The sequence below is a fragment of the Salinibacterium sp. G-O1 genome (assembly GCF_030063305.1).
Taxonomy (GTDB): domain Bacteria; phylum Actinomycetota; class Actinomycetes; order Actinomycetales; family Microbacteriaceae; genus Rhodoglobus.
The window spans coordinates 296,575-343,626 of record NZ_JASISV010000004.1 but is presented as its reverse complement, the minus strand read 5'-3'; the positions used below and the strand labels follow the sequence as shown (position 1 = coordinate 343,626).

Below are 47,052 nucleotides of genomic sequence, written 5' to 3'. Positions count from 1 at the left end.
CTTAACCGCGAAACGGCCGACCCCGAGGGGCCGGCCGTGACTGGGTGGGCTAGAGCGACCCGACGGTCGTGCGCAGCGAAGCGCCGAGCGTGGCATCCACGTTCGACCAGTACTGGAAGAAGCGCTCGCGGATCGCGGGAACAGTGATGCCGCCGCCCTGTCCCGTGAGCGTCACCAGCAGGCGCGCCTTGGAGTCCGCGTCGAAGACGTCGCGGTAGAGCGTGCCGGCCTGCCCGAAGTCGTCGTCTTCCGAGTGCAGCGTTGCCGCGGCTCGGGTGAGGGTTCCGTCAGACTCCCAGCTGCCCTCGCCCGAGCGGGTCGGGTCTGCGGCTGGTCCGCCGTAGGAGTTCGGGGTGTACGTGCGCGTGGTCGCGTCACTGAACTCGTACCGCATGTTGCCCTCGTGCTGGTAGTTCGAGACGGATGCCGCGTGCGGCTTGTTGACCGGAAGCTCGTTGTAGTTCGTTCCGATGCGGTGGCGCTGGGCATCCGGGTAGGAGTGCACGCGCGCCATCAGCATCTTGTCTGGGCTGATGTCGATGCCGGGAACGAGGTTCGCGGGCGAGAACGCCGCCTGCTCGATCTCTGCGAAGAAGTTCTGCGGGTTGCGGTTCAGCGTGTAATGGCCGACCTTCACCAGCGGGTAGTCGGCGTGCGACCACGTCTTGGTGATGTCGAAGGGGTTGAAGCGGTAGGTCTTCGCATCCTCGTACGGCATGATCTGCACGAAGACATCCCAGGTCGGGAAGTCTCCGGTCTCGATCGCGTTGTGCAGGTCGCGGCGGTAGTAGTCGGCGTCAGATCCGGCGAGCTTCTCGCCCTCCTCCGCGCTCATGCGCTCCACTCCCTGGCGCGACTTGAAGTGGTACTGCACCCAGTGGCGCTCACCGGCGGCGTTGATCCACTGGTAGGTGTGCGAGCCGTAGCCGTTGAGGTGGCGCCACGACTTCGACAGCCCGCGGTCCCCCATCAGGTAGGTCACCTGGTGGGCTGACTCCGGTGACAGGGTCCAGAAGTCCCACTGCATGTCGGCGTCACGCAGTCCCGAACCGCCGAGGCGCTTCTGCGAGTGGATGAAGTCCGGGAACTTCATGGCGTCACGGATGAAGAAGATCGGGGTGTTGTTCCCGACGATGTCGTAGTTGCCCTCGGTCGTGTAGAACCGCAGCGCGTAGCCACGCACGTCGCGCCAGGTGTCGGGCGAGCCCTGCTCTCCGGCGACGGATGAAAAGCGCAACAACATCTCGCTCTTCGCGCCCGGCTGGAAGACGGCGGCACGGGTGTATTGCGAGACGTCCTCGGTGACCTCGAACTCGCCGAAGGCTCCACCGCCCTTGGCGTGGGGGTTGCGCTCCGGCACCCGCTCGCGGTTGAACGCGGCGAGCTTCTCGACGAGGAACCTGTCGTGCAGGACTGTGCTGCCGTCTGGCCCGGCGGTGAGCGAATGCTCGTCACTGGTCAGCGGCGCACCGCTCTGGCTGGTGGTGAAATTGTCAGTCATAGTTCCTTCTCGTTGATTGTCGAAGAATGGATGGGGTCGAGGGCGGCGCAGTCCTGGCACATTCCCCAGAACGTCACCTCCGCCGTCGAGATCTGGAAGCCGGCGCTGTCCGATGGGGACAGGCAGGGAGCGTGGCCGGTGACGCACTCCACGTCGACCACGCGGCGGCAGGTGTTGCACACCAGGTGGTGGTGGTTGTCGTTCTCGTTGAGCTCATACAGGGCCGCGGAGCCTGCGGGCTCGATGCGCCGCAGCAGTCCCGCCTCGGTGAGCGCGGCGAGGGCGTTGTGCACTGACTGCACCGACGTGGCATCCTGCCCCAGCTCGGCGTGCAGCGCCAGAGCCGAGGAGTGCGGCATCCTGGTGAGCGCGCTGAGCACCCGCAGACGGCCGTCCGTGATGCGCAGTCCCGCGTTGCGCAGGACGGCTTCGGCGGTGGAGGGCATGCCTACACCCTACGCTTATCGTGAACGAATCAAAACAAGGCTAGCCTGCGACGAGCTGCGTGGCTCCAGCCTCGAACTCCTCGAGATCGCCGGTCTCGCCCGCGCGGGCGGCCCTGCGCCCGACGACCCACTGGTAGAAGAGGAAGGCGCCGAGGGCGACAGTGCCGATGCCGATTTTGATCGGCCACGGCCAGTCCTGCCGCGTGATGAGTCCTTCAATCAGGCCAGACACGAGCAACGCGAGGATCAGCCCGATGACGATGGTGAACATGGCGCGACCCTCCTGCGAGAGCGACTGCGCGCGGGTGCGGGCGCCGGGCGCGATCCACGCCCAGAAGATGCGCATCCCCGTCGCCCCCGCCACGAAGATCGAGTACAGCTCGAGCTGCCCGTGCGGGGCGATGTACAGGAAGAACACGTCGAGGCGGTCGAACTCATTCATGATGGCCGCGGTCATCCCGAGGCTCTGCGCGTTCGTGAACAGAAGGTACGGCGCGTAGACGCCGACGATCCCGAACGCGATGCACTGGGCGGCAAGCCACGCGTTGTTCGTCCACACGAAACTCGTGAACGAGGTTCCGGAGTTCTCGGAGTAGTAGTTAACGAAATCTTCTTTCGCGTATTTCTCGAGCGCGTCGGTCGAGCCGAGGGTGGCGAGCACCGCGGGATTTGCGGTTGCCCACCACGCATAGAGAAACGCGATGACGACGGATGCCGCGGCCACCGCCAGGCACAGCCATCGAATGCGGAACAGGGCCGCCGGCAGTTGGGCGGCGAAGAATCGCGGAATCTGGCTGAGCACGTTGGTGGATGCTCCGGTAAACCGCAGCCGCGCCCGGCTCAGCCACAGCGACAGCCTGTCGCCCTGCACCGACTGGCCCGAGGTGGTCTTGATCGCCGAGAGTTGCGTCGCCCCGGACTGGTACCGGTCGATCAGTTCATCGGATTCGGCGCCACTGAATCGCCGCCGTGAGCCGAGCTCGGCAAGGCGATCCCACTCTTCGCGGTGGGCGGCTGTGTATGCATCGAGGTCCATCTGCTTAAATGATGGCATGGCCAGAGAAGACTCAGTCGAGCACGACGAAGATCTTCAGGAGCTCGTGACGGGCGAGGCCGTCGCTCTCGATCTTCGGCCATCCAGTTTCGTGCTTCGAGCCGCCGGAACGATCATCGATTTCATCGTCTATTTCGGCAGTTATATTGCCATCGTCATCGTGATGATCACGCTGGCCGACCAGCTCGGCCTCGACCAGGCGCTCATCACGGCCATCAGCGTCGTGGCTCTCGTGCTGTGCCTCGTGGTGATTCCCACCGCCGTCGAGACCCTCAGCCAGGGCAAGTCTCTCGGCAAGCTGGCCGTCGGCTCACGGATCGTGCGCGACGATGGCGGCTCGATCGGCTTCAGGCACGCTTTCATCCGGGCCCTGACGGGCATTTTCGAAATCTTTATGACGTTCGGCGGAATGGCCGCGATCATCGCCCTGCTGAATGGTCGGGCCAAGCGCCTCGGCGACCTCGTCGCCGGAACCTACAGTCAGAACGAGCGCGTCTCGAAGCTGGTCACGCCCGTCTATGGTGTGCCGACCGCGCTTGCCGAGTGGGCCAGGACTGCGGATGTCGCGACTCTGCCCGATGCGCTCGCACGCCGGGTCGCGGCCTTCCTGGCGCAGGCCGCCTCCCTGACCCCCGAGACGCGGGAGCGTCTCAGCCGCGAGCTCGCCGACGAGGTGAGCGTCTTCGTGTCGCCGGTCCCGGCAGGCAATGCCGAGTTGTTTCTCGCTGCCGTCGTCTCGGTGCGGCGCGACAGGGAGTCCGCCGCCCTCGACCTCGAGCGCGCCGGCCTGGAACGACTGGCCCCCGTGCTCGGCGGCATGCCGCGCGGGTTCCCCGACCGCGGCTAGCGCGGCAGTTTCGGCCTAGTAGCGGTAGTGGTCGACCTTGTATGGACCTTCGACCGGAACACCGATGTACGCCGCCTGGGTCGGTGTCAGCGTCGTGAGGACAACCCCGAGGGCGTCGAGGTGCAGTCGCGCGACCTTCTCGTCGAGGTGCTTGGGAAGCACGTAGACCTGGTTTTCGTACTTGCCGTCGCTGTTGTTGACCCACAGCTCCAGCTGCGCGAGCACCTGGTTGGTGAACGAGTTACTCATCACGAACGAGGGGTGGCCGGTTGCGTTTCCGAGGTTCATCAGTCGGCCCTCTGACAGCACGAGGACGCTTCGACCCGATGGCAGGCGCCACTCGTGCACCTGCGCCTTGATCTCAACGCGCTCGGCGCCGGCGAGGCTCTCGAGCCCGGCGATGTCGATCTCGTTGTCGAAGTGGCCGACGTTGGCGACGATCGCGAGATGCTTCATGCCCAGCAGGTGCTCGACGGTGATGACGTTCTCGTTGCCCGTGCCCGTGACGAAGATGTCGACCTCGGCGAGCGCCTTCTCGATCGTGGTGACCTGGAAGCCGTCCATGGCCGCCTGCAGCGCGTTGATGGGGTCGATTTCTGAGACGATCACCCTGGCGCCCTGTCCACGCATGGCTTCGGCCGCGCCCTTGCCCACGTCGCCATAGCCGGCGACGAAGACGACCTTGCCGCCGATGAGCACATCGGTGGCGCGGTTGATGCCATCGGGAAGCGAGTGGCGGATTCCGTACTTGTTGTCGAACTTGCTCTTGGTCACCGAGTCGTTGACGTTGATCGCGGGGAACAACAGGTCGCCGTTCTTCGCGAACTCGTACAGTCGGTGCACGCCGGTCGTGGTCTCTTCGGTGACGCCCTGGATTTCGGCGGCAATGTTCGTCCAGCGGTCGGCACTTGCTGCCAGCGAACGGCGCAGCACGTCGAGGATGACGCTGTACTCGTGCGAGGCGTCGGCGGGCGTGGCGGGAACCGCCTTCACGAGCTCAAATTCACGGCCCTTGTGCACCAGCAGGGTGGCGTCGCCGCCGTCGTCGAGGATCATGTTCGGGCCGACAGCACCCTCCGCGCTCCAGTCGAAGATCTGCTCGGTGCACCACCAGTACTCTTCGAGGGTCTCGCCCTTCCAGGCGAATACGGGAACACCCGCGGGGGCATCCGGGGTGCCGGTGGGGCCCACGACGACCGCGGCGGCCGCGCCGTCCTCCGTCGAGAAGATGTTGCACGACGCCCAGCGCACCTGAGCCCCGAGGGCGACGAGCGTCTCGATCAGCACGGCGGTCTGCGTCGTCATGTGCAGCGAACCGGCGATGCGCGCGCCCGTCAGCGGCTTCGACGCGCCGAACTCCTCGCGCAGGGCCATCAGCCCCGGCATCTCGTGCTCGGCGAGGCGAATCTGGTGGCGGCCCGCCTCGGCGAGCGCCAGGTCGGCGACCTTGAACGAGAGGGCAGTGGATGTCGCGGAAGTCATGCCCTTATTCTCGCAGGCCCGCGCAACCTGCGCTTACGGGTTGCGCTGCAGGGGTTCCATCGTGGTGAGGGGGAAGGCGGCATCCGGCGCGTCGAGCCAGTCGTTCAGCGCTTCGACGGCGGCCAGCGTGCCGTGCCAGTCATGGATGGCGACCGAGGCTACCCCCATCGCGTAAACGGGGTAGTCGTTACCGGTCGGGTCGAGGCGGTCGCCGATGAAGAGCAGCTCGTCGAGGTTCAGTCCGAGCTTCTCGACAAGCTTGCTGATGCCGTAGGCCTTATCGATGCCCTTGCGGGTGATGTCGATCGAGGTCGAGCCGCCGCCGCGCACCTCCAGGTCGGGCAGTCGGGGCGCGACGTAGGCCCAGAGTGCGCGCTTTTTTTCGCCGTCAGGATCCCACGCGTGCTTCTCGGCAACGGGGGCCTGCTGGCCGAGCGCCGAGAAGGTGATCTGGCTGCCGCGGTCTTCGATGAGATCGCCCCAGGCGCCGGGATGCCACAGCCCCAGCTCACGAGCGCCCTCCTCGAGGGTGCTGATGGCGCGCGCCTTCTCGTCGTCCGTGAGGTCTTCCGCGTACTGCAGCGTCCATGAGCTGTTCTGCCACAGGTAGTAGCGGGTGCCGCAGGTGGGCATGAGGTGCAGGCGTGACAGTGCGTCGTCGCTGGCCTGGAAACCGTTGAGGGCCTGCGACTCGAATTGCTCGAATCGACCGCCGGAGATGATGCTGACCGGCACGCGGTCGAGCAGCTTCGCAAGAGCGGCGCTCATCGCGGGATCCATGGTCGATTTGGATGGCGCGAGGGTGTCGTCCAGATCGAACACGACGGCGCGGATGTTTGCAGTGGTACTCACGTTGACCGAGAGTACCAGCCGGGGGTCGGAGAGCTGCTTTAGAGCAGTTCGCTGCCCATCACCACGTGGCGCACGACCTGCCATCCCTGCGGCACGGACATGCGATCGGCGTGGCGATCGCAAAGGTCGTAGCTGTGCGGCTCCGACGCGTAGCTCAGCGGGCCGAGAACGGCCATGGAATCCGCGTAATCGTAGGTGAGGGTGGCTGTGGCCTCGTGGCTACAGGCGACCTTGCTGCACGGGCGACCATTCATTTCCCACCAAGGCTACGTCCGACCCCAGACAGCGCGGGCGAGCCACGCCGTTAGAATTGGCGACGTGACCGGTCCGACGAAGAAATCGCAGTCAGGGTCTGCCCGGCCAGGCTGGCGCGACCGCCACGGTCGTGGCATCCGCGCCGCTGTCACGGGGCCAAACCTCCCTCTTCTACGCAGCCGGGTCGACATGTTCGACATGACCGTCGCCTCGACGGCGGAGTACCTGAAAGACCTGTGGCCCGACGAGCTTGACGATGTCATCTTCGAGGTGGCCGGGATGCCGTCTGAGCTCGGGGCGAGCCCTGCCGTTGACCGGTGGCGTGTGCTGTTGAAGCAGCGCCGCGTCATCCTCTACCGGTTGCCCATCGAGAGACTGTCGCGCCTGCATCGCTACGACGACATGCACAAGCGAATGATGGTGGAGAGCTGCGTGTTTCGGGCGGTCGCCGAATTGCTGGGCAAGGATCCGTGGGATCTGGCGCCTGACCGCTTCCGTCACCTGTAGCCGCCGTCGGGCACCGGCCGGCCGCCGCGGCTGCCGCCGTTTATGCGATGTCAGTTCAGACTGACATCACTCTGAACTGACATCCGCTTTTCGGCGGGCGCCATCCGCGAGCAGCAGCCCTACGGGTAGACCGTGATCGGGCTCGAGCCCACCCCGGGCGGGTGCACCGTGTAGCGGGCAAGCATTCCGTCTCCCGAGCTGCTGACCGCAGCGTACAGCGCGTCGAATCCGCTGAGCCCGTAGCTCTCCCCGCCCTGAACGGGCAGCACCGCGGACGCTCCGGCCGGCACGACAACCGTCGTCGCCTCGGCTCCGAGAGGCGTCACCGCAACCGTGGCCTCGACACCTGTGGGGTTGTAGACGTGCAGCACCGGCGCCGGGCCGAGTGCCGCCGTGAACTGGGCCGACGACGAGAGTTTTTGGGCCGAGGTGAACCACGCGAAGTCGGTGGACTCGCCCACCACAGAGCTGGCGCGCACCGAGGCGATGGTGGGACGCGTCGACTCCACGACGACCGTGTATGAGCCTGCCTCAAGCTCATGGAACGGGATGTCGGCCACCCGACCGCCGTCCAGATCGTACGAGAAGGAATCGCCCGAGCCCGTTCCGCTTTCGGGAATCACGCTCACGGTCACCGGCACGACCCCATCTCCGGGTGCGAAGAGACGCAGCACCACGGTGGAATCGTCGAGCACCTCGCTGGCGCTGCCGGTGCTGCTGAACAACTGCACGGCGTCCTGGTCGGTCACGACCACGCCGGGAATGATGCTGACGGCCGACGGCGGTGCCGACGACTCGACGATGTCGACCCCGCCGGGGTCAAGCCCGCGCAGGATCGACTGCTGCATCGTGGCGTGCACCTGGCCGCCCGCACTCGTGACCTGCACCACCGGCGACACGAGCCCCGGTGCAAACCCGGCAAGCGACAGCACACGCTGGCCACTCGCCGGCACGATGATCCCGCTCGTGCCGGGGGCTGCGATCGCGCCGCCCTCGCCGAACAACTGCAGGTTCACCGTCGCCGAGACCTCGGTGGGGTTGGTCAGGGTGATCAGCGTGGTGCGTCCCACGGTGGTCGCCCCACCGGCCAGCCAGCTGTCGCCGAGCGCGATGCCGCAGTCGGCTGCCGCGAGACCCACATAGTCACCGCTGGCGACCTGCTGTGACTGTGCGCCGCTGAGCAGCACCCTCTGGGCCGGGTCGGCAGCGTCCGGCGGGGTGCTGATGATGGTCGGCGCCGACGACGTTCCGCCGGTGCCTGCATCCGAATTCGCTGCATCCACCGATTCGACGGAGCCCGAGCTGCTGCCGGAGCGCACCGCGGCGGGGCCGAGACCCGACGCCAACGTCGCATCCTGACCGCTGTCACTGGCCAGCCTCAGGATGCCGCCGGGGCACACGAGCTGTTGCGCCGTCGGCACGGGGGTGATGAGGGTGCTGGGTGCCGTCGACTGCACGGTCGGCAAGGGCAGAAAGGTGGATGCCGCGATGGTGAGTGCTGCGACGCCGATGCCCACGAGACCGACTGCTGCACGCCCGCCGACGATCGCGATTCCGCGCGCCGTCACGGGGCGCCGCTTCGAGGTTTCGAGTTCTTCCTGCTCGGGGAACAGCTCGTCTTTGGCGAACTCGTCGCCGGTGGGCTCTTCGGGCATTGTCGATTCGTCGCTCACGCTGAAACCTCCTCGGTGATGTCCAAATCGGAGGTCACGGCGTCCGCGCGTGCGGCCCGAACTCGTCTGCGGCGGGTGGTGGGGATGGCGAGTAGCAGTGTCAGCCCGAACACAACGGCCTGGCCGATGATGATCCACACGCCGAGCTGGGTGCCGAGGGGGCCGGGCCCCGTGGGAGCCTCCCCCTCAGCGAGATCGCCATAGTTCCAGAGGAAACCGTTCGCGGTCGACCCGATCGGGGTCAGCAGCCGGTTGCCGTCGAGGGCATCCGCCACCCGCTGCCTGGTGCTGGCCGCGCTGTCGTCGGTGACGTTCGGCACCAGCACGAAGGCGATCTGCAGGCTGTCGAGCTCACCCGCGATGTCGAACCCGCTGCGCGACGCCAGGTTGCCGGCGAGGGTGGCGAGCCGGTCATCCGTCTCGCTGAGTGAATTGTCAGTGGAGGCGAGTGTGCTCTGCTCGTCGAGGGTCGTGCCGAGGCCGCGGTGCAGGGTGGTCGCGACGCCGCCGCCCGGCTGCGCGGTGATCTGCAGCGTTCCGAGTTCCGCGCGGTTGGCGGCTTCGGCGGAGGCAAACGCCGGCAGCAGCCGTCCGTTGCTCGCGGTCACATCCATGGCGTCGGTGGCCGCGACGGTGAGCGCGGGCACCGCGAGCGTGACGAGCGTGACCGCGGCGATCAACGCTGGCGCCGTCGCCGCTCTCCTGATCACGTCGAGCGTGACGACCATCGCACCGGTGAGGCCGAGCCAGTAGAGGCTGAGGGCCGGCGCGGCCCAGATCGGTGTGGTCTGCGAACCCACCATCGTCACCATGAGCTGTGAAGCGACCACCGCGGTGGCGAAGCCCAGCAGGGCCATCGCCATCGCTGGCACCGAGCGGCGGGTGCCGGGAAGGAAGAGCGACAGCACCGCCAGAATTCCCAGGGGAACGAGCAGCGCCACGACCACAATGGGTGCTATGCCGCCCGGAAGGCCGAGCGGCGCGAGGAATGCTTCCCAGCCGAGAAGCCCCGTCGCCGATTCGCCGAGCGCGAGATGCAGGGCCGTCGGCACAGCGCCCAGAACCGGGATCCCTGGTTCGGCAAAAAGGGCGAGCCAGTTGCCCCGGGCAAGCTGCTCGACCACCAAAGGGGCGAACAGGGCGGCGGCGGGAATCGGGATGCCAATGATCCGGAGCACCCCGCGCGGATGTGCAACGATCCAGGCCACCAGCCCGAGCACGAGCGCAGGGGCGAGGATGGGCGCCGAGGCAACGACGGCCGCGAACAGCAGGGCCGCGAGCGCTGCCATCGACCAGTTGCGCGCCGCGTTGACGACGGCGAGCACGAGGGTCGGCAGCAGAATGTGCGCGATGACGGCCCCGAGGTGGCCGCCGCTGAGGGAGGCCAGGAACGGCGGCGCGACGGCCCACGCGATGGCGGCGATGGCGGGCGGCCAGATGCGCTCGGAGATTCTGGCGGCGCAGAACCAGGCGGTGAGGGCCGCCAGTGGAAGGGCTGCGAGATAGAGCAACACGATGCTGAGAGATGGCGCCCAGAAGGTCAGCGACCCGAGCAACGCGAGCACGGTGGCGAAGGGATCCGCGGCTCCGATGAATCCCGAGGCGATGTCGTGCCAGCCGTAGCCGACGTGCGACCACAGCTCGCCGACGGAGGTGCTGAGCGGCAGGAGTCCGCCGCCGGCCAGAGCCTGGGCGTCCACGAACCGGCCGAACGCGATGACACCAGCGAGCGCCGCTAGCAGCATCACCCACGGTCCGCCGCTGACGAAGAATCCCGGCCTTTCGCGAATGGTCGTGTACCGCGCCGCGGCGGCTGAGCGTTCGCTGGAACGGCGCTCACGCACATCCGACCACGACAGCCGAAGCGCGTCGACGGCCGCCCAGCCCATGGTGCGGTTGCGGCGGATGTTCGACCTCGCTGCCGGGATACTTCCGTCGAAGGACGCACGAAGGGCAGCCGCGAGCTCGCCACCGACCGCGCCTGGTCGCTTCGCGATGAGATGCCCCAGCGATCGCAGCACCGCAAGCGGCAGGAGTGCCAGCCAGTGCACGGGCACTGCCGCTGCCGGTGCCCACGCCAGTCGGCGGTGGAGCTGGGCAAAGCGACGGATGTGGTTCTGCGCGCCCACCGAAAGCGATCGCTTACCGAAGAGCTCTGGTGGCCCTGCGCTGGTGACCCGCGCTGTCGGCACACCGACGACACGATGACCGGCGAGCCTGGCGCGCACCGCGAAGTCGAGGGCAGCGTCGGCGCTGGGAAGCGCTCGATCGAATCCGCCGAGCGCGGCAAACACTGTGCGCCGAACGAGCATGCCGCCGGCCGCGACACCGAGGTGATCAGACTGGATGTCGTGCTGCGCCTGGTCGAGCTCTCCGTCGACCAGCGACACCGAACGACCGTAGGCGGTGAGAGTTTCACCGAAGCTGGCGATGACGTCTGGCTCATCGAGACGCATGAGTTTAGGGCCGGCAATAGCCACAGACGGCGCGACTTCGACGGCGCCGAGGAGCGCGGCCAGGGCCGTGGGCTCCGGGGCGTTGTCGTGGCCGAGCAGCCACATCCATTCGTTGTCGGAATCAGCCGGCGGCGACACCAGCATCGCGTGCGCGACGGCCCCACCGAACGATCGTCGTCCCGGCGTGGTCTCGACGTGGCCAGATCCGACTTCTGCCATCAGCGCGGCTGAGGTGTCTGTTGAACCGGCGTCGACGTAGATCGTCGCGTCGGGTCGCCGGGTTTGCGCCGCGAGCGCGGCAAGCGTTCTCGGAAGGTACCTGGCGCCGTTGAGAGCCACCAGCACCGCAATGACTCTCGGTTGCATAACGTGTCGAGACTAGGTGTGAGCGCCGGTCAGAGCCACGAGACTCGCTGCAAAGCCGCGAGTCTGTGCGGTGGCTGTCAGCGAAGCCGACTACGCCCGCTTGCGCAGCTTGCGACGTTCACGCTCGGAAAGTCCACCCCAGATGCCGAACCGCTCGTCGTTCTCGAGAGCGTATTCGAGGCACTGGTTTCGCACTTCGCACGAGGTGCAGATCTTCTTCGCGTCGCGGGTTGACCCGCCCTTTTCGGGGAAGAAAGCTTCAGGATCGGTCTGCGCACACAGCGAGTCGGTTTGCCACGCTAGCTGGTTATCGTCGTCGACGACCGCCTTGCGAACCCCGGGGACTCCGAGTTTGACGGGGTCGATGAACCAGTCGTCAGGAACACCTGCGCGATATCCGTTCTCCGTCATGCTCTATTTCTCCCCTCCGCACTCGACCCGGTCCACCGAATGCGTTAGGGATAATTACACCGCTGTAGTTAGGCCCACGTCAAGTCGAGGATGATAAATCCTTCAATCAGATTCTGAGGGTTGGGCAGCCCGGCGTGTTGCAATCCACTGGCTCTCCACCATCTCACGCAGCGAGTGGCGCATCTCCCAGTCGAGATCTCGGGCAGCCAGGTCTCCGGCTGCCACGATCCGCGCCGGATCACCAGGGCGACGGGCGCCGACGTCCGGCGTGAACGGGATCCCCGTGACCTCAGCAACCGTGCGCATGATGTCACCCACCGAGCTGCCTGAGCCACTTCCGAGGTTGTATGCCGGCTCGACCGGTTCTCCCGCGTCGAGGCGGCGGGCGGCGGCGGCGTGCGATGCGGCCAGGTCGGCGACGTGGATGTAGTCGCGCACATTGGTGCCGTCGGGCGTCGGATAGTCGTTCCCGTTGATCCGCGGCGTCCTGCCCTCGACGAGAGCGGCAAACACGAGCGGGAACAGGTTGTGGGGGCTGGCGTCAAACAGCGATTCGGAGGCCGAGCCGACGACGTTGAAGTAGCGCAGCGAGGTGTGCCTGAGCCCCCGGGCGACGCCCTGGTCTGCCAGCAGCCACTCCCCGATCAGCTTCGATTCACCGTAGGGCGACTGCGGCGACTTGGCCGTCTCTTCCGTCACCAGTTCGGTGCTGGGGGTGCCGTACACGGCGGCGCTCGACGAGAACACGATGCGATCGACCTCGCACGTCTCCATGGCGGCGAGCAGGGTGGCCGTGCCTGTGACGTTCTGCTCGTAGGTGTGCAGTGGCCGGGTGACCGACACTCCGGCGTACTTGTACCCGGCGACGTGGATCACCCCGGTGACCTTGTGTTGCTCCATCACCCGAACGAGATGTTCCCCGTCGAGGATGGTGCCGCGCACGAAGGGCACGCCAGGAGGCACGAACGATTCGAATCCCGTCGAGAGGTCGTCGAAGACGACCGCAGAAAGCCCTGCCGTGGTCAGAGCTCGCACAACGTGAGATCCGATGTATCCAGCCCCGCCAGTTACCAGCCATGTCATATCCATACGCTAGCGCCGGTTGACTCCGTTCATGCACGTCGGGACCCTGCGGTACCCGTCGGTGATGAGTTCACGCACGGTTGCGGTGATCCCCACCAGGACCAAAATTGCGAGAATTACGATGAAAGTGATCATGGCAGTAAATCTATGACTTGCTAATTACCGCCACGAGTGGCAGCATTACCAATGTTCGTTGATTTGCTGCCAAGGAGTGTCATGCTGCAAAAGGTTGTCGTCCTCGCCCTCCCCGGGGTGACGCCATTCGAGTTCGGCGTCATTTGTGAGGTGTTCGGTGTCGACCGCACCGACACCGGTGGGCCAGCATTCACCTTCTCGATCGCCACGGCAGATCCCGGTCCCGTTCGCACCAGTCTCGGCTACGAGATGTTCATCGAATCCAATCTGGAGGCAGCAGCCGACGCCGACCTCATTGCCGTTCCCGCTCATTCCCTGGAGAAGGTCGACGAACGCTACCTCGACGTCATCCGCGCTGCGGAGTCACGCGGCGCGTGGGTGCTGAGCGTCTGCACCGGCGCGTTCACGCTGGCGCAGGCGGGCATCCTGGATGGACGTAAGGCGACGACCCACTGGATGCACGCCAACACGCTCGCCGAGAGCTTTCCCGGCGTCGAGGTCGACCCCGACGTGCTGTTCGTCGAGGATCGGCACGTTGTGACGAGCGCTGGCACGGCGGCGGGCATCGACGCCGCCCTGCACATCGTGCGGCGGGAGCTCGGTGCCGCGGCGGCCAACGTGATTGCCAGGCGCATGGTTGTTCCTCCGCAGCGCGACGGCGGCCAGTCTCAATACATTGAGGCGCCGGTGAAAGCCGAATGCGCAGACTCGTTCGCCTCGGTCACCGAGTGGATGCTCGAGAACCTGTCAGAGAACCTGTCTGTCGACCAGCTCGCCCGACGGGCGCTCATGTCGAGCAGAACCTTCGCCAGGCGTTTCAGGGCCGACATGGGAACCACGCCGGCAGCGTGGCTCAACCGGCAGCGCATCATCCGGGCTCAACAGCTGCTCGAGCAGACCGACGACAGTCTCGAGCTCATCGCCCAGGCGGCAGGGTTCGGCACCGCGTCGGTGATGCGCCACCACTTCGTGAAGGTGTTGCAGGTCTCGCCGCTGGCCTACCGGCGCACGTTTGGCTTGGGTCTCGCGAGCTGACGCGGTCTGTCTAGGTCGTGGCGAGAACGAGCGAGCCGCTGCCCTGGATGTCGAGCCGTTCCTCGTCGGAGATGTAGACGGCCGACCCACGCGACAGCCGTGACTGCGATTCACTGCCAGCCAGCATGAACTCCCCGTCAAGGCACAGCGCGATTGCCGGGCCGTCGAGCGGGACGTTCGCGTCTCCCCCAATAACCAGCAACGCGAATTCGACATCGGCGGGCCGAAACTCGTCAACCGCGCCCGAAGGATGCTGCGGCGCGAGGTACGGCACCGGTAGCGGCCTGAAGTCGAGCACGCCCAGCAGTTCGGGCACGTCGATGTACTTGGGGGTGAGGCCACCGCGCAACACGTTGTCTGACGACGCCATCAGCTCGATGCCGAGCCCGGACAGGTAGGCGTGGATGTTGCCGGCGGGCAGGAACAACGCCTCTCCCCTGGCGAGCGTCACGCGGTTGAGCATGAGGGAGATGACGATGCCGGGGTCGCCCGGGTAGTTCTCGGCGAGCATCCGCACCGTGGCAAGCTCGGGAGTCGACTCGTCGGCAGCGGCGCTGATGGCGGCCACGAGGGCGTCAACGCCCTCGCCGCGGGTGATGAGCCATTCGAAGACGTCACGCAGCGACTCGTCGCCGGTGAGCCGGTCGAGCATGGGCGCGGCGGCGGCGGGCAGACCCGCCTCGAGGGCGGCGCGGATGTCGGCGGCCGACCTGAATCCACACAGTGCGTCGAACTCGTCGCTGAGCGCGTAGATGAGTTCGGGCTTGTGGAACGCGTCCTTGTAGTTGCGATTCGGCGCATCCAAGGGAATTCCGAGCGCATTCTCGCGCGCGAAACCCTCGGCGGCCTGCGCCATCGTCGGGTGGGCCTGCAGCGAGAGGGGTGAGCCCGCGGCCAGCACCTTGAGCAGAAACGGCAGCCGCCCGTCGACGACGTCGAGCAGCGTTTCGGTCGAATCAACGACCCTGCTGGGTGAGCCGGAATGCGCGCCCAGCCACAGCTCGGCCTCGGGTGCTCCGGATGCTTCGAAACCGAGCAGCGCAGAGATCGCACCGTCCGACCCCCAGGCGTAGTCGCGGGGGGTATTGGTAATGCCTACAAACATGGGGTCGACTCCTCGGGGCGTATTGGACAAAAGTACCAACCGACACGGGAACACTCAGGCCACGGTCGTAGTCTTTCGGAGGATTTCGACTAAGCAACGGAGTGGATACATGTCATTCGAGACAATCAGCGCAGATTTTTATGGCTTCGAGAGCAAACTGACCGATCAGGAAAAAGACGTGATCGTCAGGCTGCGTGCTTTCCTCGACGAGAATGTGCGCCCCGTCGCCAATGACCTGTGGGCGAAGGCCGAGTTCTTCGATCGTGACGTCGTGGTGAAGGGCCTTGCCGACCTGGGCCTGTTCGGCAATCCGTATGAGGAGACCCAGGGCTTCGTCAACAGCGCCGTCTTCCGCGGCTGGGTCGCGCTCGAACTCGCTCGCGTCGACGCCAGCGCCGCAACACTGGTCGGGATGCAGAACGGTCTCGTCATGGGTTCCATCGCCGTAGCCGGCTCGCCAGAGCAGCGCGCCGAGTGGTTGCCGAAGTTTTCCAGCGGTGAGCTGTTGGGAGCCTTCGGTCTCACCGAGCCGCTGTCCGGTTCGGACACGGCGCAGGGCCTGCAGACCGTGGCGAAGCGTGACGGTGACAGCTGGATCATCAACGGAGCCAAGCGCTGGATCGGCAACGGTTCGATCAGCGATGTGACGATCATCTGGGCGCGCGACGCCGACGACCACCAGGTCAAGGGCTTCATCGTGCCGACCTCGACCCCCGGGTACTCGGCGACCCGCATCGAAAACAAGCAGGCCCTGCGCATTGTGCAGAACGCCGACATTGTGCTCGACAACGTCGTCGTTCCTGAAGCCAACCGGCTGCAGAAATCTGAGTCCTTCCGCGACACCGCCGCGGTGCTGCGCCTGACGCGCGCCGAGGTGGCGTGGGCCGCCGTCGGCAACTCGATCGGCGCCTACGAGGCTGCAGTGGCGTACGCCGGCGAGCGCATCCAGTTCGGCAAGCCGATCGGCAGCCACCAGCTGGTTCAGGATCTGCTCGCGAAGAGCCTCGGCAACATCACCTCATCCATCGCCCTCGTCACTCGGGTATCGGAGATGCTCGACGAGGGTGTGCAGAAGGATGAGCATTCGGCACTGGCGAAGGAGTTCACCACCAGTCGCATGCGCGAAACCGTTGCCTGGTGCCGTGAGCTCATGGGCGGAAACGGGATTGTGCTCGACTACGGCGTCATGCGCTTCTTCGCCGACGCTGAAGCGATCTATTCGTACGAGGGCACCCGCGAGATGAACACCCTCATCGTGGGTCGCGCGATCACGGGCAAGGCCGCGTTCGTCTAACGGGCCTCAAACCCGTAATCCCTGCCAGTCCCGGCGCGCCCATTCGTCGTTTAGCCTTGCGGAATGCGAATCATCGAGTCTCCGGGCGCCCGAACGGCGTTCCTGGTGCTCACCCTGTTCACCCTGATGGCCGGGGATGCGTGGCGGTACACCATCGGATGGACGGGCTTCGCGATTCTGGTGGGGCTGCTGGCCGTGGTCTCCGTCGTGCTGCTGGCCGTGCAGCGCGACCGCTGGAAAGTCGGGTTGCTGCCGTACCCCCTCATCGCATTCCTGGTGCTGACCGTGCTTTCGCTGGTGTGGTCGTTTTATCCCGGCCCGACGGCGCTCGGGATCGCGGCGACCTGGTGCACGGTCATCGGGGGCATCGCCGTCGCCGTGACGTTCAGCTGGGCCGAAATCCTGCGCGCCCTCGGGCTGGCGTTGAAATTCGTGCTCGGTCTGTCGCTGCTCTTCGAATTCGTCGTTGCTGCGTTCATCCGTCGCCCCGTGCTGCCACCCGTCGCCGAGCCGGGCATCGACTACGCCAACCTTCCCGACAAGATTCCGCCGATGCTGTACTGGTCGCGCAACGAGCTGTTCCAGGCATTCGATGCGGGAAAGATCCAGGGCATCGTCGGCAATTCGACCCTGCTGTCGTTCGTCGCGCTGCTCGGCCTCATCGTGTTCGGCATCCAGCTGGCCGGCGGTCTGGTTCGCAAGCGCTGGGGGCTTTTCTGGCTGGTTGTCGCTGTCGCCAACCTCGCCTTCAGCCGGTCTGCCACCAACCTCATCGGCCTCGTCGCCGTGATCGCCGTCGTCGCTGCTGTTTTGCTGGTGAGGCGGGCGACATCGCCGCGGGCGGTCGTTACCACCTACGTCGGCCTGAGTCTTCTAGCGGTCGGCGGCCTCGTCGGCGCTCTGGCATTCAGGGCGCCGCTGCTCGGGCTGCTCGGCAAAAGCCCAGACCTCACCAACCGCACCCAGATCTGGAATGACGTGAGCGCACTGGCCCAGCAACGGCCTGTGCTCGGCTGGGGCTGGGTGAGTTACTGGGCACCGTGGGTCGCGCCTTTCGACACGCTCGCCGAGAACAACGGGGTGCGCCAGCTTCACGCGCACAACGCCTGGATCGACGTCTGGTTCCAGCTCGGAATCATCGGGCTGATCGTCTTCGGCGCTCTCGTTCTCTCCACACTGTCGCGTTCCTGGCTGTTCGCCGTTGACCGGCCGCAGTTCTCCCCATCGACGACGGGCAACTTCACGCCTGCCAGCATTCTGCCCCTCTTGCTGCTGGTCGCCCTCATCGTGCAGAGCTTCGCCGAGAGCCGACTTCTGGTCGAGTACGGCCTCTTCACTCTTGCACTGCTCGCCGTGAAGACGCAACGACCCCACTGGGGACCCGGTGATTAGTCCACAGGATCGGCCGCCTCCGCTTGCCGTTTTCCTCTCGGTGGTCGGTTCACCACGATTCGTCACGGCGCTGACGGCCTCCATCATTGGCACAGCGGTGTTGTGTTTCCTGTTGCGCACCGTGATCGGTTGGCCCGGTCTGCTCGCCATCCTGTCGCTCCAAATCGGCCTCGCACTCGCGTCGATGATTGCGAGACGGGGAACCATTGAGTGGCAGGGAATTCTGCCGGTCTCGCTCATTGTCTTCCTCGGATGGGCAGCGCTCTCCGCCGTCTGGAGCAACTACACCTGGGTCACTGTGGGCGGGCTCGCGTACCTGCTCTGCTTCACCGTGCTCGGGATCTACGTTGCCCTGCTTCGGGACACGATCCAGATCGTCCGGTCATTCGGCGATGTGCTCCGCGTCGTTCTCACCGCGTCCCTTGCCATCGAAATCTTCGCGGGCGTGCTCATCGACAGCCCCATCCCATTCCTCGAGATTCTCGGCAAGCTCGATGAGCTGGGACCGATCCAGGGCTTCACGGGCGCCCGCAACCAGCTCGGGATCCTCGCCGTGGTGGCGCTGATTACATTCGGCATCGAGATGCGCACGAAGTCGGTCGCGCGCGGACTCTCCATCGGATCACTCGTGCTCGCTGGCATCCTGCTGGCGCTGACCCAGTCGCCCCTCGCTTCGGGCTCCCTCGTCGTCGTGGCCGCCGCCGCCGCAGCGCTGTACGGACTCAGGCGCGCACAGCCCGATCGGCGCAGGATGCTTCAGCTGGGCATCCTCGTGTTTGCTGTGATCCTCGCGACTCTGGCCTGGATTGCCCGCCTGACGATTGTGCAGGTGTTCAACGGCACCGGCGAGTTGACGTACCGGCTGCGGGTCTGGCGCCGGGCATGGGACCTGATCGCGCTGAACCCACTCGAGGGCTGGGGCTGGATCGGCACCTGGCGAACCGACATTGCGCCTTTCGGGTTCTTCGGTGGGTTGGGATCCCGCACCCCCACGTCGGCGTCCAACGCCTTCATCGACGTCTGGCTGCAGCTGGGGCTCGTCGGGCTTGTTCTGTTTGTCGGGCTGGTGGGACTTGCTTTCGTACGATCCTGGCTGCTGGCATCGCGTCAGCGCAGCGTCGTCTTCGCGTGGCCGGCCCTGGTGCTCGTAGTGCTCGTCACGACTTCGCTCGCCGAAAGCTCGATGCTTGCCGAGTTCGGCTGGCTGACCTTCGTCGCCTGTACGGTGAAAGCCGCCCACCATCTCAGCTGGAGGAAAGCCCTCGCCGGGTAGCGCTAGCGACCTTCCATGATGGTTTTCATCCGTCGCGCGATTACGTCCCAGTCGAACTCTTTCTCGGCGCGAGCGCGGTTGGCCCGGGAAACAGTTGCCCAGCGCTCGGGCACGACCTGTCTCTCGACGGCATCGGCGAAGCCGGGAACGTCGAAAGGAGGGACGAGCTCGCCGTTAGTGTCCGAATCTACGACGTAGGGAATCGACGAAGTGCTGGCAGCGACGATCGGCAGTCCAGCCGCCATAGCCTGTACGAACATCACTCCGAACGTTTCAGACATCGTATGCGCCACGAACACGTGAGCATTGCGGAGCTCATCCGCCAAGCGTTCGTCTGAAACGTAACCGAGGAGTTCCGCGTTCACAATTTTCTCGGTTGAGATCTTCGATTCGAGTGCCGCGCCCTCGCTCCCCTTGCCGAAGACTCGCAGCACAAACCGCCCGGGGTGCCGTCGCTCAAGTTCTGCCGCCACATCGAGAAGCACGTCGACCCGTTTTACGGGGGAAAGTCGCTGGAACGTTACGAGCACGACGGGGGCCTGCGAAACCGGCCCTTCACCAGATCCGACCGTGAAATCGTGGAGGTTCGCGCCATACGGCACCACTTCCACCGACTCTCCTCCTGGCATCTTGTCTAGGTAGTACGGAGAATTCTGTACCGTCTTCGTCGCGACGCGCATGACCGCTCTTAGGTGGCGCCGGTCCCAGGTTCCAAGATCCGCATAAACGTCGGAGCGGCCAACCAACGAGATGACGACAGGAACTCGAAGAAAGAGCTGAATCCAGAGGGCTGCCATGCCATAGGGCGCCGCGAAATGGATGTTCACCGCGTCGAGTCTCTGCTGCCGATGAAGGGCCCTGATCACGCGAAACTCGCGCCATCCAACCAACAGTTTGAACTTTTCCCAACGACCATCGAGGCCCCAAAGTCGGCGTCCCTTGTACCGGAGCACTCGATACGTCCCGATGGATCGGTCATCGTCAGCCACGAAATCATCGCTGTAATCTGCGGACAGTGAGGTCACAATCGTGACGTCGTGGGCGGCGCCGATCCGGTCGTAGATCTCATGGATTCCGATCTCCGCACCACCCACGACGGGAAAGTAGGCGTGAGTCAGAACAGCGAAATGCATCAGAACTCTATGCCTGTCCGCTTACGGACGAGACCCAAGCCCACTGCGCTCTCAACCCATCCTCCAGCGAAACCGTCGGCTTCCATCCGAGTGCCGCAGAGATGGCACTCGTGTCCGCCCCAGTCCGAATCGCATCTCCCATGGTTCGTGGGACATAGGTAACATCGAGATTCCTGGAGGTGATGCGTCGGATGACGTCGAGCACTTCATTCACCGAAGCGGATCCGCCGCCCGCGACGTTGAAAACGCTGCCGGGGTCAACCGTCGAATCGGCCGCCGCTATATTGGCTGCCACCACGTCATCGACGAATGTGAAATCGCGTCGCTGACTACCGTCCCCGAATATCGTGATTGGAGTTCCACGCAGTGCCGCGGTGAGGAATCGAGTGAACGCCATGTCAGGCCGCTGCTCAGGGCCATACACGGTGAAGTACCGCAACGACACTGTACGAAGGGAATATTCGCTGCCGAAGAGTGAGAACAGATGCTCCGCGGCAAGCTTGGTCACCCCGTAGGGGCTGACAGGCGACGGCACCGCTGCCTCTGATGTGGGAAAAGTCTCGGCGTTGCCATAGATAGATGACGACGACGAATAAATCATTCGAGGCGGATTGGGGCTGCGTTGCGCGGCGTTGAGGAGCCGCTGAGTCGCGAGTAAATTCTCGCTGACGTACGTTCCAAACTGCTCGCCCCACGAATCCCTCACCCCGGGTTGGCCAGCACAGTGGAAGACCACATTCACATTTGTGAGCAGGTCATCAAGGTCGGCGGTGTTGAGGTCAGCCTCGCGCACATCGACGCCCTGCGATCGAAGATCAGCCGCTCGCCTGCGTTTGATCTCCGGAGCGTAATAGGCAGAGAAGGAATCGATCCCGATGACGGAATGTCCGCGCGATTGCAGTTCATTGGCAAGCCGCGAGCCAATAAAACCAGCGGCGCCAGTGACGAGCACTCGTGTCATCGGAGCTGAGGAGGCTTGATAGCGCACGAAGACCTCACCGTAATCACACCGGAATCTTTTCGAGAGTTCTCGAAGTCGAGTCGAGCTGCTTGGGGAATTCGGAAATAGGAACCGTCCTGCACAGTTCCCAGCGACGCATGAAGTGTGTACTGGCCTTTTCCAAGTATGAGCTCGGGAAGCTCAAAGGAGACTTCAAACCGGCCTGTGAATGGGGCAGGGTTCACGCCAAGCAGCTTGGTATTGGTTCCGTACACGGTTTGGCCGAGCGGAGTGTCGATACCCATTCCTACGACCCAGTCATGCAGTTCTTGCCCCCGGGAGTCAATAACTATGTCAAAGACAAAAGAGTCGCCGGGACTGGACTTTCCGGTAGCGATCTCGCCCGATGACCGGCGAAGCGCTGCAGACTCGATGGTGGGCCCGGCTATTTCGGCTTTACTCGACGCTTCCTCGGCATCGTCAGCGAACCCTTGCCTCAATAGGCGCAGCGCTTGGTCAGGGGCCCCATCGAAAAGCACCTCCCCGTGATTGAGCAGCGCGGCGCGGGTGCACGTGCTGCCGATCGCATCGGCGGAGTGACTTACGAGCACGATCGTTCTCGCCTCGGCTTGGAAGCTTCGGATCTTGTCCATGCACTTGCGCTGGAATGGTTCATCACCAACGGCAAGAACTTCATCGACCAGAAGAATCTCGGGGTCGACGTGAACAGCCACCGCGAAGGCGAGCCGTACATACATTCCCGACGAGTAGAACTTCACCTGGGTGTCGATGAACTCTTCGATACCCGAAAAATCGACGATGGCGTCGAAATATTTGTCGGTCTGCTTCTTGGACAGGCCGAGGATTCCCGCGTTGAGATACACGTTGTCCCGACCGGAGAGATCGGGGTGGAATCCTGCTCCCAATTCCAGAAGTGCCGCCAACCGACCGCGACTCTGGACGCTTCCGTTTGTCGGCTGGATGATGCCGCCGATCACTTTGAGAAGTGTGCTCTTCCCGGAGCCGTTGGCGCCGATCAGGCCAATGGTCTCTCCGGCCTGAATATCAAGGGAGACGTTGCGGAGTGCCCAAAAGTCTTCACGCCCGTATCCGCGGTTCCGGATGTTGACCATGCGTTCCTTGAGCGACTTCTCCTTGTGAAGAATGAAGCGCTTCGAAACGTCACGAATAGCGATTACGGTAGAATCAGACATGGCGGACTCATACTATGCCACCGCGCCTGAACGGCCGGCTTGGCAGGGGGTTCCACATTCTCGATACCAGCCCGTTTGAATGGCGCGCACGCCCGAGCAGGGGCAGCGCCGGATGCGGAACCGACAGCGAAGCGAGTCATGCGCGTTAAGTCGACCTCCGCGGGCACAACCCCCCGGTCAGGCAACTACCGTCGCGACATCCAATACCTCCGCGCGCTTGCAGTCGGGGTCGTGGTTCTCTACCACTTCTGGCCAAACGTGGTGCCGGCGGGGTTCATCGGGGTCGACGTCTTCTTCGTGATCTCGGGCTTTCTCATCACGTCGCACCTCCTCGACACTCTTGCCACCCGCGGAAGGATCTCGCTGGCAACGTTTTGGGGCAATCGCGTTCGTCGGCTGTTGCCGGCTTCGCTCCTCGTGCTGGGAGTGTCGATCATCCTGGCGGCGATATGGGTGCCGCCGGCTATACGCGAACAGGCGTACCGAGAGATCGGCGCCTCCGCTCTCTACATTCAGAACTGGGTTCTTGCATCAGACTCGATTGACTACCTTGGCGCGTCCAACGAGCCATCGCTGGTGCAGCATTTCTGGTCACTCTCTGTTGAAGAACAGTTCTATGCAGCGTGGCCACTCATCCTGATTGCCGCGATCTTCATCGCGACCCGCTTTGCCCGGAAGGCGATGTCGCCGCGGAACGCCACGATCACGGTGAGTATCGCGCTGGGGATCGTCGCGGTCGCCTCTTTCGCGACCTCGATCGTGATGACGTACACGAATCCCAGCGTCGCGTATTTCGCCACCACCACACGGGCATGGGAGTTCGCGCTCGGAGGACTTCTGTCATCGGTGCCGATCGTTGCGGCCGGGCCTCGTGGCAGATTTCAGCGCAGAACGGCGCGCATCGTCGCCGCCGCCGCCGGGCTGGCTGCCGTTGTCGCGTCAACATTCCTTCTCTCCAGCGAAAGCCCCTTCCCCGGCTGGATCGCCGTCATCCCGGTGATGGGTGCTGTCGTCATCATCTGGGCAGGCATCGGCACGGAAACCACTCCCAGCGATCGACCCAATCTGCTCGAGCAGGTGGGCAATTCCTCGTACTCGATCTACCTGTGGCATTGGCCGCTCTTGATCGTCGCACCGTTCGCGCTGGGTTACGCGCTGTCGTTCTCCAACAAGGTTGTGCTGCTGCTGGTTATCGCCGTTCTCTCGTGGCTCAGCACCACCTTCGTCGAAAACCCCATCAGACGAAATCGCTGGCTGCGTCATCGGGCATGGCGACCTTTCATCGCTGCTGCCGTTGTCACAGCGATGGTGCTCGCTGGCGCTGCCGCTGGCAACCAGGTGCTCACGAACTCCACCAGCCCGGCGTCTCTCTACTCGTCAGAGCAGATCGATGCCGGAATCAGCTGCTTCGGCGCGGCTGCGCTTGACCCGTCCGCGTCGTGCGGATCACCCTTCGACGCAAGCCGCGTTGATACGGCCTTCTCGAGAAACGACCGACTCGCTGACTGCATCGCCGCACCGTCCGCAACTGTCGCACCATGCGAGGGCGGGGAGGTCGAGAACTACACGCACACCCTGGCCTTCGTCGGGGACTCACACGCAGCCTCCATGGGAGAGCTGGTCGAGGCGTCGCTTCCCGACGAGTGGCGGGTCGTGACCTACTTCGCGGTGGGCTGCCCCGGGATTTCACGGCAACCGGTTCAGGCGCCCGGCCAGTCACCCGACAAGGTGAAAGACTGCGCACGCTGGAGCGCTGAGGTGCTCGACGATATCGAATCTCGCGACGACATCGACGCCGTGCTGTTCACGAATTACACAGACAAGTACGCCGACCCGACTCTTGATGACGCAATCAGGTTGAGCACGGCGACAGTGACATCGACCTGGGCAACGCTCGAACAAACAGGAAAAATGATCCTCGCCCTTCGTGACGTTCCGTTGACGTCGGCGGGTGATATTCCGACCTGTCTCGACAGCTCGGCACAGACAGACGATCCATGCAGCACACCAAGGGATGCCGCCATCACAACGCCAAATGTCCTCGCCGAGTCCGCGCAATCCTCCGGAGCCGCGTTCCTGGATCTCACGGACCACTTCTGTGACGCGACGACCTGTCATGCCGTGGTTGGAGATGTCAGCGTGTACTCCGACGACAGTCACGTGACCCGCACCTATGCCCGCACGCTCGTCCCCTATCTGACACCAAAACTCGCCGACGCGCTGGGATAGTCCACGAGGCGATGTGCGGCTCCGATTGCGCCGTAATGGGTTCTGGTAGATTTGGGCAACGTCGATTCGCACACTGTCACCGCCGCCAGGCGCGACGCGTGCAGGCGACTACACACCAGACCGCTCCATGGCGCGAACTGCCATAACGCGAACCCGACAATGAAGTGAGCCATGCGTATTCTGGTGATCTCCGATCTACTGCCCCCACGAATGCTCGGGGGTTTCGAACTGGCCTGCCTGAACCTGTCCCGGGGCCTTCGCGACGCAGGCCACGATGTGCTCATCCTGACCACCCCCACCGACCGGCAACCCGCCGAAGCCGAGTCCGGGGTCGATCGGGCGCTGAATCTGCGCGAGCTTTATGGAGTGGTCGGCTTGCGCGACACCCAGCTCGCCAAGTTCCAGGTTCACGAATCGCGAATCTCCAACCAGACGAACTCACTCATCGTGCTCGATCGGATCGCGAGCTTCCGACCGGACCATGTCGTGATGTTCAACCTTGTGGGAATAGGCGGACTCGGGATCATCGACACAGTGAACCTGACGGGAACACCGTGGACCTTGAACCTAGGCGATAACGTGCCGGGCGAACTGCTGCTGGATGCGCCGCCCGAGGTCGTCAACGTCTACTCGCCAGCTGGCAACGACATCTTCTCTACCGGCCAGTACGCCATCGTCAGCCAGACTCTGGCCGACGAAGTGGTCAGCACAGGCGTCACTCTGGGGCGGCACGAGATCATCCCCCGTGGGGTGTTGTACCCCGACATTGAACGCACCCGACCATATCGAGACGGCGGGCACACACGGTTCGTCGCTGCGGGTGTTCTGTCTCCCCACAAGGGAGTGGACATCATGATCGATGCTGCCGCTGACCTCGTAGACAGCGGAGTCGGCAATTTCAGTCTTGAGCTTTACGGTGGCGGCCTCATCGACCACTACACGGAGATGATCCGGGAGCGTAATCTCGCCGGTCACGTCTTCGTCAAGGGACGAGTCAGCCAGGCGGATCTCTTCGCCGTTCACGCTCGCTCCGACGCCTTCCTCTTTCCCACGTGGGAGAGGGAGCCTGGCGCGTCAGCCCCGTTCGAGGCCGCTTCCGCAGGTTGCGTCCCCATCATGACGGCGAACTGCGGCCCTGCGGAGCGCATGGTTCACGGCATCCACGCACTGAAAATCGAGCGGAACGCTCAGTCGCTCGGTCACGAAATGCGTCGCGTGATCTCTGGCGAGGTCGATCTCGAGCTGATGTTCGACGCTGGTCGGCGCCTGGCGCACGGAGACCTCTCATTCAGCTTGTCTGTAGAACGCCTCAGTAACCTGATCAAATCAGCCGCGCCATCGACGTCAGCCGTTCTCGATTTCGACGAGATCGCCAAGGAAGTAATTCGCAAGGACACGAGCGCCATGGGCGCCCTGTACACGACCTTTTTCAATCCCACCCACGATGAGGATCACCCGGAGGACGCAACCATGGACGAACACCGCGACCCGACCGCACCTGTAAACATCGTCGCCCCCAGTTCCGTGTGGTCAAGAATGACCTCAGCGCCGGTGCGGGTGGCTCGGCGGGTGCTTCGACCCCTCGTTGAAGAGCAGCTCCTGGCGCCGCGCGCCACGCTCGCCGAACAGGCCAGAAGTAACCGGAAGGCTCAGGAGTCGATTGACGCGCGCAATGCTGCACTCGTCGAGAGGGAGCTCGCTGCCGACGCGCGCGAGGGCGAGATCCGCAGTCTCATTGAGGGCATGAAGAAAGACCTGCTTGCGACAAACCTGCGGGTCACCCACATCGAGGAAACCGACAAAGACGCCTGAAGTCCCGCGTCGATGCAGCGAGTGCGAATGTCTAGGCGCTGGCCGCGTAGATCGACAGCACGGCCTCACCGACGTTCGCGTATGAGTAGGTCGCCGCGTACTGAAGTGCTCTCTGATTTGGCCACTCGGGCGACGCCGCCTTCACGGTGCGGGCCAGCTCGTAATAGTTGAAGCTGCTGGTGAGTTCGAGACAGCCGGCGACGGCGTTGAGTTCTGTGAACGTCGCGATGGGGTAGGCGACTGTCGTCATTCCGTTGGCGAGCGCAACGTTGAGGGCGGCCGAACTGACCTGGGAGTAGTACTGGTTGTTGTAGGGGAAAACCGCGATGTTGCATTCCCTGACCAGGGAGTTCAGCTCATCATCGCTGTCGATGTAACCGGTGATGTAAACCCGATCCATCAACCCGAGGTCACGGATCAGGTCAGCGTAGTGATCGAGAGCATCGGCGTCAGGGCTCGCCGGGTTGGTGCCGCCGATAATGGCCAACTTGTAGTTGTCTGGAAGATACGGGAGCGCCTTGATGGCGGCATCTATCCCCTTCAACCTGTGGATGAAGCCCACCGTGCACATGATCACGTCGCCATCGACGGCATCGAGCGCCGTTCGGATAACGCGAGCCGGCGTCACGGAGTTGAGCTCCTGAAGAGGCAGGGTGATTCGCGTAATGCGCTCGGCGGGCACGCCCAGCCCCACCAGCCCATCGCGCGCGACAGCGTTGTGAACGATGATCTGGTCGGCTCGAAGCAACGGATCGATCCGATTGCGCTGGATGAACGCGTTGGACTTGAGCGCTCGTGCGTATTCCAGGAAGGCTCGTGGGCCCAGACCCTGGCGCCGGCGAATGCCGAGGTCCACAGCGCCGGGAGCGGTGTGCACCGTGACGATGACCTTCTTGCCGAGCTTGTGCGCCCCGTCGATTGCCCTGGCGAGTTCGTCTCGCGAGAAGAATCCCCACTCGTGCTGGATGTGGAGGATGTCAACGTCGGCAATCTCCGCCAGCAGTCGGGACATCACGCCGTTGTATTCAGCTTCGCCGAGCCCGCGGATCACGTTGGGCGATACATCGAAAACCCGGTTCTCGACATCTGGGCGGCCGTCCATCGCCGTAACGAATCCCTCCTGGTATTTTCCAATACCGCAGGGCTCGTTGTGGGTGGTGAAGTGGAGGACCTTCATGATGCCCTGACCGAACCAATCAGGTCGGTGAGTTGTGTGACGGTCTCGCTCCACAGCGTCGGCTCGTAGCGGGACGCACGCTCGGCAGCTTCGGCAAGCGCAGCGTCATCGGTCAGCTTGTAAATCGCCGCCAGACATTCCTCGGCCGAGAACGGATCGAAGTAGTCGATAAGGTCACCGGCGATCTCCGTCATGCTGCTGGTCTTGCTGGCCAGAGTCGGCTTGCCCCACGCAAGACTCTCGGCGATCGGAAGACCCCAGCCCTCGTAGATACTCGGGTAGATGGTGAGTCGGCAGTTGCGGTACAGCCAGGCGAGACCAGTGTCATCCGTGCCCTCGAGAACAAAGACCTTGCCGGCGAGAACTGGATCTTCACGAAGAATATGGAGGATGTCGCTTCCGCGCCAGCCCTCTCGACCGACGATGACCAGGGGTGGAAGGTCGAGCCCCCGGCTGGCGGCCAGGCGGTACACGAAGTAGAGCAGCGTGTGGTTCTTGCGCGCCTCGACAGTTCCCACGCAGAGTACGAACCCGCCGTCTCCCACGCGGGCCGGAACGTTCCCGCGGTTCGGCGAGTCTGATCGGTCGACCCCGAAATCATCGCCGAGCCTGAATACCTCGACTCGCCCATGTCGGACCTGCATCCTGTCTGCCCACTCGATGAGGTCGCTCTTGGTGTGCTCGGAAATCGCGAGGACAAGGTCGGCGACCGGGAGCACCTGGGTCAGGTAGCTGATCATCGGCTTCGTCGAATGGCCAGAAACCTGAGGGGTGACGATCGGAAGAAGGTCATAGGAGACCTGTACGACTGCGGAGCCGCGTGCGTCTGCGGCGAGAATAGCGTCGATGTAACCCTGGTCGTCCCACTCCCCCATGAAAGAGACGAAAGTGTCGCCAGCGCCCGCCTCCACCACAACTCGTTCGCTGTAGCGCAATCGCTCCAGTCGTCGCGCCCGGTTCATCAATTGCGTTGACTTCGTGCGCACACCGCGGCGACGCAGGAACCCGCTGATGCGGCCAATGCCCGCGAACCGGAACGCCCTCGCGCGCCGAGCCCCTGAGCCGGACTGCAGGATGTACTGGACGCCTTGTCCATGCAACACTGCGGTGCGGGCCGCGTCGACTTCCTCGAAGCGCTGCATCGGGTGGTCCCACACGACGAAAACAGCATTCTCGTCATCACCGGCCCTGCGAATGTATTCGCTGATCACCCGGGGGATGCCGGTGACACGACCCGGCCACGTGGCGAGGCGAGTGATGTCGACAATCGTGCGGTTTGTCATGGCCCCCAGGTCTCGTTCGTGCCGTCGATACTGCGCTCAGTGATTCCATCCACAGATGTAACTAGGATAGCCGGAGCCGCGAACGGTCAATTTCGCGGGCTAACGGGAAGGTACCGGCGCAGAGTGTCAGTCCACGATCAACCAGATGCGACCTCGCTTGAGGACGTCAACCGTCTCGGCGGCGGGCTCGAGACACTGACGGCACCGCGAGGGCTGTTCACCGGCACAGCGTTCGCCATACGTGGCGTGTGGCAGCGTCGCGAGCTTCTCGGCCTGCTCGTGCGTCGCGAGCTGAGCGCTCGCTACAAAAACAGCTCACTCGGCCTCGTGTGGAGCCTGCTGCGCCCCCTGGCCATGCTGCTCATCTATTACATCGCCGTAGGAAAATTCCTCAGCGCCGAGCGTTCGATTCCAGAGTTCGCGATCTTCATCTTCTGCGGGCTCACAGTCTGGACGCTCTTCTCCGAGATCATCAGCGGCACCACGAGCTCGATCGTGGGTAACGCCGGTTTGATCAAGAAGGTCTATCTGCCCCGCGAGATCTTCCCTCTCGCCGCTGTTGGCTCGGCGCTGTTCAATTTCGCCGTCCAGTTCATGGTGCTTCTCGCTGCGACACTGATCGTGGGAAGCCCTCCGCACCTCGAGGCGATTTGGTACGTTCCGTCTGGCCTCATCCTGATCACCAGCTTTGCCTTCGGAATCGGGCTTCTGCTGTCAGCAGTGAATGTGTACCTCCGCGATGTTCAACACCTCGTCGAGATCATCCTGCTGGTGCTGTTCTGGGCTTCGCCGATCGTCTACTCGTACCAGCTCGTGCATCAAATTCTTCAGGGAAGCTGGATCGAACAGATCTTCCTGTCGAACCCGGTCACCATTGTGGTCCTGATGTTCCAAAGGTCCATGTGGACCGCGGGGAGCGATCAGCTGTTCCCACCTGACCTTGAGATCAGGGCACTCGTTGTTTTCCTCATCAGCCTCGCCCTGATCTGGATCGCCCAGCGCGTCTTCGCACGCCTCGAAGGAAACTTTGCACAGGAACTGTAGCCACCTGACCCCCACGGCCGGTAGCAGCATTCCGAACTATTTCCGCCCCCTTCTCGCGCTTTTTTCTACGCGTCCCGTAATCTCTTAGAAAAGTTGTAACGGGGGCACTGCACATGAACTTGGCTAGATCTACACGGGGATTTATCGCTGCATCGACGGCGATCGTCATTATCGTGTCCGGGTTGGCTCTTGCCGCGCCTGCCGCGGCCAGCACCAGCGCGGCCGCAGCGCAGGACATGCGTGCGGCTCCACCCGCCAGCGAGTTCGATCCCGGATACATCATCAGCGACGCGCTCTTCTTCAATGGCACCGCAATGAACGAAGCCGACGTTCAGTATTTCCTGAACAGCCAGGTCAGCTCGTGCGTTTCGGGATACACCTGCCTGAAGGACTATCGGGGCAACACCGGCAACCAGCCCGTGACTCCCATGTGCAATGGCTACGCGGGGGCGAACGACGAGTCGGCCGCCAGAATCATCGTGAAGGTCGCCCAGTCCTGCGGAATCAGCCCGAAGGTGCTGCTCGTGCTCATGCAGAAGGAGCAATCCCTCGTCACCTCACGGGCGCCATCGCAGTACCAGTACAGCGCCGCAACTGGATTCGGCTGCCCGGACGATTCGCCGTGCGACTCGTCGAAGGCCGGGCTCTTCAACCAGCTCTTCAACGCCGCTTACTACTTCAAGCGCTACACGGGCCCGGCCGGCACCGGCCCCGGTACGGACTACACGACCAATTGGCCCGCTCGATACCCCGTCGGCCAGACCAGCGCGATCCTCTACAACCCTGACTCGTCGTGCGGCACCAAGAACGTTTACATCCGAAATCAGGCGACCCACGCGCTGTACATCTACACCCCGTACACGCCAAATCAGGCTGCCATGAACAATCTTTATGGTCTCGGGGATAGCTGCTCGGCATACGGCAACCGCAACTTCTGGCGAATTTACTACGACTGGTTCGGCAACCCCAGTGGGGGCGACACTGCGTTCGTGAAGGCGCTCTTCGCGGACCTTCTCGGTCGAACACCTCAGCCTGCTGACGTCGCCGTATGGAACTCGGCCCTCATCGCCGGGCGAAGCAAATCGTCGATCGCGACCCAATTCCTGTACACCCGGGAATACCTGACCATCAGGATTCAGGCGTCGTACCAAACCTTCCTCGGTCGCGCGGCCGAGCCGTCGGGACTCGAATACTGGATCTCCATTACCGGCGCTGGAGGTGTCGCGTCGATCGACGACGTTGACCAGTTCTTCCTGAGGTCAGACGAGTACTACGTCAACCTGGGGTCCCGCCCGGATCAATTCGTCGAGAATGTCTTTCAGTACGTACTCAAACGATCCGCCTCCGAGAACGACAAGCTTTATTGGTCTCAGATCACCGAGGAATATGGCCGGGGCGCGGTCGTCCGGTTCGTGTATGCCTCGACTGAGTCGTCATATCTGCGAGCGAACGCGATGTACCAGAAGCTGTTGGGCCGAGACATCGAGGAGAACGGAAAGTTGTACTGGGGTCCGCTGATCTCGTCGCTCGGTGACAACGTCATCAGAGCCGCAATCGTCAACGCCCCTGAATACAGCCTGCGCGCGCGCACACGTTTCCCGGGTGATGACTAGACCGGAACCCGCGCGGGCGCGCAATCTAGCGGGAGTTCAGCCGATCAAGAACCTGCTCTGAATAGCTAGTCCAACTCGTCTTCTCGATGTTTCTGGACTGTTGAATGAGTTCGTCCCGTCGGTCTCCGTCGAGCAGCACGGTACGGATGCTCGCCGCGATCGCATGGGGGTCCCGCGGATCCACCAGGATCGCACCGCGGTCCTCTCCGATGTCACGTTGACTGCCGAAGTTCGCGGTGACCACCGGAGTTCCCATTGCCAACGACTCCGCGACTGGCAGCCCGTACCCCTCATTGACCGAACAGAACACACTGACGGTTGCGATGGCGTAAAGACCTGCGACAGTTGCGTCTGGTGCGTTGCTGACGAGGCGAATGTGGCGGCCCTGCTGCTGCAGTCTCGCGACCAGCTCGGTGAACTCCTCGGAGCGCCACGAGTTTCCTCCGACAAACACGAGCGTGAAGTCGACCCCCTCGCGCCACAATATCTCCGCAGCCCAAAGCACAATCAGGTGGTTCTTGCGAGGCTCGTGCGACCCAACGGAGAGCACCACGGGGCATTCACCCAGAGAGTGGGCTTGCACGAGGGCACCTGGCGTGGCTGGTTCCACATCGATCGGCGTGATCGGAAGGTCCACTCTGTCGATGGCTGGCGCTGAGACCCCAGCGGACGGGAGCATCTGCGACCAGCCCGTGAACTCCGTCTGGGCAGCACCAGAGATCGCAACGACTGCGGAGAATCGCGAGATTCCGGCAAGATAGCGCGAGAATGCCCCGGGCATACCCGGTCCCGCCGTTTCGGCCGTCGTGATGGGGATGCAGTCGAATCCGACGGCGACGCTTCGCTCAGCACCAAACAGCGCGAGTGAAGCGAGGCGTTGCGCCCGGTCCCGGTCGACGGCGATCTCGGGCAGAAGCAACTGGGCGCCGTCCGGCACGACCAGATGACGTTCAGCATCACGGAGCCCAGGGGCTCCGCCGCGGACCGCGGCATCCCCTGTCACCGAGAACAGTTCCCCGGTGTGAGTGTTCCACGACACGAGACGCGGATTGCGCCCAAGCCGAACGCTCGCACCGACCAACTCCCGCGCAACGCGCTGAATTCCGGTGGTGAACTCGCTTTGCGAGGTGTCGGTGACATCCACCACCAGTCCGGATTCCAAGACGACTCTGGCTGGTCTCTGGAATCTGTGGGCGGCGCGAGTGGCCGCGACCAGCGCGTCGAGCGCTGAGACCGAATCGGCCGCGAACTCGGACCGGGTCTCCCGCACCTCGCCCTCGAGTGGGATTCGTCCGCTGAGCACAGCTCGGGCGAGATAGGCGCCACGCTCGCCCGCCGAGTCGATGGCCGCCGCGAGCGTCTTTTTGTTTTGTGCGCCGGCGGCCCCTCCGAGCGACACTGACAGTGTTTCGAGGCGGGCGGCGAGCCACTCAAGACGGATCATGACGGGCTCCCTGGGTTGCTCACCGGCGCTGTGAGGAACGAGGTCCACAACTCCTTCGCATAATCGCTCCAGGTGCGAACGGGCCTGGTCGAGATTTCTTCCCCCAGCCGGGCAATCACGTCGTCATCCTCGAGAAGTTCCCGCATCCCAGATTCGATGGACGCGACCGAACGCGGATCCACCTGCAGGCATCCGCCACCGCGTGCGATTTCGGCGAGGGATCCATAATTGCTGGTCAGCACAGGTGTTCCATGCGAAAGAGACTCGACGACGGGAAGCCCATAGCCCTCGTGCAGGGAGACGAAGACGCAGAACCGGGCGGCCGCGTACAGGTCGAACAGCTCCGCGTCGCCAAGACGGCGGTGGGATTCGACCCGCATGCCTTGCTTGCTCAGCTTCGCCAGTGCCCTGTCGAAGTGGAGCAGGTTCCGGCGAGACCCTCCCCCTACGAAAACCAGCTTGAACAGGTGACCGGCCCGGAAGAGACTGGCGGCCGCCGCCAGGACTGCTTCCTGATTCTTACGCGCTTCATGGGATCCCACACACAGGATGACCGGCACTGCCGACTCCACGACCTCGTGAGATCCCGCAGCAACCCCGAGATCCTCCGCGAGCGGGACCGTTCTGATCTCGGGACCCGGCAGGCCTTGCGCGACAACGGCGTTGCGGAATCCGGAAAATTCGTCCCCCGCCGCACCGCTGATCGCTGAGACCACCGCTGCGTGCTTGACGATGGTCAGATAATTCGCGAACCGCTCTGACTCGATGTCGTCGACGAGGTCAGCGCTCACCAGCGGAATGGCGTCGTAGCCGATCATCGCCACGCGGGATCCTGAACTTTCGGCGAGGCACGCGAGGGCAGCGCAGCGTTCGGGCATGGCCACCTCGGGAAGGATGACCGTCGTGCGCCACGGAACCACGAGCACCTCAGCGCCTGCGACTGCGGCACTGTCCGGCAGAGGCACGTTGCCACGCCCCCATTTCAGAACCCGATGCCGACCCTCGTGGTCGAGCCCCGTGTATCCGGCGTTGTCATCTGACCACCCAACCAACTCGTGGGCCTCATGCTCCCACAGGGGCACGGTGCGTCTGACGACTCGCTGAATTCCAGTGTTGTGATCCGAGGATGACGTGTGCCCGACATCGACCACCGGTCGATCCGCCACGATGGTGAGAGTGCGGTGTGCCGCCGAGCGAACCCCCGGCGCGGCGCCGGCCGTGCGCAGCGCGGCGGCGATCTGTTGATCTGGCTGAGCAAGAAACAGTTCACGGCGAAACTGCGCCAACTGGGTTGCGGTCGGGAACACCGCGCTCAGCGCCACGAAAGCAAGCCAGGCCTCGGGGCCTCGCGAGTTCGACGCGGCCGCACACAGCAGGCGGGCGAGAGCTTCCTCCGTGGTCGCCGCGTCTGTGTCGATATCCATGGCGCGCAGTGCGGTCTGCGCCCGTGATCGAAAGGCGGCCCTGAAGGTCTCGGGGTCACGAGGGCTCATCGGCCAAGCGCCTTTCGAGCCTCGATGAGCAGTATTCGACCCGTCTCGACATAGCCGAGGTCGTCGGCGATCTTTCTGATGGTCCTTATGCGGGAGAGCTGTTTGCCGACGATGCCCTGCACGCCGTTCCCGGTCGCGCTGCGGCGCACGTCCGGCGCGGCGAGCTGGACGAACCAGGAGTCCAAGACGTTCGGTGCCGCCGTGTCAGGTGCCTCAGTTGATGACACGTCCACCTCCAGATTTCATTCCCGGATCTCCATCCTTGCCTCTGAAAGCTGGAGAAAACCCCAGTGTAGGATGAGGCGTCAACTTGGAGTGGAGCAGTAAAGAAAATGAAGCGCGCCCTTATCACCGGTGTCACCGGGCAAGACGGTCTCTACCTGTCAGAACTTCTGCTGTCGAAAGGGTACGAGGTCTTCGGGCTTATCCGTGGCCAGAACAACCCCAAATACGAACTCGTCGAGAAGACGGTTCCGGGCGTAAAGCTCCTCAATGGTGACCTCACCGACTTCTCGAGCCTCATGCGCACCCTGAATGTGGCCCAGCCGGACGAGGTATACAACCTCGGCGCCATCTCCTTCGTCGCGTACTCCTGGGAGAACGCACAGCTCACCTCAGACGTGACGGGCAAGGGCGTTCTCAATATGCTCGAGGCCACGCGCCTCTACGCCGGCGACGACCTCGACAAGGTCAAGTTCTACCAAGCATCCAGCTCTGAGATGTTCGGCAAGGTGCAGCAGGTTCCCCAGAGCGAAGAGACCCTCCTGTGGCCGCGCTCACCGTACGGTGTAGCCAAGGTCTTCGGCCACTACATGACCATCAACTACCGCGAGTCGTACGGCATGCACGCCTCGAGCGGAATCCTGTTCAACCACGAGTCACCACGCCGCGGTCCCGAGTTCGTCACTCGCAAGGTCACCCAGGCCGTCGCCCGTATCTCACTTGGCCTGCAGGAGTCGATCTCCATGGGCAACCTGGACTCGCAGCGCGACTGGGGCTTCGCCGGAGACTACGTCGAGGCAATGTGGCTCATGCTGCAGCAGGAGGTCGCTGACGACTACGTCATCTCAACGAACGAGACGCACTCGATTCGCGAACTTCTCGATGTTGCGTTCAACGAGGTCGGCATCAGCGACTGGGAGCCCCTCGTCAAGCTCGACCCCCGCTTCCTGCGCCCCGCCGAGGTCGACCTTCTCATCGGCGACTCGACCAAGGCGCGCGAGGTTCTCGGCTGGAAGCCGACCGTAGACTTCCCGACCCTCGTCAAGATGATGGTCGAAAACGACCTCGCCGAGCAGAAGTCGATTGCGCGACTCTAAGCGATGACTCGGGCGTTCATCACGGGGATCGCTGGCCAGGACGGCAGTTATCTCGCGGATCGCCTTGCCGACGAGGGCGCTGAGATCCACGGACTGATCAGGGCATGGGACGACGATGCTCGCACACTCGTCGAACGTCATCCCGAAATCACCTTTCACGAGGGAGACCTCGCTGATTCCGCTGGGTTGGCCGGCCTGATCGCCGATCTCGCCCCCGACGAAATCTACAACCTCGCCGGAATCAGCTCGGTAGCGCAGTCGTGGAAGATGCCCGTCGCCACCGGCATCGTCACCGGAGTCGCCGTTGCCGGGATTCTGGATGCCGCACTCGCCCTGCGGGAGAAGACCGGCAGTGAGGTCAGGGTGTTCCAGGCGTCGAGCGCCGAGATCTTCGGAACTCCCGTCGACTCTCCTCAGACCGAATCGACCACCATCGCGCCGGAGTCGCCGTACGGCGCCGCGAAGGCCTACGCCCACACCATGGTGGGTATCTATCGGGCGCGTGGACTCCACGTCTCCAGCTGCATCCTCTACAACCATGAATCTCCCCGACGACCTGAGGCGTTCGTCACCCGAAAGATCACTGCCGCGGCGGCGCGCATCGCGGCGGGCCAGCAGGACTCCCTCGAGCTGGGCAATCTCGACGTCGAGCGCGACTGGGGCTGGGCACCGGACTACGTTGACGCCATCATGCGGGCAACCCGATTCGGGACAGGCGACGACTACATCGTCGCGACCGGCGAGAGTCACAGCGTTCACGAATTCGTGGACGCGGCATTCACAGCGGTGGGCATCGAAGACTGGCAGCCGCTGGTCTCGATCAATCCCGAGTTCGTTCGGCCATCAGAAATCAACAGGATGCTCGGCGACGCGAGCAAGGCTCGATCGGTGCTCGGATGGAACCCGAGCGTGACTTTCACCGAGCTTGTGGCGCGAATGGTCGAGGCAGACGTAGCCGCTCTGGCCTAGGTGGCGCCTGGGGCCTTAGCGTCAAACTTCGGTTGTCGTCGGGGCGACGTCGTTCCTGCGCCTGAACGAGAAGAACTTGTGACCGAAGTAGCTCACCAGTGTTGTCAGGATCACGATGAGTGCCTGCGCGAGCAATACGGGGATGTGGGCGAGTTCGACAAGGATGGGAAGCGCGATGGTGTTGATTGCCAGAGCCACGACGTAAACGCCCTGAAACCTGATGAAGTCGATCAGGATGTTGCCTGATCCGCTCGCCCTGAATGTGAAATGACGGTGGAGCAGAAACGCGATGATCGTCGCGGCACCGTACGCCATGTAGAGAGTCGCAAAATAGCCGATGTGCCGGCCAAGTAGAAGTTGGAAGACGACGAACCAGCCATAGCCCAGCCCGGTGTTGAACCCGCCGACAATGAGGTATCTCACCCTCTGGTCGTTGATGAGTCGCTTGATTAAGCCAACCAGCCCGGTGGGCCTGGTCGCTTCTTCGTGCGGGGCATCAGCCAAGCCTCTACCTCCGTGATCGTGTGGCGCACATAATCCTAGCTACTAGCCCTGCGACCACCTCCCAGCCGCGTGGACTAGCCGTAGGTAGACTCGCTAAGGCATGAAAGCATCACCACGATAAGGACAACTGTGACGAAATTAGCCCAGCACCGGATGGTCAGCCAGTGACCCGCGTGTCAGTGGTCGTCCCCGCTTACAACAATGCCGAATACATCGAGCGCACCATGGACTCGATTCTCGCGCAGACCCACACGGACCTTGAGATCATCGTCGCCGATCACGCGTCGACCGACTCCACCTGGCAATTGCTGCAAAAGTACGCCGCTGACGACAGGGTCACCCTGCTTCAGACTGAGGCTGGCGGCGGCGCCCTGCGCAACTGGAACCGGGTCAGCCAGGAAGCAACCGAGAAATACCTCAAATTGGTGTGCGGCGATGACCTCATCGCGCCGACCCTCATCGAGCGGCAGGTCGCCGCTCTGGACAAGAACCCATCGTCGACCCTGTCGGCGGTGTCGCGCGACATCGTTGATGCGAACGATCGCCCCATTATTAGAAACCGCGGGTTGGGCGGCATGACCGGGCTCGTTTCCGGCGCAACCGCGATCCGAAATACTGTGATCAGTGGCACCAACCTGTTCGGCGAACCCGCCTGTGTGATGCTTCACACCGACGTCCTGAAAAGGGTCGGATGGTGGGATTCGTCGTACCCGTACCTCATCGATGAGGCAACGTACGTGCGCGTCCTGCTCGAGGGAGATCTCGTGGCAATCAACGAGCCCCTCGCCAGCTTCCGCGTGTCAGACAGCCAGTGGAGCGTCAGGCTGGCGCGCAGCCAGGCATCCCAGGCCGCAGGATTCCACACCTGGTTGTTCGCCCAGCATTCGGTGATCTCACGGGCCGACCTTCGGCGCGGTAACCTCGCGGCGCTCGGGATGGCAGCGCTTAGACGAGCCGCCTACATCGTTCTCCGGAGACGAATGAAGGCCAGCGAACGAGCGGCGTCGTGAGGTGGTTGCGTAAGGAGTGGCATCGCGCTGATCGGCTTCTGTACGTTTTGACGTTCGCTGTCACGACATTCGTGACGTTCTGGGCTCTGCAATTGTGGAAAGCCAGGATTGACGTTCCGCTGACCTACTCGGGCGACGCCCTCCCGACGGGCGCGCACTTCAAGACCGTCATCGAAACGGGCTGGTACGAATACCAGCGGCTTCTCGGGGCACCGTTCGGGCAGACGTACAACGACTTCCCCACCGCCGACAATCTGCACTTCATCGCCGCAAAGGTGTTGTCGCTCTTCACCCACGACTGGGCCGTCGCGATGAACGTCTACTTCATCATCGGTTTCCCGCTCGCCGCCGTTGCCGCCCTGTGGCTCTTCAGGCGCCTCGGAATGTCACGCGCCATTGCCCTGGCACTCGGCGTTGTGTTCGCGATCAGCCCCTACCATTTCCTTCGCGGCGAGAGCCATCTGTGGCTGTCGTCGTACTACGTCATTCCCTTCGCGCTTGCGCTTGTCATCTCCGCCATCCGGGGTGAGGCTTTGTGGGCGCTCAGGGCCACCGGCCCGCGCCTTCTTCGGTGGGCGACTCCGAAGAGCCTGGGAACCCTCGCCATCGCCGCCCTCACCGGCACGGCACAGTCGTACTACGCGGTTTTCTTTTTGATCCTGCTGGCTTTCAGCGGACTCGTGAGGCTGGTCGGCTCCGGCCAGTGGAAGCGTTTCTGGGGCGCGGCCGTTGTGGGTGTGGTGACCGCCATGGTCATGCTCATCAACATGGCACCCGACATCATCTACGCACAGATCGCCGGGGATAACCCGGGCGGATTCGAGCGCAACAATGCTGAGGCCGAGATCTTTGCCCTCAAACTGTCGCAGTTGATCCTGCCGTGGCCGAGCCACCGCATCGGTTTCCTCGCCCACATTCGAAACTCGTACGACCAGACGTACCCACTCGGCTCTGAGCAGCCGGCCCTGGGCGCCATCGCTGCCTTCGGGTTTATCGCCCTGTTTCTCATCATCGCCTTCATGGCTTCTGCGTGGGGTTCAGTGCGCGCGCGTTCTATCGCGAGCACCCCCAGGTTCCAGATTCTCGGCCAGCTGGCCGCCCTGACGTTTGTGGCGTTCCTGTTCAGTACGATCGGCGGCCTGTCCACGATCATCTCATTCGTCACAGCGTCGCTTCGCGGGTGGAATCGAATGTCGATTCTCATCGCTCTGATCTGTCTCGCCGCCGTCGGGCTGCTGCTGGATGCCGCCATCACGGCAGCCACCAAGCGCATCCGGTCCATCCCCGTGACGCGAGCGTTAGCCGTCGCCGTCGCGATCGCTGTGGTGGGGGTCGGGTACGTCGACCAGACACCGGCCAGCTATGGAGCGGCGTTCGCCTCGCAACAGGCAGCATTCGACGAGGACCAGGCATGGATCACGTCGGTGGAACGATCAGTCCCCACCGGGTCGTCGATCCTCCAGCTGCCGTACCAACCGTTCCCCGAAACGGTCAGCGTCACCGGCGTGCTCGGATCAAACGCCCTTATCCCCTATCTTCACTCCAAGGATTTGCGCTGGAGTTCGGGCGGCATCAAGGGTCGGCCCCGCGCTGACTACCCAGAAGTGCTCGAGCATCTTTCGCCAGGCGACATAGCCACGCTCGCTGCCGCCAGCGGATTCGCCGGAATTCACATCGATTTGACGGGGCTGCCAGAGGCCGACAGAGCGGACCTGGTAAACGGTCTGACCACGAGCGTGGGCACCCCGAGCGCCAGCAGCAATGGCACCTATGTGTTCTTCAACCTTGAGAAACTGAGGTCATCCCTCGCATCGCAGCACTCAGAGAGTGAGTTGTCTGAGATCGCCGCGGCGGTGACGAATCCGGTGACGATAGCCACAGCGCCCAGCTTCTCACCGCGCGTGAGCGGCTCCGGCACGAAGGAGTATGTCGCAGGAGCTCCGACATCCACGCTGACACTGACGAGCGAGCGAGACGAGCCAACGCCGGTTTCAGTGAACCTGACGTTGCTGAGCCCCGGTTCTGATGGCTTTGTCGTGACGATGAGACTGCCGGACGGCTCGACGCAAGCGGTCAATTTTGTCGACGGAATCGCGCAGGTTTCGTTCTCCGTGGTCGCCCAGTCGGGTCAGACCGCTGTCGGCCTCGATCTGGCAGACGCAGACGGCGCTCCCTCTCCCGGGCTGATCATCGCCCACTACGATTACCTTGAGGACTCGGTCGCGCAGTTCCTGCGGTGACTTCTCAACGTGCAAAGGTCAGGTTAAGTGACAGTCAGTAGCGACAACGCGTGGGGCCGAACGCACCTCATTTCTGTTGTGATTCCGGTATACGGAGGGGAAAAAACTCTCGCGGGCGTCATCGGCGAGATCGAGCCGCTCACCGCAGAGTCCACCACCCCGGACGGTCATCCCTTCCGCGTGACCGAAGTCGTGCTGGTTTTCGACAACGGCAGAGACGACTCCCCCCGCGTGATCCGGGAGCTGACAGCGCTACATCCCTTCGTGCGTTCTGTCTGGCTGAGCAAGAACTTCGGCCAGCACGCCGCAACCCTGGCCGGCATGGCGTCGTCCGGTGGCGAGTGGATCGTCACGCTCGATGAGGATGGCCAGCACGATCCTGCCGGCATCGGCTCCCTCCTCGACACCGCGATGCGCGAACAGGCCGACGTCGTCTACATGAGCCCCCTGAACAAGCCCTCGCATGGCTTCCTGCGAAACTCAGCGTCCAAGGGCGCGAAGTGGGTGCTGACGAAGCTGTTCGCTGGATCCAATGCCTCCGAGTACCAGAGCTTCAGGCTTATCCTTGGCAACGTCGGTCGAAGTGTTGCCGCCTACAGCGGCGCGGGGGTCTACCTCGATGTGGCACTCGGCTGGGTGGCAGCACGGGTAGCAACCACGCCCCTCATGCTGCGCGACGAGGGCGACCGGCAATCCGGGTACTCACCACGCAGGCTGTTCTCGCACTTCTGGCGCATGGTGCTCTCCAGCGGCACCCGCGGGCTCAGGCTCGTGAGCGTCGTCGGCGCGGTATTCGGGGCGATCGGGGTTCTCGTTGCGATCTTCATCCTGATCACGAGGTTGACGGGTCACGTCGACACAGCGGGCTGGGCATCGATGATCGTGGTGCTGCTGTTGAGCTCTGGCGCAATTCTCGTCTCACTCGGAATCATCGCGGAATACATCGGCGTCAACGTCAACATGGCCATGGGCCGCCCGCCCTACCTAATCACCTCGGATCCAACGTCTGGTCCGCTCGGACGCCAGCGAACCCCGTGACCGTCGCCTGGGTGATCGGAGCCAGCGGGCTTCTGGGTTCCGCCCTGACCGCCACCATCGCTCGGCATCCCAACTGGGAACTGCTGCCAAGCGCTCCCCTCCCCTGGGATGACCCATCGGCCCTGCCGATTTCGAGTGCAGCAATCATGCGCGAGCTTCTCAACGCCGCATCCATCGCCGACGACGACTGGGCCATCATCTGGGCGGGTGGGGCGGGAGTAACGTCGACACCCCAAACCGATCTCGACCGGGAGCTGGGGCAGCTCAGGGCCATCTTCGACGCTGCCGGGAAGGTCATCGAGAGCGTCAGCAGCACCGCGACCCCGCCACGTGGAAGCATCTTCTACTCGTCATCTGCCGGGGGAATCTACGGCGGGTCACTCGCACCACCATTTTCTGAAGACACAACGCCCGCACCGATCTCGCCATACGGGCGCTTCAAGCTGGATGCCGAGGCCGCCGTTGCCGCATTTGCCAGCGCACACGCGCTGTCCAGCCTGGCAGGCCGAATCGCCAACCTCTACGGACCCGGCCAGAAGCTCGGCAAGATGCAAGGCCTGATCTCCCACCTCGCTAAGGCGCAGTACTCGCCAGCACCGGCGTCCATCTTCGTTTCGCTCGACACGGTTCGCGATTACATCTACGTCGATGACTGCGCCGAACTGATCCTGGATTCCCTCGACTACCTGCGGTCGCTGACGGGACCCATCCAGCAGATGAAGATCCTCGCCTCAGGGCAGGCCGTCACCATCGGGGAGCTCCTCGGTCATTTTCACGCCCTCGCGAAGGCGAAACCGCACGTCATGCTCGGCCAATCTGCCGCAGCATCACTTCAGGGGCTCGATTTGCGGCTCCACTCCACCGTGTGGACCCACCTCGATAGCCGCACGCTCACCCCGCTGCCCGTGGGCATCGACCGCACCATGCGGGCGGTTCTCATGGAGCTCGTGAGCTGAGAACTACCGTGCGGTCAACAGCTGCGAGAGGTAGCTGCCGTAACCGCTCTTGAGCAGCGGCTTCGCGAGTTCGGCAAGTTGCTCATCAGAAATCCAGCCGGCGCGCCAGGCGATCTCTTCGATGCAACCGATCTTGTAGCCCTGCCGGTCTTCGATGACCTTCACGTACTCGGAGGCCTGCATCATCGACTCAAATGTGCCGGTGTCGAGCCACGCCGTCCCGCGATCGAGAACCTGTACGCGCAGTGACCCGCTCTTCAGATAGGCGTCGTTGACGGCGGTGATCTCGATCTCACCGCGAGCGCTGGGCGCAACGGCCTTCGCGATCTCGACCACGGAGTTGTCGTAGAAATAGAGGCCAGGAACCGCGAAGTTGCTCTTCGGGTTCGTGGGCTTTTCTTCGATCGAGAGCGCTGCGAAGTCCTCGTCAAACTCGACGACACCATAGGCACGGGGTTCGGCGACGTGGTACGCGAAGATCAGCGCCCCATCAATCTCGGTATTCGCGCGCAGCGATCCGCCAAGACCTGCACCGTGGAAGATGTTGTCGCCGAGCACGAGAGCCACGCTGTCTGTGCCGATGAAGTCTTCGCCGATGATGAATGCCTGCGCCAGGCCATCGGGGCTGGGTTGTGCCGCATACTCGATGGTGATGCCGAGCGCGCTGCCATCACCGAGAAGCCGCTGGAACTGCGGCTGGTCATCCGGTGTGGTGATGATCAGGATCTCGCTGATTCCCGCCATCATCAGCGTCGACAGGGGGTAGTAAACCATCGGCTTGTCGAAGATGGGCATGAGCTGCTTCGAGATGCCCTTGGTGATGGGGTACAGGCGCGTGCCTGAACCGCCCGCGAGGATGATGCCCTTCATACTCAGATTCCGTTCTCGAGTGACGTGTAATAGGCGTTGCACTCATCCCACCGGGGCAGGAGCCCCAATTCGCCAGCCTCGGCGAGCGTCGGAGCCTCGGTATCGCGTGCGGATGTCAGCAGCGCGTCCGGGTCGAAGGGAAAGACGAGCCCGATCTCGGGGTCGAGAAGGTTGAGAGACAACTCCCGTTCGGGGTTGTAGACCTCAGACACCAGATACGACACCGTCGCGCCCGGGGTCAGCGCCACAATGGCATGGCCAAGTCCCTCGGCCAGATACACCATGCGGCGATCCTTGTCATCGATGATGACGGAGTCCCACTGACCGAATGTGGGTGAGCCGACCCTGATGTCCACGATGAAGTCGATGAAGGCGCCGTAGGGGGCACTGACATATTTCGCCTGCCCCGGAGGAACGAGGGCGTAGTGGATGCCGCGCGCCACTGCCTTCGCTGAGGTAGAGAGGTTTGCCTGACGAAGGTTGAGCGGGTGGCCTGCCGCCTCTTCGAGCGCCTCGAAACGGTAGGTCTCGACGAACGCGCCACGCTCGTCACCCCTGATGACCGGGGTGAACTCGAACGCTCCGGAAATGGACAGAGGTCGGATTTGCACGTCGTCAGCCTAGCAAGCGGCATGAGAGCCAGATGCTTGTGGGCCGGTACAATCGTTCGAGATTATAGGGAGCAAATTTATGCCACAGCGAATTCTCGTCACCGGCGGCGCCGGTTTCATCGGCTCGAACTTCGTGCGCCGCACCCTCGAAGATGCGTACCCGGGCCTCGAGGGCGCCGAGGTCTTCGTCCTCGACGCGATGACATATTCCGGTAACCTGCAGAACCTCGCGCCGGTCGCGGACTCACCGCGGTACTCCTTCGTCGAGGGCGACATCCGCGATTCCGAACTTCTGGATCGCCTGCTCCCGGGCGTGGACGCCGTTGTGCACTTTGCCGCCGAATCGCACGTCGACCGCTCGGTCAAAGATTCGGGCATCTTCGTCGAAACGAACGTACTCGGAACACAGCGCCTGCTGGACGCCGCGCTTCGCAACAACCTCGAGCGTTTCGTGCACGTCTCCACTGACGAGGTCTACGGCTCGATCGCCGAAGGCTCCTGGGATGAGCAGCGCCCGCTCGAGCCCAACTCGCCGTACTCGGCGTCGAAGGCCGGCAGCGATCTGCTCGCGCGCAGCTACTTCCGCACCCACGGCATGAACCTGTCTATCACCCGGTGCAGCAACAACTACGGGCCATACCACTTCCCCGAGAAGGTCATCCCGCTCTTCGTCACCAACCTCATCGATGACAAGCACGTTCCGCTCTACGGCGAGGGCAACAACATTCGCGACTGGCTGCACGTCGACGACCACACCCGCGGCATCGCCATGGTGCTGGAGAGCGGCCGGGCCGGCGAGATCTACAACATTGGTGGCGGAACCGAGCTGACCAATAAAGAGCTCACCCAGATGCTGCTGGATGCCACCGGCAAAGACTGGTCGTATGTCGACCGGGTGCAGGATCGCCTCGGCCACGACCTGCGATACAGCGTCGACATCTCCAAGATTCAGAGCGAACTGGGGTACGCACCGCTCGTACCGTTCGAACAGGGACTCGCTGACGTCGTGCAGTGGTACCGAGACAACCGCCAGTGGTGGGAGCCCCTCAAGGAGCGCGCAGCGCTGTGACCCGCTACCTCGTGACCGGTGCCGGCGGCATGCTCGGCACTGATCTGCAACGGGTTCTCTCCGGCCGCGACGTCACAGCCCTCACCCGCGCCGAGCTCGATGTCACGGATGCGCAGGCTGTTCGCGCAGCGGTGGAGGGCCACGACGTCATCATCAACGCTTCGGCGTACACGAAGGTGGATGATGCCGAGATGCACGAAGACGAGGCGCTCGCCATCAACGCGACCGGAGCGGCGAACCTCGCCAGCGCAGCCGCCGATGTCGACGCAGCGCTGGTCCAGGTGTCGACCGATTACGTGTTCGACGGCACTGCGACAACACCGTACGCAGAGGACGCGCCGCGTAATCCGGTTTCAGCGTATGGCCGCACGAAGGCCGAGGGCGAACGCCGTGCCCTGGAGATCCACCCCACGGGCACGCGCATCGTCAGGACAGCGTGGCTCTACGGCCAGCACGGAGGCAATTTTGCCGCGACCATGCTGCGTCTCGCTAACGAGCGCGACACCGTCGAGGTCGTTGGCGACCAGCTTGGTCAGCCCACGTGGACCATGGATCTCGCCGCGCGCATCGTGGCCATGCTGGACGCTGACGCGCCGGCCGGAATTTACCACGGCACGAATTCTGGCGAGGCGACCTGGTTCGATTTCGCCCAGGCGGTCTTCGAGTTGGGAGGCTTCGACCCTCAACGTGTCAAACCGACGGACAGCTCGAAGTTCGTGCGCCCGGCACCGCGGCCCTCATTTTCCGTGCTCGGGCACGACGGTTGGGAGCGAGCGGGGCTTCAGCCCATGCGCGACTGGAAGTCCGCGCTGCAGTCTGCGTTTGCATCAGGGGCATTCGGATCGCCGCAGTGACAGTGCCGCGAACCCTCGTCGACGTAACAGCGGTCCCGAGCGATCGACGAGGCGTTGGTCGATACATCGACGAGCTGATCGCCGCCTTCGATGAACCCGTCATTGTCGCGTGCCAGGCGCACGATGCCGAACACTACCGCCGACTTGCCCCCACGGCCGAGGTGCTGCCGCAGGAAGGCATCCGCGGCGTGGGCGCGCGCCTGCTCTGGGAACAGTTCAGGCTGCCGGCCGTCGCCAGACGGGCTCGGGCTTCGGTCATCCACTCTCCCCACTACACGCTTCCGTTGTTCACACGGCGAGCGCGGGTGGTGACCTTTCACGACGCAACCTTCTTCAGCGACCCCGGGGTGCACACCCGGTTCAAGCGAGTGTTCTTCCGCAGCTGGATCAGGCTCGCCGGGCGACTCGCACGGGTGATCATCGTTCCCAGTCACGCCACGGCATCCGAACTCGACCGTTTCACGCGTCGACGACGGGGCCTCTCCTACGTGGTGATCCACCATGGTGTGGATCGAAAACTGTTTCACCCACCGACGCCAGAGGCCGTCACCGCCGCAGCCGTCACACTGGGGCTCGGATCATCCGGCTGGATTGGCTTTCTCGGAACGATCGAGCCCCGCAAGAACCTCCCCCAGCTGCTGAAGGCCTACCAGAAGCTCGTCCAAGGCTGGGATGCGGCGTGGGGCGACGTCATGCCCCTCGCCATCGCGGGTGGCGCAGGATGGGGCGAGGCCATCACGGATGACATCGCGGCAGTGTCGGAGCCCGGGCGCGTCATCAGCCTCGGATACGTCGGTCTCGATCTCGTTCCCGCCTTTCTCGGCGGCGCGACGATCCTCGCCTACCCGAGTCTGGGCGAAGGGTTTGGTTTGCCGGTGCTGGAGGCGATGGCGTGCGGAAGCACGGTGCTGACCACCCGGCGACTGGCACTGCCGGAGGTCGGCGGTGATGCGGTCGCATACTCGGAGCCGGATGCCCCGGCACTCGCCGCAACGATGGCGCGATTGCTCTCCGACCCCGTGGAACGCGCGTCACTCGCCAGGATGGGCGCTGCGCGGGCCGA

42 protein-coding genes (1 of these 42 only partly in view) are annotated in these 47,052 nt (G+C 63.6%); 19 read left to right on the top strand and 23 right to left on the bottom strand.

Annotation, left to right across the window (positions count from 1 at the left end):
- Positions 1–49: 49 nt before the first annotated feature.
- The 3 genes from QMG83_RS15080 to QMG83_RS15070 are packed head-to-tail and all read right to left on the bottom strand — an operon-like array spanning position 50 to position 2,983.
- A complete protein-coding gene (locus QMG83_RS15080) occupies positions 50–1,501 on the bottom strand; it encodes a catalase (protein WP_283506226.1) in 1,452 nt (483 codons plus the stop codon).
- Positions 1,498–1,947, bottom strand: coding sequence for a Fur family transcriptional regulator (locus QMG83_RS15075; RefSeq protein WP_283506225.1), 450 nt, complete (start codon positions 1,945–1,947; stop codon positions 1,498–1,500). The genes QMG83_RS15080 and QMG83_RS15075 overlap by 4 nt, the downstream gene beginning before the upstream one ends.
- Before the next feature lie 40 nt (positions 1,948–1,987).
- Positions 1,988–2,983: a stage II sporulation protein M gene (locus QMG83_RS15070; protein WP_283506244.1), complete on the bottom strand. Its 996-nt coding sequence runs from the start codon at positions 2,981–2,983 to the stop codon at positions 1,988–1,990.
- A gap of 16 nt (positions 2,984–2,999) precedes the next feature.
- On the opposite strand from QMG83_RS15070, the gene QMG83_RS15065 reads away from it, so the two are divergent.
- The gene (locus QMG83_RS15065; RefSeq protein WP_283506224.1) at positions 3,000–3,848 is read left to right on the top strand and encodes an RDD family protein; all 849 of its coding nucleotides are present in this window, start codon (positions 3,000–3,002) and stop codon (positions 3,846–3,848) included.
- Between the two features lie 15 nt (positions 3,849–3,863).
- Here the strand turns inward: QMG83_RS15065 and ahcY are convergent, their stop codons facing one another.
- Genes ahcY through QMG83_RS15050 form a run of 3 tightly spaced genes read right to left on the bottom strand, consistent with a single transcriptional unit; the run spans position 3,864 to position 6,436 of the window.
- On the bottom strand, positions 3,864–5,330 hold the full coding sequence (gene ahcY / locus QMG83_RS15060; RefSeq protein WP_283506223.1) for an adenosylhomocysteinase: 1,467 nt from the start codon (positions 5,328–5,330) through the stop codon (positions 3,864–3,866).
- Between the two features lie 33 nt (positions 5,331–5,363).
- Positions 5,364–6,182, bottom strand: a complete 819-nt coding sequence (locus tag QMG83_RS15055) for an HAD-IIB family hydrolase (RefSeq protein WP_283506222.1) — start codon at positions 6,180–6,182, stop codon at positions 5,364–5,366.
- Between the two features lie 38 nt (positions 6,183–6,220).
- Positions 6,221–6,436, bottom strand: coding sequence for a DUF3499 family protein (locus QMG83_RS15050; protein WP_283506221.1), 216 nt, complete (start codon positions 6,434–6,436; stop codon positions 6,221–6,223).
- A 64-nt stretch (positions 6,437–6,500) separates the two neighbouring features.
- On the opposite strand from QMG83_RS15050, the gene QMG83_RS15045 reads away from it, so the two are divergent.
- A complete protein-coding gene (locus QMG83_RS15045) occupies positions 6,501–6,944 on the top strand; it encodes a metallopeptidase family protein (RefSeq protein ID WP_283506220.1) in 444 nt (147 codons plus the stop codon).
- A 119-nt stretch (positions 6,945–7,063) separates the two neighbouring features.
- Here QMG83_RS15045 and QMG83_RS15040 read toward each other — a convergent pair whose 3' ends face one another.
- From QMG83_RS15040 to QMG83_RS15020, 5 genes are all read right to left on the bottom strand, one after another.
- Positions 7,064–8,617 carry a DUF5719 family protein gene (locus QMG83_RS15040; RefSeq protein WP_283506219.1) on the bottom strand — a complete coding sequence of 518 codons (1,554 nt, stop codon included), beginning with the start codon at positions 8,615–8,617 and terminating at the stop codon, positions 7,064–7,066.
- Entirely contained in the window at positions 8,614–11,439 is a 2,826-nt protein-coding gene (locus QMG83_RS15035) for a glycosyltransferase family 2 protein (RefSeq protein ID WP_283506218.1), read from the bottom strand. Before QMG83_RS15035 ends, QMG83_RS15040 begins: the two co-directional genes overlap by 4 nt.
- Positions 11,440–11,529: 90 nt before the next feature.
- On the bottom strand, positions 11,530–11,850 hold the full coding sequence (locus QMG83_RS15030; RefSeq protein WP_283506217.1) for a WhiB family transcriptional regulator: 321 nt from the start codon (positions 11,848–11,850) through the stop codon (positions 11,530–11,532).
- Positions 11,851–11,952: 102 nt separating this feature from the next.
- Positions 11,953–12,933: a UDP-glucose 4-epimerase GalE gene (gene galE, locus QMG83_RS15025; protein ID WP_283506216.1), complete on the bottom strand. Its 981-nt coding sequence runs from the start codon at positions 12,931–12,933 to the stop codon at positions 11,953–11,955.
- 9 nt (positions 12,934–12,942) lie between these two features.
- Positions 12,943–13,068: a hypothetical protein gene (locus tag QMG83_RS15020; RefSeq protein ID WP_283506215.1), complete on the bottom strand. Its 126-nt coding sequence runs from the start codon at positions 13,066–13,068 to the stop codon at positions 12,943–12,945.
- Positions 13,069–13,149: 81 nt separating this feature from the next.
- On the opposite strand from QMG83_RS15020, the gene QMG83_RS15015 reads away from it, so the two are divergent.
- The gene (locus QMG83_RS15015) at positions 13,150–14,103 is read left to right on the top strand and encodes a GlxA family transcriptional regulator (RefSeq protein WP_283506214.1); all 954 of its coding nucleotides are present in this window, start codon (positions 13,150–13,152) and stop codon (positions 14,101–14,103) included.
- Between the two features lie 10 nt (positions 14,104–14,113).
- On the opposite strand, the gene manA is transcribed toward QMG83_RS15015, so the two are convergent.
- A complete protein-coding gene (gene manA / locus QMG83_RS15010) occupies positions 14,114–15,208 on the bottom strand; it encodes a mannose-6-phosphate isomerase, class I (RefSeq protein WP_283506213.1) in 1,095 nt (364 codons plus the stop codon).
- A gap of 109 nt (positions 15,209–15,317) precedes the next feature.
- Here manA and QMG83_RS15005 point away from each other — a divergent pair, with 109 nt between their 5' ends.
- The 3 genes from QMG83_RS15005 (at position 15,318) to QMG83_RS14995 (ending at position 19,167) form a co-directional block, all read left to right on the top strand.
- Positions 15,318–16,502, top strand: a complete 1,185-nt coding sequence (locus QMG83_RS15005; RefSeq protein WP_283506212.1) for an acyl-CoA dehydrogenase family protein — start codon at positions 15,318–15,320, stop codon at positions 16,500–16,502.
- Positions 16,503–16,565: 63 nt separating this feature from the next.
- A complete protein-coding gene (locus QMG83_RS15000) occupies positions 16,566–17,894 on the top strand; it encodes an O-antigen ligase family protein (RefSeq protein WP_283506211.1) in 1,329 nt (442 codons plus the stop codon).
- A complete protein-coding gene (locus QMG83_RS14995; protein ID WP_283506210.1) occupies positions 17,887–19,167 on the top strand; it encodes an O-antigen ligase family protein in 1,281 nt (426 codons plus the stop codon). The genes QMG83_RS15000 and QMG83_RS14995 overlap by 8 nt, the downstream gene beginning before the upstream one ends.
- Positions 19,168–19,169: 2 nt before the next feature.
- Here QMG83_RS14995 and QMG83_RS14990 read toward each other — a convergent pair whose 3' ends face one another.
- Genes QMG83_RS14990 through QMG83_RS14980 form a run of 3 tightly spaced genes read right to left on the bottom strand, consistent with a single transcriptional unit; the run spans position 19,170 to position 22,454 of the window.
- The gene (locus tag QMG83_RS14990; protein ID WP_283506209.1) at positions 19,170–20,300 is read right to left on the bottom strand and encodes a glycosyltransferase family 4 protein; all 1,131 of its coding nucleotides are present in this window, start codon (positions 20,298–20,300) and stop codon (positions 19,170–19,172) included.
- A gap of 7 nt (positions 20,301–20,307) precedes the next feature.
- Positions 20,308–21,261 (bottom strand): NAD-dependent epimerase/dehydratase family protein, encoded by a 954-nt coding sequence (locus QMG83_RS14985; RefSeq protein WP_283506208.1) that lies wholly within the window; start codon positions 21,259–21,261, stop codon positions 20,308–20,310.
- Positions 21,258–22,454 (bottom strand): ABC transporter ATP-binding protein, encoded by a 1,197-nt coding sequence (locus QMG83_RS14980; protein ID WP_283506207.1) that lies wholly within the window; start codon positions 22,452–22,454, stop codon positions 21,258–21,260. The genes QMG83_RS14985 and QMG83_RS14980 overlap by 4 nt, the downstream gene beginning before the upstream one ends.
- A 138-nt stretch (positions 22,455–22,592) precedes the next feature.
- On the opposite strand from QMG83_RS14980, the gene QMG83_RS14975 reads away from it, so the two are divergent.
- Both QMG83_RS14975 and QMG83_RS14970 read left to right on the top strand, forming a co-directional pair.
- Positions 22,593–24,683, top strand: coding sequence for an acyltransferase family protein (locus QMG83_RS14975; RefSeq protein WP_283506206.1), 2,091 nt, complete (start codon positions 22,593–22,595; stop codon positions 24,681–24,683).
- Positions 24,684–24,854: 171 nt separating this feature from the next.
- The gene (locus QMG83_RS14970; protein ID WP_283506205.1) at positions 24,855–26,495 is read left to right on the top strand and encodes a glycosyltransferase family 4 protein; all 1,641 of its coding nucleotides are present in this window, start codon (positions 24,855–24,857) and stop codon (positions 26,493–26,495) included.
- Positions 26,496–26,526: 31 nt separating this feature from the next.
- On the opposite strand, the gene QMG83_RS14965 is transcribed toward QMG83_RS14970, so the two are convergent.
- Positions 26,527–27,672 (bottom strand): glycosyltransferase, encoded by a 1,146-nt coding sequence (locus QMG83_RS14965; RefSeq protein ID WP_283506204.1) that lies wholly within the window; start codon positions 27,670–27,672, stop codon positions 26,527–26,529.
- The gene (locus QMG83_RS14960) at positions 27,669–28,955 is read right to left on the bottom strand and encodes a glycosyltransferase family 4 protein (protein ID WP_283506203.1); all 1,287 of its coding nucleotides are present in this window, start codon (positions 28,953–28,955) and stop codon (positions 27,669–27,671) included. The genes QMG83_RS14965 and QMG83_RS14960 overlap by 4 nt, the downstream gene beginning before the upstream one ends.
- Positions 28,956–29,078: 123 nt before the next feature.
- On the opposite strand from QMG83_RS14960, the gene QMG83_RS14955 reads away from it, so the two are divergent.
- Together QMG83_RS14955 and QMG83_RS14950 are read left to right on the top strand one after the other, a co-directional pair.
- Positions 29,079–29,999 carry an ABC transporter permease gene (locus QMG83_RS14955; RefSeq protein ID WP_283506202.1) on the top strand — a complete coding sequence of 307 codons (921 nt, stop codon included), beginning with the start codon at positions 29,079–29,081 and terminating at the stop codon, positions 29,997–29,999.
- A gap of 113 nt (positions 30,000–30,112) precedes the next feature.
- Positions 30,113–31,612, top strand: coding sequence for a LasA N-terminal domain-containing protein (locus QMG83_RS14950; RefSeq protein ID WP_283506201.1), 1,500 nt, complete (start codon positions 30,113–30,115; stop codon positions 31,610–31,612).
- 25 nt (positions 31,613–31,637) lie between these two features.
- Here the strand turns inward: QMG83_RS14950 and QMG83_RS14945 are convergent, their stop codons facing one another.
- The 3 genes from QMG83_RS14945 to QMG83_RS14935 are packed head-to-tail and all read right to left on the bottom strand — an operon-like array spanning position 31,638 to position 34,776.
- The gene (locus QMG83_RS14945; RefSeq protein WP_283506200.1) at positions 31,638–33,056 is read right to left on the bottom strand and encodes a glycosyltransferase; all 1,419 of its coding nucleotides are present in this window, start codon (positions 33,054–33,056) and stop codon (positions 31,638–31,640) included.
- Positions 33,053–34,549 (bottom strand): glycosyltransferase, encoded by a 1,497-nt coding sequence (locus QMG83_RS14940; protein ID WP_283506199.1) that lies wholly within the window; start codon positions 34,547–34,549, stop codon positions 33,053–33,055. The genes QMG83_RS14945 and QMG83_RS14940 overlap by 4 nt, the downstream gene beginning before the upstream one ends.
- Positions 34,546–34,776: a hypothetical protein gene (locus QMG83_RS14935; protein WP_283506198.1), complete on the bottom strand. Its 231-nt coding sequence runs from the start codon at positions 34,774–34,776 to the stop codon at positions 34,546–34,548. The genes QMG83_RS14940 and QMG83_RS14935 overlap by 4 nt, the downstream gene beginning before the upstream one ends.
- Before the next feature lie 105 nt (positions 34,777–34,881).
- Here QMG83_RS14935 and QMG83_RS14930 point away from each other — a divergent pair, with 105 nt between their 5' ends.
- Together QMG83_RS14930 and QMG83_RS14925 are read left to right on the top strand one after the other, a co-directional pair.
- On the top strand, positions 34,882–35,868 hold the full coding sequence (locus QMG83_RS14930) for a GDP-mannose 4,6-dehydratase (RefSeq protein ID WP_283506197.1): 987 nt from the start codon (positions 34,882–34,884) through the stop codon (positions 35,866–35,868).
- A gap of 3 nt (positions 35,869–35,871) precedes the next feature.
- Complete coding sequence (locus QMG83_RS14925; RefSeq protein ID WP_283506196.1) at positions 35,872–36,837, top strand: GDP-mannose 4,6-dehydratase; 966 nt, start codon at positions 35,872–35,874, stop codon at positions 36,835–36,837.
- 21 nt (positions 36,838–36,858) lie between these two features.
- Here the strand turns inward: QMG83_RS14925 and QMG83_RS14920 are convergent, their stop codons facing one another.
- Positions 36,859–37,341: a GtrA family protein gene (locus tag QMG83_RS14920; protein WP_283506195.1), complete on the bottom strand. Its 483-nt coding sequence runs from the start codon at positions 37,339–37,341 to the stop codon at positions 36,859–36,861.
- A gap of 164 nt (positions 37,342–37,505) precedes the next feature.
- Between QMG83_RS14920 and QMG83_RS14915 the strand changes: the two genes are divergently transcribed.
- The 4 genes from QMG83_RS14915 to QMG83_RS14900 are packed head-to-tail and all read left to right on the top strand — an operon-like array spanning position 37,506 to position 42,585.
- Positions 37,506–38,351, top strand: coding sequence for a glycosyltransferase family 2 protein (locus QMG83_RS14915; RefSeq protein WP_283506194.1), 846 nt, complete (start codon positions 37,506–37,508; stop codon positions 38,349–38,351).
- Entirely contained in the window at positions 38,348–40,591 is a 2,244-nt protein-coding gene (locus QMG83_RS14910; RefSeq protein WP_283506193.1) for a glycosyltransferase family protein, read from the top strand. Before QMG83_RS14915 ends, QMG83_RS14910 begins: the two co-directional genes overlap by 4 nt.
- A 27-nt stretch (positions 40,592–40,618) precedes the next feature.
- Positions 40,619–41,629, top strand: coding sequence for a glycosyltransferase (locus QMG83_RS14905; protein ID WP_283506192.1), 1,011 nt, complete (start codon positions 40,619–40,621; stop codon positions 41,627–41,629).
- On the top strand, positions 41,626–42,585 hold the full coding sequence (locus QMG83_RS14900) for an NAD-dependent epimerase/dehydratase family protein (protein WP_283506191.1): 960 nt from the start codon (positions 41,626–41,628) through the stop codon (positions 42,583–42,585). The genes QMG83_RS14905 and QMG83_RS14900 overlap by 4 nt, the downstream gene beginning before the upstream one ends.
- A 3-nt stretch (positions 42,586–42,588) precedes the next feature.
- Here QMG83_RS14900 and rfbA read toward each other — a convergent pair whose 3' ends face one another.
- Both rfbA and QMG83_RS14890 read right to left on the bottom strand, forming a co-directional pair.
- Positions 42,589–43,455, bottom strand: a complete 867-nt coding sequence (rfbA, locus tag QMG83_RS14895; protein WP_283506190.1) for a glucose-1-phosphate thymidylyltransferase RfbA — start codon at positions 43,453–43,455, stop codon at positions 42,589–42,591.
- 2 nt (positions 43,456–43,457) lie between these two features.
- A complete protein-coding gene (locus QMG83_RS14890; protein WP_283506189.1) occupies positions 43,458–44,066 on the bottom strand; it encodes a dTDP-4-dehydrorhamnose 3,5-epimerase family protein in 609 nt (202 codons plus the stop codon).
- 79 nt (positions 44,067–44,145) lie between these two features.
- Between QMG83_RS14890 and rfbB the strand changes: the two genes are divergently transcribed.
- The 3 genes in view from rfbB to QMG83_RS14875 are tightly spaced (each overlapping or abutting the next) and all read left to right on the top strand, a layout consistent with a single transcriptional unit that may run on beyond the window.
- Positions 44,146–45,135: a dTDP-glucose 4,6-dehydratase gene (gene rfbB / locus QMG83_RS14885; protein ID WP_283506188.1), complete on the top strand. Its 990-nt coding sequence runs from the start codon at positions 44,146–44,148 to the stop codon at positions 45,133–45,135.
- On the top strand, positions 45,132–45,989 hold the full coding sequence (gene rfbD / locus QMG83_RS14880; RefSeq protein ID WP_283506187.1) for a dTDP-4-dehydrorhamnose reductase: 858 nt from the start codon (positions 45,132–45,134) through the stop codon (positions 45,987–45,989). The genes rfbB and rfbD overlap by 4 nt, the downstream gene beginning before the upstream one ends.
- Positions 45,986–47,052, top strand: the 5' portion of a protein-coding gene (locus QMG83_RS14875; protein ID WP_283506186.1) for a glycosyltransferase family 4 protein. The gene runs 67 nt beyond the window's last position; the window shows 1,067 of its 1,134 coding nt (coding positions 1–1,067); the start codon lies at positions 45,986–45,988; the stop codon falls past the right edge of the window. The genes rfbD and QMG83_RS14875 overlap by 4 nt, the downstream gene beginning before the upstream one ends.

What these genes read in the sequence shown, in the direction of transcription:
- QMG83_RS15080 (WP_283506226.1), bottom strand. Translation starts at nt 1,501, where the DNA reads ATGACTGACAATTTCACCACCAGCCAGAGCGGTGCGCCGCTGACCAGT.
- QMG83_RS15075 (WP_283506225.1), bottom strand. Translation starts at nt 1,947, where the DNA reads ATGCCCTCCACCGCCGAAGCCGTCCTGCGCAACGCGGGACTGCGCATC.
- QMG83_RS15070 (WP_283506244.1), bottom strand. Translation starts at nt 2,983, where the DNA reads ATGGACCTCGATGCATACACAGCCGCCCACCGCGAAGAGTGGGATCGC.
- QMG83_RS15065 (WP_283506224.1), top strand. Translation starts at nt 3,000, where the DNA reads ATGGCCAGAGAAGACTCAGTCGAGCACGACGAAGATCTTCAGGAGCTC.
- ahcY (WP_283506223.1), bottom strand. Translation starts at nt 5,330, where the DNA reads ATGACTTCCGCGACATCCACTGCCCTCTCGTTCAAGGTCGCCGACCTG.
- QMG83_RS15050 (WP_283506221.1), bottom strand. Translation starts at nt 6,436, where the DNA reads ATGAATGGTCGCCCGTGCAGCAAGGTCGCCTGTAGCCACGAGGCCACA.
- QMG83_RS15035 (WP_283506218.1), bottom strand. Translation starts at nt 11,439, where the DNA reads ATGCAACCGAGAGTCATTGCGGTGCTGGTGGCTCTCAACGGCGCCAGG.
- QMG83_RS15030 (WP_283506217.1), bottom strand. Translation starts at nt 11,850, where the DNA reads ATGACGGAGAACGGATATCGCGCAGGTGTTCCTGACGACTGGTTCATC.
- galE (WP_283506216.1), bottom strand. Translation starts at nt 12,933, where the DNA reads ATGACATGGCTGGTAACTGGCGGGGCTGGATACATCGGATCTCACGTT.
- QMG83_RS15020 (WP_283506215.1), bottom strand. Translation starts at nt 13,068, where the DNA reads ATGATCACTTTCATCGTAATTCTCGCAATTTTGGTCCTGGTGGGGATC.
- QMG83_RS15015 (WP_283506214.1), top strand. Translation starts at nt 13,150, where the DNA reads ATGCTGCAAAAGGTTGTCGTCCTCGCCCTCCCCGGGGTGACGCCATTC.
- manA (WP_283506213.1), bottom strand. Translation starts at nt 15,208, where the DNA reads ATGTTTGTAGGCATTACCAATACCCCCCGCGACTACGCCTGGGGGTCG.
- QMG83_RS15005 (WP_283506212.1), top strand. Translation starts at nt 15,318, where the DNA reads ATGTCATTCGAGACAATCAGCGCAGATTTTTATGGCTTCGAGAGCAAA.
- QMG83_RS15000 (WP_283506211.1), top strand. Translation starts at nt 16,566, where the DNA reads ATGCGAATCATCGAGTCTCCGGGCGCCCGAACGGCGTTCCTGGTGCTC.
- QMG83_RS14990 (WP_283506209.1), bottom strand. Translation starts at nt 20,300, where the DNA reads ATGCATTTCGCTGTTCTGACTCACGCCTACTTTCCCGTCGTGGGTGGT.
- QMG83_RS14985 (WP_283506208.1), bottom strand. Translation starts at nt 21,261, where the DNA reads ATGACACGAGTGCTCGTCACTGGCGCCGCTGGTTTTATTGGCTCGCGG.
- QMG83_RS14980 (WP_283506207.1), bottom strand. Translation starts at nt 22,454, where the DNA reads ATGTCTGATTCTACCGTAATCGCTATTCGTGACGTTTCGAAGCGCTTC.
- QMG83_RS14975 (WP_283506206.1), top strand. Translation starts at nt 22,593, where the DNA reads ATGCGCGTTAAGTCGACCTCCGCGGGCACAACCCCCCGGTCAGGCAAC.
- QMG83_RS14970 (WP_283506205.1), top strand. Translation starts at nt 24,855, where the DNA reads ATGCGTATTCTGGTGATCTCCGATCTACTGCCCCCACGAATGCTCGGG.
- QMG83_RS14965 (WP_283506204.1), bottom strand. Translation starts at nt 27,672, where the DNA reads ATGAAGGTCCTCCACTTCACCACCCACAACGAGCCCTGCGGTATTGGA.
- QMG83_RS14960 (WP_283506203.1), bottom strand. Translation starts at nt 28,955, where the DNA reads ATGACAAACCGCACGATTGTCGACATCACTCGCCTCGCCACGTGGCCG.
- QMG83_RS14950 (WP_283506201.1), top strand. Translation starts at nt 30,113, where the DNA reads ATGAACTTGGCTAGATCTACACGGGGATTTATCGCTGCATCGACGGCG.
- QMG83_RS14945 (WP_283506200.1), bottom strand. Translation starts at nt 33,056, where the DNA reads ATGATCCGTCTTGAGTGGCTCGCCGCCCGCCTCGAAACACTGTCAGTG.
- QMG83_RS14940 (WP_283506199.1), bottom strand. Translation starts at nt 34,549, where the DNA reads ATGAGCCCTCGTGACCCCGAGACCTTCAGGGCCGCCTTTCGATCACGG.
- QMG83_RS14930 (WP_283506197.1), top strand. Translation starts at nt 34,882, where the DNA reads ATGAAGCGCGCCCTTATCACCGGTGTCACCGGGCAAGACGGTCTCTAC.
- QMG83_RS14925 (WP_283506196.1), top strand. Translation starts at nt 35,872, where the DNA reads ATGACTCGGGCGTTCATCACGGGGATCGCTGGCCAGGACGGCAGTTAT.
- rfbA (WP_283506190.1), bottom strand. Translation starts at nt 43,455, where the DNA reads ATGAAGGGCATCATCCTCGCGGGCGGTTCAGGCACGCGCCTGTACCCC.
- rfbB (WP_283506188.1), top strand. Translation starts at nt 44,146, where the DNA reads ATGCCACAGCGAATTCTCGTCACCGGCGGCGCCGGTTTCATCGGCTCG.